We start from the raw sequence: 57,527 nt of genomic DNA on the forward strand, positions 1-57,527 counted from the left end.
CAAGACGCCATCGCCGTGTTCCCGCCGACCGCGGTGGCAGTGCACCTCGAACCGCCGCACGGCAGCCCACGCAATACAGCCGAGGTGACCGTGGCAGACCTACAGACTCGTGGGCCGGCCGTGTTGGTGCGCAGTGAGGACCAGCCCGACGGCTTGCCCGGCCTGGCCGCGAGCATCACCGTCGACGCTGCCGCCGAGTTGAAGCTGACGCCCGGGGCGCGAGTGTGGTTCAGCGTCAAGGCTCATGAGGTGGCGTTACATCAAGCATTGCGCCGCCAGGTAGCCCGCTAGGCGATTGCCACCGGGTCCGCCACGATCAGCGAAGACATGGGCAGGCCATCCTTGCTTCGCGGCCACAACACGGTAGGTTCGTCGCCATGCATGAGGTGGACCCCAACAAGCGACGTCGCCACGGACTCTGGACAACGCTAGCGCTCGCAGCGGTGAGCAGTGCCAGCGTTGTCTCCATTGCCCTTCCGGCGACCGCCAGCGCCGACCCGGCGCCTGCGCCGGCACCGTCGACCACCGCGGCGCCACCGGCGGATCCCAATGCCGCACCGCCACCAGCGGACCCCAACGCTCCGCCGCCTCCACCGGCAGACCCCAACGCGCCACCCCCACCACCGGCAGACCCCAACGCGCCACCCCCACCACCGGCAGACCCCAACGCGCCACCCCCACCACCAGCTGACCCCAACGCCCCACCGCCACCGGTGGTTGACCCGAATGCACCGGAGCCCGGGCGGGTCAACAATGCGGTCGGTGGTTTCAGCTTCGTCGTTCCGGCGGGCTGGGTCGAGTCCGACGCTTCGCACCTGGACTACGGGTCGGCGCTGCTGAGCAAGATGACGGGCGAGCCACCCATGCCAGGACAGGCTCCGCCGATTGCCAACGACACGCGAGTCGTGTTGGGGCGGTTGGACCAGAAGCTCTACGCCAGCGCTGAGGCCACCAATCCCAAGGCCGCCGTCCGGCTGGGATCGGATATGGGTGAGTTCTTCATGCCTTATCCCGGCACCCGGATCAATCAGGAAACCATTCCGCTCAACGCCAACGGGATAACCGGAAGCGCGTCGTACTACGAAGTGAAGTTCAGCGATGAGTCCAAGCCCAACGGACAGATCTGGACGGGCGTAGTCGGCACTCCCGCGGGCAGCACGCCCAACGAAGGACCGCCGCAGCGCTGGTTTGTGGTCTGGCTGGGAACCTCGAATGACCCCGTCGACAAGGGTGCGGCGAAGGTACTGGCGGAGTCGATCCGGCCGTGGATGCCACCACCGGCACCGGCACCTGCGCCGGGTGAGCCCGCGCCCCAACCGGGCGCGCCGGAACCCGTCCCCGCACCGGCTCCCGCGCCGGCCGCTGGGGTGGCTCCGACCGTCGCCCCAGCACCGCGAACACAACCGACCTGAGGCCGTACTGCCCCTGACAAGAAAGTCCCCGCCAACTAGGCGGGGATATTCTTGGCTTCGCAGAATCGCATCCCCATCGTTACCCGAACGGGGTATACCGAGGTCACGGTCCGACACCGCAGTTGGACATTGCCAGTGATTGCAAGGAGATCCCGATGGACGTTATGGCAGCTACCGAATTCCTGGCTCGCTCCACCACCTTGACCAGTGTCGGCTGGCTCGGCTACATCATCATCGGAGCGCTCGCCGGTTGGATTGCCGGCAAGATCGTCAAAGGCGGCGGATCCGGCATTGTGATGAATATCGTGATCGGCGTCGTCGGCGCGCTGATCGGTGGCTTCTTGCTGAGCTTCTTTGTCGACACCGCCGCCGGCGGCTGGTGGTTCACCTTGTTCACCGCGATCCTGGGCTCGGTGATCCTGCTCTGGATCGTGGGCAAGGCCCGCCACTAGCGCGTTGGATCCCTGGTGACGGTGGCGGGTCGAGCCTTCCCTGGCGGCAGCGTCATCATGGACTGATGGCCGCACCCGCGAGTACCCCGACGATGAGTGCATGGCAGGTGCGCCGGCCCGGTCCCATCGACACCGGCCCGCTGGAGCGGGTGAACGTCGAAGTACCAAGACCGGCGGCCTCCGAACTGCTCGTGGCGGTGCGAGCATGCGGCGTGTGCCGCACCGACCTCCACGTCACCGAGGGCGATCTGGCGGTGCACCGGGAGCGGGTGACGCCGGGACATGAGGTGGTCGGAGAGGTCGTAGAAGTAGGGGCCGAGGCCGGCGACGAGTTCGCCGTCGGCGACCGGGTGGGCATCGCCTGGCTGCGCCACACCTGCGGGGTGTGCAAGTACTGCCGCCGTGGCGATGAGAACCTGTGCCCGAAGTCCCTCTACACCGGATGGGACGCTGACGGGGGATACGCAGAATTCACCACCGTTCCCGCGGCGTTTGCCCACCATCTGCCCAGCGGCTACAGCGATAGCGAGCTGGCCCCACTGCTGTGCGCCGGCATCATCGGTTACCGCTCCCTGCTGCGGGCCGAACTACCACCCGGCGGCAGGTTGGGCCTGTATGGGTTCGGCGGCAGCGCGCACATCACCGCACAGGTCGCGCTGGCCCAGGGAGCCGAGGTGCATGTGATGACCCGTGGAGCTGAGGCGCGTGAGTTGGCACTCGAGCTTGGCGCCGCATCGGCTCAGGGGGCCGCCGACCCACCACCGGTACCGTTGGATGCCGCGATCCTGTTCGCCCCGGTAGGGGAGCTGGTGTTGCCGGCTCTGGCGGGCCTCGACCGTGGTGGCACCCTGGCGGTCGCCGGGATTCATCTCAGCGACATCCCGCCGCTGAACTATCAGCGTCACTTGTTCCAGGAACGTCAGATCAGGTCGGTGACGTCCAACACCCGCGGTGATGCCCGGGCTTTCCTCAACTTTGCGGGCCAGCATCATATCGAGGTCACCACGCCCGAATACCCGCTCGGGCAGGCTGACCGCGCGCTCAGCGACCTCAGCGCGGGCCGCATCGCCGGCGCCGCGGTGTTGATCGTGTAACGAGGTTCAGCTCGACAGGTGCCAGACCACAGCGGCCGCCAGGGCACCCACGCCGTTCAGCGACCAATGCAGGGCGATCGGCGCGATCAAGCTTCCGCTGCGGCGGCGCAACCAGCTGAAGACGAAGCCGGCGGCCCCGGTGGCCAGGACCGCCAAGACGACGCCGGCGACCATCCCGACTATCCCGCCACCGAACAACCGGGTGAAACCGACGTTGCTACTGGTCAGTCCCAGCGACGTCGCGACGTGCCAAAGTCCGAACAACAATGATCCCGCCAGCGCCACCCCGCGAAATCCCCAAGCCCGATTCAGCGCCCCATGCAGCACCCCGCGGAAGGCGAGCTCCTCGGGGATGACCGTTTGCAGCGGGATGATGACCATAGAGGCAATCACGGCGCCAGAAACCGTCGCGTAGTGGTTGTTCATGAACATCGGCCGAGTCATCGGCAACAGCACACCTACCGAGATCACCAGGACCACCAGGCCAACCGCGGCCAGCGCGTAGAACATCCCAGATCTCCAGTGCTCCCGCCCCAACCCCAACTCGGCCCAGCCCAGACCTCTGCTACGCACCAGGATGACCAGCCCGACCGCGGCCGCCGGGACGGTCGCGATGCTCGCCCACGGCGTGGTGAAGTGCGCAATAAGATTTGTCAGCACCAACACCACCACAACAACCGCGACATCAAGGTGGATACGCAACCTGTGCAGCGCGGAAAGCTGCGTCATTAGCGCATCCGGGTGAGGGGCCGTCGTCGCATGGTCACGCATGCCGACCGATTCTACCTGCGGGGCGGTCGTCCACCTCCGTTTTTCGTCGGTGCCAGCGGTACCGGCCAACTGCAGGCAAGGGCAACCGGGGCGGCCGCGAGATGCGGCCGCCCGCTCGTCTCCTCGGCCCACATCACCGAAAGGGCAGACAACCCTTACAAACTCGGCGGGGCCAACAGCAGCTCGAAAGGATCGGGCCGCCCCGTGGCGCCGTGCTCACCGGTGATTCCTTGCTGTCGTATGCGCACCGACGCACGTCGAGTGTCTACTTGCTCACAGTCGCCGAGGCCGACGCGCTCAGCCAGTGTTGGATGCCAGCCGACGGCGCACATCCGCCTTGATTTCGGCCGGCAGCGCATCTGCCGCCAGCAGCTTGGGAAGCAGGTCGGGTTCAGCCATCCGAGCACGAAATACCAGCCCAATGGTCACGTCGTGATCAGGCCGGTGGTCGACGGTGATCGTGTCGCCGGCGCGCACCGTTCCGGGCGAGATCACCCGTAGGTAGGCGCCGGGCTTGCCGGCCTGGGTGAAGGTCTTGATCCATTGCTTCAGATTCAAGAACGCCGCGAACGTGCGGCACGGGACCCGCGGCGCGGAGACTTCCAGCACCAAGCCGTCGGCGCCGATACGCCAGTGTTCCCCGATCCGCGCGCCAGTGACGTCGAGACCCGAGGTCGTCAGATTTTCGCCGAAGATTCCGTTGGTGAGGGTGCGCTGCAGTTGCGCCTCCCACGCGTCAAGGTCTTCTCGCGAGTAGGCGTACACCGCCTGATCGTCACCCCCATGGAAGTTGTGATTGCCGATGGTGTCCCCGACCAGACCGCTCCCCAGGCCCCCCTGCATGGGCCCGGGGGCACGGACCATTACCGCCTCATCCGCCGCCACTTTGTCGATACCCGTCATTTCCGACGTCGAACGCACGTCGGGATTCGCCCGGGTACGAGCCAAGTTGACTGTCAACACATGCGCCACCCACACAGGCTAGCGCCGAAGCATGGGTCGCCTCGCTCCCATCACTCGCCAAGCTCATTCTGCTCGCTCGGCTCCCAGGCCCAACAGGTCGCCTCGCTCCCATCACTCGCCAAGCGCATTCTGCTCGCTCGGCTCCCAGGCCCAACAGGTCGCCTCGCTCCCATCACTCGCCAAGCTCATTCTGCTCGCTCGGCTCCCAGGCCCAATCCGCAATTCGCGGGTCGTCCTCACCATGCTCACGCGTGTACTGGCGCGCTGCCAGGCGCGCATCGGCCATCCGCTGCCGCAGCACCGCAGCCCGGCTGGACAGGCCCTCCACCCGGTCGATGACGTCGATCACCAGGTGGAAGCGATCCAGGTCATTGAGCATCACCATGTCGAACGGCGTAGTCGTGGTGCCTCGCTCCTTGAACCCGCGCACATGGATGCGGGCATGGTTGGCACGACGGTAAGCAAGGCGGTGGATCAGCCATGGATAGCCGTGGTAGGCGAAAATGACCGCCTTGTCGCGGGTGAACAGCGCATCGAACTCGCGGTCCGGCAAGCCGTGGGGGTGCTCGGACTCCGGCTGCAAACGCATGATGTCGACGACGTTGACCACCCGGACACCCAGGTCGGGCAGTTCGCGACGCAGGATATCGGCGGCCGCCAGTGTCTCTAACGTCGGAATGTCTCCCGCGCAGGCCAGCACCACGTCGGGCTCGCCGCTGGCCGTACTCGCCCACTGCCAGATGCCCAGTCCCCGGGTGCAGTGCGCGATGGCCTCGTCCATATCCAGATAAGCCAGCGCGGGCTGCTTGCCGGCGACGATGACGTTGACGTAGTTGCGGCTACGCAGGCAGTGGTCGGCAACCGAAAGCAAGGTGTTCCCGTCCGGCGGCAAGTAGACCCGGACCACCTCCGGACGCTTGTTGGCGACCAGGTCGATGAACCCGGGATCCTGATGGGAAGCGCCGTTGTGGTCCTGCCGCCACACGTGGGAACTCAGCAGGTAGTTCAGCGATGCGATCGGCCGCCGCCACGGCAGCTCCCGGCTGGTGGAAAGCCATTTCGTGTGCTGATTGAACATCGAGTCGACGATATGCACGAAGGCCTCGTAGCAATCGAACATGCCGTGGCGGCCGGTCAGTAGATAACCTTCCAGCCAGCCCTGGCACAGATGTTCTGACAGCACCTCCATCACGCGGCCTTCGGCCGAGAGGTGGTCGTCATCGGCCGTGGTCTCCGACAGCCAGGTTCGGCCGGTTGCCTCGAATACGGCGCTGAGGCGATTCGACGCCGTCTCATCCGGACCCATCAGACGGAATCGATCCGGATTTCGCCTGATCACATCGCGCAGAAATGTCCCGAGTACCCGAGTGGCTTCGTGGATTTCGGTGCCCGGGCTATTGACCTGCACCGCGTAGTCGCGGAAGTCGGGCAGATCGAGGTCACGCAACAAGAGCCCGCCGTTGGCGTGCGGGTTGGCGCTCATCCGTCGATTGCCGCTGGGAGCCATCGCCCGCAGCTGCGCTCGCAACTTGCCGTGATCGTCGAACAGCTCGTGGGGCCGGTAACTGCGCAGCCATTCTTCAAGTTGGTCACGGTGCTGCGCGTTGTCGTGGGTGTCAGCTAGCGGAACCTGATGGGATCGCCAGGTGCCCTCGACCTTCTTGCCGTCGACGACTTTTGGCCCCGTCCAGCCCTTGGGGGTGCGTAGCACGATCATTGGCCATACCGGGCGCTTGATATCGCCGCCGGTGCGGGCGGCGAGCTGAATCGCGGCGATCTCGTCGAACGCCTCGTCGAGCGCGCCGGCCAGCTGCTGGTGCACGCGGGGCGGATCATCGCCGGCCACCGTGATGGGCCGGTAGCCGTAGCCGCGCAACAGCGATTCGAGCTCGTCATGCGGAATGCGGGCCAGCACGGTCGGATTGGCTATCTTGTAGCCGTTGAGATGCAAGATCGGCAGCACCGCCCCGTCGATGGCGGGGTTGAGGAACTTGTTCGAATGCCAGCTTGTCGCCAGTGGACCGGTCTCGGCTTCACCGTCACCGACCACGCAGGCGACCACCAGGTCGGGGTTGTCGAAGGCCGCGCCGTAGGCATGCACCAGCGCGTAGCCGAGCTCGCCGCCCTCATGAATGGACCCGGGCGTCTGCGCCGCGACATGGCTGGGAATCCCGCCCGGAAAGGAAAACTGGCGAAACAGCCGCCGCATTCCGTCGGTGTTCTCCGCGATGGCGCTGTACACCTCGCTGTAGGTGCCTTCCAAGTACGCATTGGCCACCAGTCCGGGCCCCCCGTGGCCGGGCCCGGTGACGTAGATGACGTTGGCGTCGCGCTCGCGAATTATCCGGTTCAGGTGCGCGTAAATCAGATTGAGGCCGGGGGTGGTGCCCCAGTGACCCAGCAGCCGGGGTTTGACGTGCGCGGGCACCAGCGGTTCGGCCAACAGTGGATTGTCCAGCAGATAGATCTGGCCGACCGACAGGTAGTTGGCGGCGCGCCAATAGGCGTCAATGAGGGCCAGGTCGTCGTCGGACAGGGGAGCGGGTTCGCTGGTGGCACGATTTTCTGGGCTCATCTCATCGATTGTGCGTGCCGTCGATGAACAACCCGTTGACGGCGCTCAGCTTTCTCCGGTTTCGCCGCGGGCCCGGGCCTCGTAGGCCTCGCGCTTGGCGGCGTCGACGTCGTCGGTGAAGACATGCTCACCCCCGAGGAGTCGGTTGAGGCCTTCGGACAGCCAGCGGGGAAGGTACTTCTGCGAGGCGATCATGGCGCCGGCCGCTTTGGTGACCCGCACGCGAGGCTTGGGATTGGCCACCAGCGCGACGATTGCGTCGGCGATGTCAGAGGGCTCAGCGTTTTTGAACCCTTTCATCCCCGGCGTCCCCGACGCGAGTTCGGTGTTGACGAAGGTCGGCAACACCATGGAGAACTTCACCCCGGTGGTGCGGTATTCGATCCTGGCGGCATCGGTGAATGCGATCACCGCGTGCTTGCTTGCGCAATAGGTGGCCAGGCCCACCACGTAGATCTCGCCGGCCAGCGATGCGACGTTGATGACGTGGCCCCGCCCGCGGGGAACCATTCGCTGAGCCGCAAGCTTGCTGCCCACCATGACGCCGTAGACATTGATGTCCAGAATGCGCCGGGTCACCGAATCCGGCTCGTCGACAATCCGCCCGACCGGCATGATGCCGGCATTGTTCACCAGCACGTCGAGTGGGCCGAGTTGGCGCTCGACTTGATCGAGGAAGTCCGAGAAGGAATTTGGGTCGGTGACATCGAGTTTGCCGTACACCTCGAGGCCGAGGTCGGCGCCGGCCTCCTTCACAGCGGGTTCGTCAACGTCGCCGATCGCGACTTTGGCACCCAGCTTGTGCAGCGCGGTCGCGGTTGCCAGCCCGATTCCCCGTGCACCGCCGGTGATCACGATGACTTTGTCCCGGACCCTGACGCCGATGGTTGTCGAATCTGCCATTTCGCCCTCCCCGACTTTGACGGGTGTCAACTAGTCGACCCGCCAAGCACAGCACTGACGGCTCCGCTGCGCAAATGGCCCTGGTGATGGGCGCGCACGCCGATTGAATGGCCATTGCGGCAGACAGTCTCGATACTGCAACCATGATCGAGGTCCGCGCAGCCACCCCGGAGGATGCCTATGACGTGGCCCGGGTGCATGTGCGTTCGTGGCAGTGGGCATTCCGGGGACTGATTTCCCAGGATTACCTCGACAATCTCAGCCCGCAAGACTGGGTCGACCGCTACACCGTTGGCCGGATGGGGTTGCGGCTACCCTCCACCCAGGTGGCGGTCGACGGTTCGGCGATCCGCGGCCTGGCCACCACCGGTCTATCCCGCGACACGGAGCTGTCGAACTTCGGTGAGCTCCGGGCGATCTATGTCGATCCCGAGCATGTCTGCACCGGCGTCGGACGGTTGCTCATGACTGCCGCCCGAGAACGGCTGCGGCGGGTTGGCGTCACCGCAGCCGTGTTATGGGTCCTGGATGGCAATGCCCGCGCTCGGCGCTTCTATGAACGCGATGGATGGAATTTCGACGGCACGCGTCGCACCGAGATCATCGGCGACACCCCGGTCGATCAAATGCGCTACCGCTGCTCACTGACCTAGCCGCCCGGCGCGGCATCATCGACTGGCCGAGGCCGCACCGATGCGCTTGGCCGGTCGGCGGTCCGTTTGGTGCGGAGCCCGCTGCCACCGGGCGGCTACGGTATGCAAATGGCCGACCAGCTGCTCGCCGCGGTGCGCGTCCTGGACTTGTCCGGCGGTACCGCCGACACGGTCACGCGCCTGCTCGCCGACCTCGGCGCCGACGTCCTCAAGGTGGAGCCGCCCGGCGGGAGCCCCGGACGTAACCAGGCGCCCACGCTGGCGGGCGCCAGCATTCCGTTCGCCGTGCACAACGCCAACAAGCGCAGCGTGGTGCTGGACCCCAACGACGCAGCCGACCGGGCACGGCTGCTCGAGCTGGCCGCCGGCGCCGACATCCTCGTCGACAGCGGTCTGCCGGGGCAGGCCAGCAGCTACGGCACATCGTGTGTGGAGCTAGCCGATCGCTGCCCCCATCTGGTGGCGCTGTCGTTCACCGACTTCGGTGCATCGGGTCCGCGATCGTCGTGGCGGGCAACCGACGCGGTGCTCTACGCGATGTCGGGATCGCTATCACGGTCAGGGCCCACCACCGGCACCCCGGTATTGCCGCCAGATGGCATCGCTTCGGCGACAGCCGCGGTCCAGGCGACCTGGTCGGTGCTCGCCGCCTACTACAACAAATTGCGTTGCGGTACCGGCGATTACATCGACTTCTCGCGCTTCGATGCGGTGGTGATGGCTCTTGACCCGGCATTCGGGGCACACGGGCAGGTCGCGGCCGGCATCCGAAGCAGTGCGCGGTGGCGGGGACGCCCGAAAAACCAGGACGCCTACCCGATCTACCCGTGCCAGGACGGGTACGTGCGATTGTGCGTGATGGCGCCGCGCCAGTGGCGCGGCCTACGCCGCTGGCTGGGGGAACCACCAGAGTTTCAGGATCCCAAGTACGACGTGATCGGTGCTCGTTTCGCGGCCTGGCCGCAGATCAGTGAGTTGGTTGCGGCGCTGTTTGCCCCCCAGACGATGAAGGAGCTGGTGGCTGCCGGCCAAGCCCACGGGGTCCCGATTGCGGCCGTCCTCACACCGTCGCGGATTCTGGCCTCCGAACACTTCCAGGCGGTGGGAGCCATCACCGAGGCCGAACTGGTCCCCGGGGTGCATACCAAGGTCCCCACCGGATACTTCGTGGTCAACGAGCAGCGGGCGGGGTTTCACACTCCCGCACCCGCCGTGGGCCAAGACCAGCCGCGCTGGCTGGCCGACCCGGCTCCTGAGCTTGCGAGCACGGCCAGCGTGGGGGGCTACCCGCTCGAAGGGCTGCGGATTCTCGATCTGGGCATCATCGTCGCGGGGGGCGAGCTGAGCCGGCTGTTCGGAGACCTGGGCGCCGAGGTCATCAAGGTCGAAAGCGCCGACTACCCCGACGGGCTACGACAGGCCCGTGCCGGTGACGCGATGAGTGAGTCGTTTGCCTGGACGCACCGTAATCATCGTGCGCTCGGCCTCGACCTGCGCAGCCCCGAGGGCAAGCAAATTTTCGGTCGCCTGGTCGCCGCGGCCGACGCCGTGTTCGCCAACTTCAAGCCGGGCACCCTGACCTCGCTGGGCTTCAATTACGCCAACCTCCATGCCCTCAACCCGCACATCGTGCTCGCCGGCAGCAGCGCGTTCGGTAATCGCGGCCCCTGGAGTACCCGGCTGGGATACGGCCCGTTGGTGCGAGCCACCACCGGCGTGACCCGGGTGTGGACATCCGAAGACGCCGCTACCGACGGTTCCCGGCATGCCTTCTACGACGCCACGACAATTTTCCCCGACCACGTTGTCGGGCGAATCGTCGCCGTCCTGGCGCTAGCCGCGCTGATCCACCGTCACCGCACCGGTGCCGGAGCCCACGTACACATCTCGCAAGCCGAAGTTGTGGTCAATCAGCTCGACACCCTGTTCGTCACCGAGGCCGCACTGGCCGCCGGCATCGCCGAAGTCCGCAATGACCTCAGTGTGCACGCGGTATGCCCCTGCGGCGGTGACGACGAGTGGTGCGTCGTCACCATCTGCTCGGACAACGAATGGCGCTGTGCGGCGAAGCTGATCGACCAACCCGAACTGGCCGATGACCCGCGCTTCGCCTCGGCCGAGTCGCGCATGGCCAATCGCGCCGAATTGGTCGCAGTCGTGTCGGCCTGGACCGCCGACCACACCCCATTCGAGGCGGCCCAGGCGCTGCAGGCGGCAGGGATTGCAGCGGGCCCGATGAACCGCCCGCCGGACCTTCTGGAAGACCCGCAACTAATCGCGCGAAACCTGTTCCGCGACATGACCCATCCGCTCATCGCGCGCCCGCTGCCCGCGGAGACCGGCCCGGCGCCGTTTCGCCATATCCCGCAGTCACCACAACGCCCCGCGCCGCAGCCGGGTCAGGACACCCGAGAGATCTGCGCTGAGCTGCTGGACATGAGCCCGGAAGAAATCGAGTTCCTGATCACCGAAGGCGTGCTGTTCGCCCCGTCGGCTAACTCCGAGCAGCTGGCCACCGAACAGCAGGGCTCCGGGGAAAGCCGGTGACGCCTTCGCCCGCTCGATTGCGCCGCCGGCCCGAGGTCGAGCGCGACGTGCGGTGGCCGGCGAGGGTCGGCGCTAGGTTCGATTCATGGCCGTAGACCCCCGCACGCCGGTGCTGATCGGCTACGGCCAGGTCAACTACCGCGATGAAATCGACCCCACCATGCCGTCGGTCGAGCCTGTCGATCTGATGCTCGCCGCGGCGCAGCAGGCGGCCGATTCCCGGGTGCTCGCGGCCGTTGACTCCATTCGCGTGGTCCGCGTGCTCTCGGCGCACTACCGCAATCCCGGCCAGTTGCTCGGCGAGCGGCTGCAGGCCAGTGGTTTCACCACCAGCTACAGCAGCGTCGGCGGCAACACACCGCAGTCTCTGGTCAGCCAGGCGTGCCTGGACGTACAGCGGGGTCGAGCCGGGGTGGTGTTGATCGCCGGCGCCGAGACGTGGCGGACCAGGACCGGTCTGAAGTCCAAGGGCGCCCGACTGACCTGGACGCTTCAGGACGAATCCGTTCCGCTGCCACGGGTCGCCGGCCAGGATGTGCCGATGGCCGGCGAGAGCGAAATCAGAATCAAGCTGGATCGGCCTGCCTACGTCTATCCGATGTTCGAGCAGGCGCTACGCATCGCCAACGGCGAGTCAATCGAGGACCACCGCAGCAGAGTCGGCCGACTGTGGGCGGGGTTCAACGCGGTCGCGGTGGATAACCCGCACGCCTGGATCCGCACCCCGATGACCGCCGAACAGATTTGTCGGCCCGGCCCGCAGAACCGGATGATCAGCTGGCCCTACACCAAGCTGATGAACTCCAACAACATGGTTGACCAGGGCGCCGCCCTGATCCTCACGTCGGTCGAACAGGCGACACGACTGCGGGTGCCCACCGAACGCTGGGTCTACCCGCAGACCGGGACCGAGGCGCACGACACCTTCTCGATTGCCGAGCGCGCCGAGCTGCACCAGTCGCCGGCCATCCGAATTGCCGGGGCACGCGCGTTGGAACTCGCCGGTCTGGGCATCGACGATGCCGACTACGTCGACCTGTACTCGTGTTTCCCGTCCGCGGTGCAGGTTGCCGCACACGAACTCGGGCTGCCCGTCGACGATACCGACCGGCCGTTGACCGTCACCGGCGGACTGACCTTTGCCGGGGGCCCGTGGAACAATTACGTCACACATTCGATTGCCACCATGGCCGAGTTATTGGCGGCCAACCCCGGCCGGCGCGGGCTGATCACCGCCAACGGCGGCTACCTGACCAAGCACAGCATCGGCGTGTACGGCACCGAGCCACCCGCGGAGTTCCGCTGGGAAGACGTGCAACCGCTGGTGGACCGCGAGCCCACCCGGGCCGCCCTGGTCGGATGGGACGGCGTCGGCGCCGTCGAGGCCTGGACAACGCCCTTCACCAGAGACGGGCAGCCCGAGAAGGCCTTCGTCGCCGTGCGCACGCCCACCGGGGCGCGTACCTTAGGCGTGATCACCGATCCCACATCGGCCAATGCCACCGTGCATGGGGACATCGCCGGGGCAAAGGTTGCCATCGCTGCCGATGGCAACGCGACATTGCGGTAACCGGCCGCACCGGTAATAGCGGGTGCATCCAGCACCGAAGTGTCACGGTCGAGACTCAAGTGTCGCGCAAATGGGGCCAACATGCCTATTGTCATGGAAAGCGTTGGGGGAGGTGAGTAGGGTGCACGTCCTGGTTACCGACGCCGCGGGAGCGATCGGGCGGCTAGTCACACGTCAGCTGATCGCTGCGGGACACACCGTAAGCGGTATATCTTCCCACCCACACGACTACCTGGATCCCAACGTCGATTTTGTTTGCGCATCGCTACGCAACCCAGTGTTATTGGAGTTAGCCAGCGAAGCGGACGCGGTGATTCACCTCGCCCCTGTCGAGAAGGGCGCGCCGGGTGCCGCGGGCATCACTGGCTTGGCACACGTGAGCAACGCTGCGGCCCGCGCCGGCGCGCGGTTGCTGTTCGTGTCCCAGGCCGCGGGCTCGCCGGAGCTTTATCAACAAGCCGAGACACTGGTGTCGACCGGTTGGGCACCGAGTTTGGTCATCCGCATTGCACCGCCGGTCGGCCGCCAGCTCGACTGGATGGTGTGTCGCACGGTCGCGACCCTGATGCGCTCCAAGGTCTCCGCCCGGCCGATGCGGGTACTGCACCTCGACGATCTGGTCCGGTTCCTGGTTCTGGCGCTGGACACCGACCGCAATGGTGTCGTCGACCTGGCCACGCCCGACACCACAAACGTGGTCACCGCCTGGCGGCTGCTCGGATCAGTCGACCCGCGGTTGCGGCCGCACCGGGTTCAAGGCTGGTCACAGTTGATCCCTGAGATGGATATCGCTGCAGCACAGGAAGATTGGAACTTTCAGTACGGGTGGCAGGCCACCGATGCGATCGTCGATACCGGCCGTGGCCTGGTCGGGCGCAGACTAGATCCCGCCGGTGCGACCATCGGTTCGGCCCAGTTGGCGCTACCGGTGGAGCCGACACCGCGACTGACGCCCGCCGACGGGACCGCCCTGGATTCCGCGGCACCAGACGGGCTGGAGGGCGAGTTCGACGACCGGATCGACCCGCGGTTCCCAGTCTTCAGCGCGGCCAGTCTCGCCGAGGCGCTGCCCGGGCCGCTGACCCCGATGACCCTGGACGTCCAGATGAGCGGGTTGCGCGCGGCGGGGCGAGCGATGGGCCAAGTGCTCGCCCTTGGCGACGTCGTCGCCGAGGAGTGGGGGAGCCGGGCTATCGCGGTGTTCGGACATCGCCCCTATGTTGGGGTGTCGGCCAATCTCGTCGCCGCGACCCAATTGCCCGGCTGGAATGAGCGAGCAGTCACCCAGCAAGCATTGGGGGGCAACACCCAGGTCACCGAGCTGCTGCCGTTCGGCCGGCCCCAGCTGACCGATGGACCCCTGCGGTCGGCGGCCAAGGTGCTGGTGACGGCGCGGTCGCTTTCCCTGTTACGTCATATCCGTGCTGATACGCAGGCTTACGTGACCGCGGCGGCTGACGAACACGTTGGCGCCGAGCAGCTCTCTACGCTGCCCGACGCCAGCCTGGAAGTTCGGATTAGGTTGTTACGGGACCGGATTCACCAAGGCTGGATCCTCACGGCGCTATGGGTCATCGATACAGGTGTTACCGCCGCAACGCTCGAGCACACCCGGGCCGGAACCAGCGTCTCCGGTGTCGGTGTGATCATGGAAAGCGGCCGTATCGCCGCGGAGACCGCGGCGCTGACCGAAATCCTGCGCGCCGATGCTCCGTTGTGTGCGCTGGCCCGCGACGGCAACGTAGACAGCATCCGAGCCCTATCGGCATCAGCGGCCGCCGCACTTGACGCTACGGTTGCCCGGCTCGCGCATCGGGGTTGCGGCGAAGCGGAGCTGGCCAACCCGTCTTTCGGTGACGATCCGGCGCTGCTGCTGACAGCGGCGGCCAAAGCCGCAGCAGCACCCGCGACACCGGCGGCGGCGCCGACCTTGTCCCAGCGCTTGGCCGCCAGTGCCCGCGGTTCGCGCGAACTCGCCCATGACACCACCATCCGGTTCACCCACGACCTCCGGATGACTTTGCGCGAACTGGCATCTCGTCGGGTAACAGCCGATCTGATGGACACCATCGATGATGTCTACTACTTGACCGCCGACGAGTTGGTAACCATGCCGGCCGATGCGCGGCTACGAATCAAGCGCCGACGCACCGAGCGGGAACGGTTACAGGCTCAGCACCCACCCGAAGTGATTGACGGCAACTGGAATCCCGCGCTTTGACATCGTCGCGGACATTCCAGACACCGCCCGGGTGATCCATCAATCCGGCGATCGCAACGGTGGGCCCTTGGCGCGCCCACGGCCACCAGGACGGTCGCCCGCTAGAACTTGGCAACCAATACCACCCCGCAAACCAGGAACGCACCGCCGAGGGCCCGCCACAGGGTGAGCGGATGAGCGTCCACCCGGAGCCAGCCGAAATGATCGATCAGTAACGACATGATGAGTGCTGCTGTGACCGTGACCCCAATGAACGTGCCCGCGCCCACCTTGTTGACCAATGTCAGGCCCGCATACACCTGCACCGCTCCGACGAGGCCGCCGACCACGGCCCACCACGGCATCGAGGCGATGTCCTTGGTGGTGGGTAGCGGGTTGGGCATGATGAGGAATGCGCCCACGAAAAATATCGTGATCAGCGCAAACGAAATCGCTGATGCCAGCCATGGGTTGATCATGTGTTTGTACAGTTGCCCATTCATCGCAGCTCCACATGTCTGTAGAGCTCCGCCCAGGATGATGAACGGGATAATCCAGCCTGCACTCATAACTCTCCTAACCACTGCACTACTCGGCTGCCCTCGGTCGTATGATTCCTCACGGCAACACTAGGGGCTCACCGCCGGCGGCGCTTCGCGGCAACGGAGGCCAGGGCGTGGGTTCCGCGCTCGTTACTTGGGCGGCATCGTGCGCACGTAGCCCACGGCGCGGTCCACCCAACTCTGAAGCTGACGTTTGGTTTTGACGCCTTGGCTGGCCACTTGCAGCCAGCGGCGGGTTTCGCGTCCGGCCATGACCATGGGGCTGACGTGATCACGCTCGAGCAGCTTGTCGGCGTCTTCCGGCGGCACTCTGACCAATAGTCCGCCCTGCCCGCTGACGGCAACGGCCATGTGCCCGCTGATGAGAAATGCAAGCCCGCCGAACATGCGCATTTCATCCACGCCGGGCTGTCGAGCCAGCAACTCACGGATCCGGTCGGCCAGGCCGGTGTCATAGGCCATGGTCAGTCCAAATCCACCCGGATGCTCAGCAACTCGCTACCGATCGCCCGAACGACCGCGCTGTTGAGCCGGGGCAGGTTGCCCAGCCGCCGTAGCGGGTCGTCGTCGGGCAATAGGTGAGCGGTTCCGCTTCGCCACTCGCCGTCAAGGCGCACCCGAACCGCTGGGTTGGCCTTGATATTGCGAACGTAATCCGAATGCTCGCCGTGTTCGGAGACCATCCAGAACTGGTTGTCCACCAACTTGCCGCCCACCGCGGTGTGGCGGGGTTGTCCGCTCTTGCGACCGATGGTTTCCAGCATGGTCACCGGCAATTGTCTGCCGATCGGATTGACCACAAGTTTTTGCATGCGATGGACTACTCGGCGTTTGAGATCCCGAAGCTCGGCCATGTCCCTGATTGTGCAGGAGACCGCACGGCACCGCTAGCACCGAGCGCCGCGCTGGGGTGACGCTCAGTGTCGACGGTCACCCCAGCGTGGCATTGGCGACGGTGTCAGGCGGCGACCCCAGCGGTCTCAGCCGCCGGTTCCAGCGCTTGCGCAACGATCTCGGCGACATCGGTCATCGGTTTGACCACTAGTGCGCCCAGCACCTCGGCAGGAACGTCGTCGAGGTCGGGTTCATTGCGAGCCGGAATGAAAACCGTTGATAGCCCGGCACGTTGCGCTGCGAGCAGCTTCTGTTTGACGCCGCCGATCGGCAGCACTCGGCCGTTGAGCGTGACTTCCCCGGTCATGCCGACATCGGCGCGGACCTGACGCCCGGTGGCCATCGAGACCAGCGCGGTCACCATGGTGACACCGGCGGACGGGCCGTCTTTGGGTACCGCGCCTGCGGGCACATGCACGTGGATGCTGCGATCCAGCGTCGTGGGGTCCACACCGAACTGCCCAGCGTGAGAGCGCACGTAGGACAGAGCGATCTGCGCCGACTCCTTCATCACATCACCCAACTGCCCGGTCAGTTGCAGCGAACCTTCGCCCGGCCGTGGCGGTCCAGCGGCACCGGCCTCGATGTAGAGCACGTCACCGCCCAGGCCCGTCACGGCCAGTCCGGTGGCCACACCCGGCACCGCGGTGCGTTCAGCGGCCTCGGGGGTAAACCGCGGGCGGCCCAGGTAGCCAACCAGATCGGGCTCGTCGATCGTCGCGGGTCCGGGATCTGCGGCCAACTTTGTGGTCACCTTGCGCAGCACTTTGGCCAGCAGCCTTTCGAACTGCCGCACACCCGGTTCACGGGTGTAGTCGGCAGCGATCTTGCGCAACGCGGCCTCGGTGATCATGACCTCGTCGTCGCTCAGCGCTGCCCGGTCTCGCTGCCGGGGCAGCAGGTAGTCGCGGGCGATGGCAACCTTGTCGTCCTCGGTGTAGCCGTCGATCTCGACCAGCTCCATCCGGTCCAACAGGGCCGAGGGAATGTTCTCGATCACGTTGGCCGTAGCCAGAAACACCACATCGGACAGGTCCAAGTCCAGATCCAGGTAGTGATCGCGGAAGGTGTGGTTCTGGGCAGGGTCAAGCACCTCCAGCAGGGCAGCGCTTGGGTCGCCCCGATAGTCGGAACCGACCTTGTCGATTTCATCCAGCAGCACAACGGGATTCATCGATCCCGCCTCGCTGATCGCACGGACGATCCGGCCTGGCAGCGCGCCCACATAGGTACGCCGGTGGCCGCGGATCTCGGCCTCGTCGCGGACACCACCCAGGGCGACGCGCACGAAGCGGCGCCCCAGGGCTCGGGCCACGCTTTCGCCCAAGGACGTCTTGCCGACCCCGGGAGGACCGGCGAGCACCATCACCGCGCCCGAACCACGCCCGCCGACGACCTGCAGTCCACGCTGCGCGCGTCGGGCACGCACCGCCAGATACTCGATGATGCGGTCTTTGACATCGTCGAGGCCGTGGTGATCGGCATCGAGGGTCTCGCGGGCCGCGCTCAAGTCGGCCGAGTCCTCGGTCGTGATATTCCACGGCAGCTCGAGCACGGTGTCCAGCCAGGTGCGAATCCAGCCGCTGTCCGGGCTTTGGTCGCTGGCCCGTTCCAGCTTGCCAACCTCACGCAGCGCCGCTTCGCGCACCTTGTCGGGCAGTTCAGCGGCCTCGATACGGGCCCGGTAGTCGTCTGGGTCTCCGGCGCCGTCGGGATCACCCTCACCCAGTTCCTTACGAATCGCAGCCAGCTGTTGGCGCAGCAGGAACTCCTTCTGCGTCTTTTCCATGCCGGCCCGCACATCGTCGGCGATCTTGTCGTTGACCTCGACTTCGGCGAGATGGTCGCCGGTCCAATCGATCAGCAACCGCAGACGCTGGGAAACGTCGGCCGTCTCGAGCAACTGGCGCTTCTGCATATCCGCCAGATACGACGCGTACCCGGCGGTGTCCGCGAGCGCAGACGGATCGGTGAGGCTATTGACGTGGTCGATGATCTGCCAGGCCTCGCGTCGTTGCAGCATGGCCACTAACAGCTTCTTGTACTCGGCGGCAAGCGTCTTGGCTTCCTCGGTCGCCTCCGGCTCCGGGACTTCTGTCACCTCGACCCACAGCGCCGCGCCTGGCCCGCTGGCTCCAGCACCGATCTGGGCCCTGCGCTCACCTCGCACGACAGCGGCGGCGCCACCGCCAGCGATCCGCCCAACCTGCAGAATCTTTGCCAAGACGCCGTAGGTGGGGTATCGGTCATCGAGCCGAGGAGCGATCAGCAACTGCCCAGACTCGCTGGCCCGCGCGGCGTCGATCGCCGCTTGTGCGGCATCGTCGAGCGTGATCGGCACGACCATTCCGGGTAGCACGATGGTGTCACTGACGAACAGCACCGGCACTGATATGGCTTGGGGCATCAATCCTCCAATGGCTAGGTCTATTGCGCTTAACCCAGCTGTCGGGCGTTTTGTTCCCCGGTGCCCGCCGATGGCTGATTCCGCCGAACTTGAGCGCACAGCCTCACGTCGGCAGAGGTATGGGCCCCAGTCGCTGCAACTGCGTCACATGCTTGGCCGAGAGTTCTTCCAGGCAGGTCACCCCCAGCAGCCGCATGGTCCGGGAGACGCCGGCGGACAGGATCTCGATCGCGCGTTTGACCCCCGCTTCGCCACCAGCCATCAGCCCATACAGGTACGCCCGCCCAATCAGCGTGCACCGCGCACCGAGCGCGATCGCGGCGACGATATCGGCACCGGACATGATGCCGGTGTCCACCACGATCTCGGTGTCCTTGCCCAGCTCGCGGGCAACCAGGGGCAACAGGTGGAACGGCACCGGCGCACGATCGAGTTGGCGACCGCCATGATTGGACAACACGATGCCGTCGGCCCCGCGTTCCACCACCGCGCGGGCATCGTCGAGGGTCTGGATCCCCTTGACGACCAGCTTGCCTGGCCATTGGGCCTTCATCCACTCCAGGTCGTCGAAGGTGACGCTGGGATCGAACATGGTGTTCAGATACTCGCCGACGGTGCCCGACCAGCGATCCAGCGATGCGAAGGCCAGCGGCTCGGTGGTCAGCAGGTCGAACCACCAATGTGGGTGCGGCAGTGCGTCAAGCACCGTTCGTAGCGTCAAGGCCGGCGGTATCGACATGCCGTTGCGGACATCGCGTAGCCGCGCACCCGCAACCGGAACGTCCACGGTGACCAGCATGGTGTCGAATCCCGCGTCCGCTGCGCGTTTGACCAACGCCATCGAACGGTCCCGGTCCCGCCACATGTACAGCTGAAACCATTTGCGACCCTGGGGAACAGCCGCCTGCAGATCCTCTATTGCGCAGGTGGCCAGAGTCGACATGGAAAACGGGATCCCGGCCTCGGCGGCCGCCCTCGCACCGGCGATCTCGCCCTCGGTGTGCATCAATCGAGTGAACCCGGTCGGCGCGATACCGAAGGGCAACGCGACCGGCTTGCCAAAGACGTCCCAGCCGGTACGCACACTCGTGACATCGCGCAGGATCGTCGGGTGAAATTCGATATCGCGGAAAGCCTGCCGGGCACGCTCGATCGACAGTTCGTCCTCGGCTGCACCGTCGGTGTAGTCGAACGCCGCTCTGGGGGTACGCCGTTTCGCGACACGGCGCAGGTCCTCGATGGTTAGGGCGGCTTCCAGACGGCGCTTGGTGCGGTTGAACTGGGGCCTCTTGAACTGCATCAGGGGTGCCAGGTCACCCACCCTCGGAAGCCTGCGATCAACAGCCATCAGCGCCTGCGCTCATCCGTGCTCATTCGCGTCATCTAACCAGTGTATCAACGTGGTCGGATGGACTCGACAAGACATCCCTTTGACCTGAAGCGATTCGTCGAGGCTCTCGCTGCTACGCCCGCCGGCTCGACCCGCTGACGCTGGCGCAGCTGAATCGCTAGGCGGGTTGCAGGATCCGCCAGCCGTGCCCCTCGACGAGCACCTCGTCGGTGACCTCCTGGGGCGGCGCGGCAGATCCGGCAAGCACCTCAGCGCGAGGGATGCCAAGTTCCGGCAGACTCATCCGAAGCGGCTCATCGTCTGCGTTGAGTATGACCACTAGTGCGTTGTCGGCGCTGCGGGTCTGGTAGACGTACTGGCGGTTGCGCAATCGTAGTGCGCTGGTGGAGGCCGTGTGTAGCCATGGATAGCGGCGGCGTAGCCCGACCAGGTACTGGTGCAACGCCCAGACCGACGCCTGGTCGTGAGTCAATTGTATTGGGGGAGAGCCGAATTCCGGGCGTATCGCGTCGTCACCGCCGTAGCGCTCTTCCTTGACGGCACGCCAGCCGAATTCGTCACCGGCGTAGATGCTCGGAATTCCACCGACAGTCATCAGAATCACCAGCGCATGGGCTAGGTGCTCGGGACGTTCGAGGCGGCTGGCGATCCGGGTGACGTCGTGATTGCCGATGAAGGTCAGCGGGGCAAAGCTGGCGACAAACTCGTTGTGCCGCTGTAGCGCCCAGTCCAGCTCGAAGAAGTTGCCGTCGTTGAGACCGCTCCAGATCGCCTTCCAAAGTTCGTACTGAGTCACCGAGTCGAAACCGGCGCCCTGCACCGCGGCGGCATAGTCTCCGTGAATTATCTCGCCGACAAACCAGGCCTGCGGATATCGGTCCCGCACTCGGGGCAGGACCTTCGCCCAGAACTGTTGCGGCACCGCGTAGGCCGCATCCAGGCGCCAGCCATCGGCACCGCGTTGCAGCCAGTGCGCCATGACATCGACGACGTAGTCGGCCACCTCCGGGTTGGCATGGTTGAGTGTGATGAGCTCCGAATGTCCCTCGAAGGTACGGAAATTGCCTGCTCGGCCACGAAACCAGCCTGCGGAGGGCGGGTCGTCAGCGGCGTGGCGATAGCGTTGGAAATCCACACCGACGTGGTTGAAAACGCCGTCGAGCAGCACCCGCAGTCCACGCCGATGCGCCTCGGCGACGAGGTGGTCGAAATCACCCTCGTCGCCGAGGCGAGGATCGATGCGGAAATGGTCGGTGGTGTCGTAACCATGGGTACGCGAGTCGAAAATCGGCCCCAGGGCAACCCCGGATGCGCCCAACTCGACGGCGTGATCAAACCAGCCAACGAGGCGCCGTAGTCGGTGCTCTCCCGGAACAGGTGGCTGATGGGCGGGAAAAGCACCGACGAAGCCCAGGGGATAGACCTGCCACCAGATCGCGTGCTGCACCCAGGTGGGCTTACTCACGGCGCAACGATCAGCCGACGGCCGCCAGCGTCTGTGCAGCGGTGAGCGCTTGTGCCACACCGCAGACGATAGCCGCCGCCTTCAGCGCCTCCAACACCGCCTCGCGGCCCACACCCGCCTCACGCAGCGTGTGCTCGTGGGCCACGACGCAATGGGAGCACCCATTGACCGACGACACGGCAAAGGACCAGAGCTCGAAATTCGCCTTGTCCACGCCCGGGTTGGCGATGATGTTCATCCGCAATCCGGCACGCAGATCGTCGTACTGGCCCTCGAGGAAGCCGCGCCCCCGATAGAACACGTTGTTCATGCCCATGATCGACACGGCTCCCAGCGCCGCCTGGTACGCCTGCGCAGACAGATTGTCAGCCGCCTCCGCACCGATCTCGGCCAGCACCTGCGCATTGCGAGTCGCTGCGGCGCTCGCCAAAAGCGTGCCCCAGAGCTGTTCTTCGTCCAGCACCGTAGTGCGGCTGATCGAGCCCAGGTTCAGCTTGAGATCTTTGGCGTACTCAGGCAACGCTGCCTTGAGGTTTTCGATACTCATGTCTTCTCCGTCCGGTCCTCAGTCTCTGACCAAGCCCCGACTACGCCGAAGCCTTCAGCAGCTCGCCGGCGTCCAGCGTCGGGTCACCCTTGCGCCAGTTGCAGGCACACAGCTCGTCGGACTGCAGGGCGTCGAGCACACGGAGCACCTCGTCGACGTTGCGGCCGACAGATCCAGCGGTGGCCGAGACGAACTGAATCTCGTTGTTGGGGTCGACGATGAAGGTCACCCGGTCCGCGACACCATCGGCGTTGAGCACACCGGTCGCCGCCACCAGCTCCCGCTTGATGTCGGCAAGCATCGGGAAGGGCAGGTTCTTGAGGTCGTCGTGCTGCGCACGCCACTGGAAGTGCACGAACTCGCTGTCGATCGAGACACCCAGGACCTGCGCGTCGCGGTCCTCGAACTCGTCGTTGAGCTTGCCGAAGGCGGCAATCTCGGTCGGGCACACGAAGGTGAAGTCCTTGGGCCAGAAGAACACGACCCGCCACTTGCCCGCGTGGTCGTCACTGGTCACGGTCTTGAAGTAGTCACCGGGCTGCTTGGCGTCGACCTTGGACAGATCGCCACCGATCAACGCAGTCAGGCTGTAGGCGGGAAACTGTTGGCCGATGGTCAGCAGGGACATAACTCTCCTCATTTTCGATTTTTCGCTTTTCGGTATTCCGCACATGGCTTTTGGAGCCCACACCATGTTGCCTGCAGAAGACTGTTAGGTAAAGGTGATGCTTGCCACTATATTGATCGGTATGACCGATAAGAGCTATCAGCCCACCTTGGCCGGGTTGCGCGCGTTCGTCGCGGTAGCGGAAAAACAGCATTTCGGTAGCGCGGCAAATGCTCTCGGCGTCAGTCAGTCGACGTTGTCGCAGGCGTTGGCGGCACTGGAGGCCGGACTCAACCTTCACCTCGTCGAACGATCGACCAGGCGGGTTTTCTTGACGACCGAGGGCAGATCGCTGCTACCTCACGCCCAGGCCGCGGTGGAAGCCGTGGAAGCCTTCACCACAGCCGCTGCGGGAGAGGCGGATCCGCTCAACGGCAGCATCCGGTTCGGCATCATCCCCACCGTTGCTCCGTATGTGCTGCCCACGGTGCTAGCCGGGCTGACCCGGCGTCTGCCCACCCTGACTGTACGAGTGATTGAAGACCAGACCGAGCGTCTGCTGACCGCCCTGCGCGAAGGTTCACTCGATACGGCCCTGATCGCGCTGCCCGCCGACTATCGCGGTCTCACGGAAATGCCGATCTATGAAGAGGATTTCGTGCTCGCGCTACCGCCTGGGCATCCGATGGCGGACCGGCACGGAGTCCCTGTCGCGGCACTGTCCGAGTTGCCGCTGCTGTTGCTCGATGAGGGGCACTGCCTGCGCGACCAGGCTCTGGATGTCTGCCAGAACGCCGGCGTCCGGGCTGAGCTTGCCGATACCCGGGCAGCTTCGCTGGCGACCGCCGTCCAATGCGTAAACGGCGGCCTGGGCGTAACACTGATCCCACAGAGCGCGGTGTCCGTCGAGGCTGCGCGTAGCCGCGTCGGCCTCGCGCACTTTGCCGCGCCCACTCCGGGGCGACGCATCGGTCTGGTCTACCGCGCGTCCAGCGGTCGCGACGAGGCCTATCGGCAGCTTGCGGCAATCATGGGCGAATCGATCGGCAACGAACAGCAGGTGCGCCTGGTCAACTGAGCCTGCGGGGGTAGGTTCGGCCTATGGAGGACCTATGGAGAAGATAATCGCCGTCCTCATGCACACGGACCCCAGCGAGCAGTGGTGCGCTCGCCAACGCGGTCCCGTTGCCGAGTCGTTGTTGGCGCTGGGCCTGCCCGGACTGTCGGTCAATGTCCGCGACGGCGCGGTATGCGAGTCGCTGATGACTCTGACCACACTGGACCCACCGGTCGCCGCGGTAGTGAGCGTGTGGACCCAGCAGTGCTACGGCGACCAGGTAGCCGAAGCGCTGCGATTGCTCGGTGCCGAATGCCAATCGCTGGGTGCCTACCTGGTGACCGAGTCGGTGCCACTGGTCGCGCCGAGAGTCCAACCCGGCAGTCGCACACCTGGATTAGCCAACATCGCGTTGCTGCGTCGGCCCGCCGCGCTAGATGAACCAACCTGGCTGGCCCGCTGGCAGCATGACCACACGCCGGTGGCGATTGAGACCCAGTCGACCTTTGGCTACACGCAGAACTGGGTGGTACGGACCCTCACCCCAGGGGCACCAGAGGTCGCGGCCATCGTCGAGGAACTGTTCCCGATGGCGGCAATCACCGATCTGAAGGCATTCTTCGGCGCCAGCGATGACGGCGACCTGCAGCACCGGCTCGGCAGGATGGTGGCCAGCACAGCCGCATTCGGCGCCAACGAGAATATCGACACCGTTCCCACCAGCCGCTATGTGTTCAAGACACCGTTTGCATGTGAGGAGCGTCAATGACAACACTCAACGACGCAGTCGGCCTGGCGACCGCGGATCGCGGCCTCGCCGTTGTCTCCACCGTTCGCGCTGACGGCACCGTTCAGGCTTCGTTGGTCAATGTCGGCCTGCTGATGCACCCCGACCACGGCAGACCGGCCCTGGGCTTTGCCACCTACGGCAAGGTCAAACTCGCCAACCTGCGGGCTCGACCTCAATTGGCCGTCACATTTCGCAACGGATGGCGGTGGGCGACGGTGGAGGGCGGCGCGGAGCTGGCCGGTCCGGACGACTCCCAGCCATGGCTGGCCGACCGCGAACAGCTGCGACTGCTGCTTCGCGATGTCTTCATTTCGGCCGGTGGCACCCACGACAACTGGGACGAATACGACCGGGTGATGGCCGAGGAACGACGAACCGTGGTGCTCATCGAGCCGACCCGCATTTACGGCAACGGCTAGGCTGCAGCCGTGACGCTGCAGATCGATGATGACAACCGCGTACGCACGCTCACGCTGAACCGTCCCGAGGCGCTCAACGCATTTAACGAAGCCCTCTACGACGCGACCGCCCAGGCCCTCTTGGACGCGGCCGACGATCCGCAGGTTGCCGTGGTCTTGCTGACCGGCTCGGGTCGCGGCTTCAGCGCTGGCACCGATCTTGCCGAAATGCAGGCTCGCATCACCGATCCAAATTTCTCCGAGGGGAAATTTGGCTTCCGCGGTCTCATCGAAGCACTCGCCGGGTTCCCAAAGCCCCTGATTTGCGCCGTCAACGGGCTTGGCGTCGGGATCGGCGCCACCATTCTGGGCTATGCCGATCTGGCTTTCATGTCCTCGACAGCGCGCCTGAAGTGCCCCTTCACCAGCCTCGGCGTGGCTCCCGAAGCGGCCTCGTCTTATCTTCTGCCGCAACTGGTGGGCCGCCAGAACGCGGCTTGGTTGCTGATGTCCTCGGAATGGATTGACGCCGAAGAGGCACTGCGGATGGGCCTGGTCTGGCGAATCTGCAGTCCTGAGGAACTGCTACCAGAGGCGCGTCGTCATGCCGAAATACTTGCTGCCAAGCCGATTTCCAGCTTGATGGCGGTCAAGCACACGATGGTCGAACCCACCCGTGCCCAGATCGCGGCGGCCAGCGCACGAGAGAACGCGCACTTCGCGGAGCTGATGGGCGCTCAAGCCAACGCCGCTGCCCTTGCCGATTTCACCGATCGCCGGCGACCGTAAACCGACGAAAAACCCACTATCGGGGCACGCTCAGACTGCCGCGGGTTGGGCTGCGGCCGCGATAATGGCCCGCAGCGTGCGGCGGCAACGCCCGCAGTCACTGCCGGCACCGCATGCGGCGGCGATCTCCTTGGAGGTTGCCGCACCGCGGGCGACGGCATCACAGACGGTCTGATTGGTGGCGCCGACGCAAAGGCACACGTACATCAGCAAACCCCCATCAGATGCTCGCTCACGCCACCGAATGACGTGTCTGCACAAGCTGCCGGACGAACGCACCGCATATTAGTGGAGTCTAACCTAACTAGGTTAGTGGAGTCTAACCTAAGAGTTCTGAAGCTCAAGGCGGACGACGCGCCGACCGCGTCCAAAAAATCCGCTGCTAGCCTCGCCTGCTGAACTAGATTTGAGTTTGGCACCCGAAAGGCACAGCCAGAACACAGCATGGTGACGCTCCAGCCCAGCTCACCTGCCGCGGTAAGACATGACAGCCTGCTACCCCCTAGGAGTGATCATGCAAGGTGATCCCGATGTTTTGCGCCTGCTCAATGAGCAATTGACCAGCGAGCTCACCGCTATCAACCAGTACTTCTTGCACTCGAAGATGCAGGAGAACTGGGGGTTTACCGAGTTGGCGGCCCATACCCGCGACGAGTCCTTCGACGAGATGCGCCACGCCGAGGCGATCACCGATCGAATCTTGTTGCTGGACGGATTGCCCAACTACCAGCGCATCGGCTCCTTGCGAGTCGGCCAAACGCTGCGCGAGCAGTTCGAGGCCGATCTCGCGATTGAATACGAAGTGGTGAACCGGCTCAAGCCCGGAATCATCATGTGCCGCGAAAAGCAGGACAGCACCAGCGCGGTGCTTTTCGAGAGCATTGTGGCCGACGAGGAAAAGCACATCGACTACCTGGAGACCCAGCTGGAGCTGATGAACAAGCTCGGCGAGGAGCTGTACTCCGCACAGTGCGTCTCGCGCCCGCCGAGTTGATCCCGGCCGTGGGTCCGTCCCCAGGCGCAGCGCGGGGCTAGTCGAACATCCATCCGATGACATGCCCGTGCGGCTGGCTGACCTCTCGGCCAGCTTGACCGCCTCGTCTGCCGGAACCGGGTCGCGGCGATGCGCCTGTTCATCGCCCCGTACCGGTGCGCCCGGCCACCGCCCGACGTGAATGCGAAAGCCCTTTGGCCGAGGCGATTTCGTCGCAGCCGCAGTCGGGCGCTGCCGCGCCGGGATACTGCGCGCACCGCCGATGGCATCCCGGTGGGTAATACGTCTGAACGGGGAGGCCACCGGCGTACGTGGGGCTTGTCGAGTTCTGGATCAGCGCGTTTAGGCAACGGCTGCGCCATCGACGGCCATCTCTAAAGACGGGACCCTGAGCCCGGAACGCACTGACCAAACCGGCCAGCGCGGGCGTAGCATCGCGCCATGAGCCGCATCGGAACATTCGCCGACGATGACGTCGCCGGCTGGATTCAGAAATCACCCGAGCTCGGTGGTGCGCTTGCTGCCTTCAGCCGCGCCGTGTACACCAGCAACCGATTGCCACTGCGAACTCGGGAACTCGCGCGTGCTGTGATTGCCGACAACAACGAATGCGTCGTATGCGCCAATACCCGCGATGCCGACGGCCCGGCGGCCGGAGTCGACGAGGAACTCTATGATCATGTCGCCGAATGGCGTACCTGGCCCGGCTACAGCGAACAGGAGCGGCTGGCAGCCGAATTCGCTTACCGGTTTGCCACCGAGCACACGGTATTGCGCGATGACGAAGACTTCTGGAGCCGCGCCACCGAACATTTCTCCGAAGAACTGCTTGCCGACCTGGCCTTGTCGTGTGCGCTGTGGGTGGGCATGGGGCGGGTCCTACGCACCTTGGACATCGGCCAGGCGTGCATGCTCACCCTCCCCAGCCGCGCCTAGCCGCGCGTCCACGCGGTCCGGGCGGCAAGGCGCTGCACAATGACTGCCATGACAGCAACACCGCTTGCCGCCGCGGCGATCGCTCAGCTGGAGGCCGAGGGCGTCGACACGGTCATCGGCACCGTGATCAACCCCGCCGGCCTCGCGCTGGCCAAGACCGTGCCGGTGCGCCGGACCAACACATTCGCCTATCCCGGCCTCGGTGCCAGTCCGACGTGGCACGGCTTCGCCGTGGACCAAAGCGGTATCGCGTTCAGTGATGAAGTGGGCGTCATCGGCGACCAGCGCCTGCGTATCGACCTGTCCGCCCTACGGGCAATAGGAGACGGATTAGCGTGGGCGCCTGCCGCTTTCTTCGAGCAAGATGGCGCCCCCGTTGCCGCGTGCACCCGCGGCACGCTCGCGCGGATCGAGGCCGCGCTCGAGGAAGCGGGCATCGAGGCGATGGTGGGCCACGAAATCGAATTCCTCGTGGTCAACCCGGACGGTACTCAGCGGCCGTCGACAATGTGGGCGCAGTATGGTCTTGCCGGGGTGCTCGAGTATGAGCATTTCGTGCGGGACGTCAACGCTTCGGCAACTGCCGCCGGTGTCGGGATCGAGCAGTTTCACCCGGAGTACTACGCCAACCAATTCGAAATCTCCCTAACACCGCATTCCCCGGTTACCGCCGCCGACCAGCTGGTGTTGGCACGGATCATCATCGGCCGCGCCGCCCGTCGGCACGGACTACGCGTCAGCCTGTCCCCAACACCCTTTGCCGACAATGTTGGTTGCGGCGCGCATCAGCACTTTTCGCTAAGCACCGCCGAGGGCCCGATGTTCTCAGAGGGCGCCGGCGCGGCCGGGATGACGACGGCGGGCGAAGGCGCGGTCGCCGGTGTACTGCGCGGCCTGCGGGAGGCCCAGGGGATTCTGTGCGGATCGATCGTCTCCGGCTTGCGCATGCGCCCCGGTAACTGGGCTGGCGCCTATGCCTGTTGGGGCACCGAAAACCGGGAGGCGGCAGTTCGATTCGTCAAACACGTCCCCGGCGCCGCCTATGGCGGCAACGTTGAAGTGAAAATCGTTGATCCCTCTGCCAACCCGTACCTCGCATCGGCCGCGATTCTTGGACTGGCCCTCGACGGCATCCAGCGGAAAGTGAGCCTGCCGCAAGAGACGGTGGTTGATCCAGCAAAACTCTCCGATGCCGATCGCGACCGCGCCGGCATCTTGCGGCTGCCCGACGATCCGCGCGAGGTTATTACCGCGCTGGACAATTCGGAGACGATGCGGCGCGTGCTCGGGGATGCCTCAATCGACGCTGTCGTTGCGGTCCGCAAACTGATGCAGGAACGCTACACCGACCTGAACCCCGAACAGCTGGCCAACAAGTTCCGCATGGCCTGGAGCCTGTGACAAGTGACGGAGTCCGCTACTTCGGAGCTGGCCCGACATATCCGCGATGTGGCGTTGATCGATCAACATGTGCACGGCTGCTGGTTGACCGCGGGGGAGAGATCGCGGTTCGAAAACGCCCTCAACGAGGCGAACACACAACCACTTGCCGACTTTGACTCGGCGTTCGACTCGCAGCTGGGGTTTGCGCTGCGCAAGCACTGCGGCCCCATCCTGGGCCTGCCTGAACACGTTGACCCGCAAACATATTGGGAACATCGCAGCCAGTTCAGCGAAGCCGAACTGGCTGAGCGGTTCTTGGCGGCCGCCGGGGTAACCGACTGGCTGGTAGATACCGGCATCAACGGCGATGTAGCCGGTCCGGCGGAGTTGAGTGCGCTGTCACGGGGCCGTGCTCACGAGGTGGTCCGACTCGAGCAGGTGGCCGAACAGGCCGCGCAGGCGCCGGGCGACTATGCCTTGGCATTCCAAGAACTCTTACACCAACGTATGGCAACGGCCGTTGGCACCAAGTCAATCCTGGCGTACCGGGCCGGATTCGTCGGCGACTTGACCGAGCCCTCACCGGCCCAGGTTGCCCAAGCCGCCAGGCGGTGGCGGGACTGCGGTGGAACCCGGTTGAGTGACCGTGTTCTGTTGCGATTCGGGCTCCATCAGGCGCTGCGACTGGGTAAACCGCTGCAGCTGCACGTCGGCTTCGGCGACCGGGACTGCGATCTGCACAACACCAATCCGCTGTATCTGCTTGATTTCCTGCGCCAGTCCGGCGAAACCCCGATTGTGCTGCTGCATTGCTACCCTTACGAGCGCGAAGCCGGATATCTTGCACAGGCTTTCAACAACGTCTTCGTTGATGGCGGCCTGACCGTCAACTACCTTGGGGCGCGAGCGCCGGAGTTCATCGGCCGGCTAATGGAATTGGCGCCGTTGCGAAAAATCGTGTACTCCTCGGACGGTTTCGGCCCCGCCGAACTCCACTACCTGGGAGCGGCTTTGTGGCGCAGAGGCATTCACCGCGTTCTACACGGCTTTGTGCAAAGCGGCGACTGGGCCGAAGCCGACGCGATCCGCGTCGTCGACCTCATAGGGCGCGGCAATGCGGCCCGCATATACCGACTTGACCAGAAGGCCAATCAAACGATGAGCGAGAATTCATGACCGAGTTGTGCCACCTGAGCGCCCACGAGTTGGTCGGCCTGATGAGCACCGGCTCGGTATCGTGCCGAGAAGTCATCCAGCAGCATCTGGCACGGATTCGGGCCGTCAATCCGGCACTCAACGCGCTGGTTGAAGCCGACGATCCGGAGCGCAGCTTGCGGCAAGCCGACCACGCCGACGAGTGCGTCGCGCGAGGCGCCCCGCTGGGCGCGGCCCACGGTCTGCCGGTGGTGATCAAGGACGTCATGCAAGTGGCCGGGCTGGCGTGCTCCGGTGGCAGTCCAGGCTTGCGCGCCGTGGCGGACACCGACGCTACCGTGGTGTCGCGGCTGCGGGCCCAAGGGGCGATCGTGTTGGGGATGACCAACGTCCCGGAGATGAGCCGTGGCGGGGAATCGAACAACAACCTGTATGGGCGGACCAACAATCCCTACGACCTCACCAGGACTCCCGGCGGCAGCAGTGGAGGTTCGGCCGCGCTCGTCGCCGCCGGCGGGGCCGCGTTGAGCGTGGGGTCCGATGGCGGTGGCAGCATCCGGCAGCCATGCCACAACACCGGCATAGCCGGGCTGAAGCCCACGCACGGCCGGATCCCACGCACCGGGAGCGTATTCGGCGATGCTCTAGGAGTTTTCAGCCCGTTCGTGTGCTACGGGCCGCTGGCCCGATCGGTTAGAGATCTGTTTCTGGGCCTGTCGATCATGAATGGCCCAGATCTCGCGGACCCGTATACGGCGCCGGCACCGCTGGGCAGCCCGGACGATGTCGAACTGGGCACTCTGCGAGTGGCCGCCTATCTCGATGACGGCATTTCGCCACCCTCCGAAGAGGTTGCGGCGGTCGTCACGGCGGCGGTCGAAGCGTTACGGGAGGTGGTCGCCGTCATCGATCACGCCGTGCCGCCCTGCCTGAATCGCACCACAGACCTGTTGTGGACGTCGATATTCCTAGGGGGCGACCGGGGCCGGGGATTTGAAGAGGACCTGGGGGCCATCGGCACCACAGCGCCGTCCGAAGAGCTGGCCGAGTTCACGGCGCAGGCCCGCCAAGTCGACTTCTCGCTCACCGAAGCCCGACGCCGCCTGGTCGATATCGACCACTACCGCATCCAGATGCTGGCATTTATGGCCGACTACGACGTAATCATCGGCCCGGCCATGCCCACCCCGGCCAAGCCGCACCACCACGGCCTGGTCGAGATCAGCGATTTTTCGCATTTGATGGTGCATAACCTCACCGGATGGCCCGCTGCGGTGGTCCGGTGCGGAACATCGCCAGGCGGCTTGCCCATCGGCGTTCAAATCGCGGCCCGGCCATGGCACGACGGCACGGCGCTGGCGGTAGCGAGCCACCTCGAGGCGATATTCGGCGGATGGCAAGCCCCGGGGCTGCTGGTGACCTGACGGTCGCCTAGTTCACCACACGAAGTGATTGGCGACGCTACCGAGAGTCTTAGTCGGTGATGCCCTCGACGTGGAAAGCAGGAGCGCTGTGAGCAACCTCAACCTCGCAGAACAGAATTTCGTGCGCCATTCGACTGGCCTCCTCTGGTGGATACAGACGAATCGCCGGATGCGCTCGCCAACTTTGATGCAAAGCTTTCCGGTTTTTGGGTAGCACAACATCCCCCGAACGGGTGTCAATTGCACCGGAATGCTCGCCCCCTGTACGGGGGAAGTCGTGTCCCCAGATCGGGGGACACGGCCAGCGGCGCGACTACGGCCGCGCTGTTCCGGTGCCGAAACGACATCGCCCCCCTGCAAATCCCGCGCGCCAGCGAATACTGATGAAGTGGTTGCGCGTGTAAACTTCTACCACGGCGTATTGACGACTTCAGTGCACAGCCATTGTTGTATCCGAAATGTGCAGCAAACTCGGACATTGGTTGCGATGACCTAGGTGAAAAATGGCACCACGCTCCGTCACCACCGTGGCGACTTGCCGAAAGACTAGGTGGCCCGTTTCGGTCTATGTCGGTGAGCTGGGAAATCGCCACCGCGCGCTTCGGCTCCATACCGGCACCTGATGTCTGCTCCCACCGACCCGCACGGCGCAGTGCCGGCAAATGGGAAGTCCCTCGCACTCACGCGCGGGCAGCTCGACATATGGCTCTCCCAAGAGCGCAACGGCTCGGGAATACCCTGGCAAACAAGCTTTTTTGCAGTGATCAGCGGCCCGGTCGATCCGGTCCTCATCGAGCGTGCCGTCCGGCGGGCGGTGGCCGAATTCGAGCCGCTGCGCGTCGGGATATTCGAGGTCGACGCACAGGTCTGCCAGAAACCGCGGGACTATCCGGCCGTTACTGTCCCGCTCGTTGACGTGAGCGGCTCGCGACATCCGGTTCGGGAAGCGCACCAACTGGCCGCGTCGATGCAGCGCCAGCCCATGGCATGGGCCGGGCCGTTGTTCCGATTTGCGTTATTCCGGACGAGCCCAAACCAATTCTTCTTGTTTTTCTGTCTACATCACATCGTGGTCGACGGATTTAGTTCCGTGCTGTTCGTCAGTCGAATCGCCGTTATCTACTCGGCGCTCGCCTCTGCCACGCCAGTCCCGGCAGCATCCTTTGGTTCGCTGCACGATCTGGTCGGCGCCGAACTGGAGTACGAGGCGTCCCGCAAATATCGAGAAGACCTGCAGTTTTGGCGGGAGAATCTGCCCCCGGACCGCCCAGCGCTCCAATACCAGTCCGCGGAGACCGGGAATGAGAACGATCGCTACGGCGCGTCGGCGCCGGTGGTGCTGGATGCCGCCGCCGCGCAGAGCATTGATGTTCTGGCCACAGTGCTAGGCGTCAGGCGATCCTCGATCATCACCGCAGCGTGTGGGCTACTGGTACACGGTTGGGATGGTGGCGGTCCGCAGGTGGTACTGGATTTTGCGGTGAGCCGGCGCGGCACCGACAAGTTGAAGACGATTCCGGGGATGGTTGCCGGGGTGGTTCCGCTGGCGTTGCCGACATCGCCCACTTCCTCAGTTGCTGAGCTGTGTACGCAGGCGGATTCGCGGGTCCGCGATGTCCTACGACATCAACGGTTTCCGGTACACACGTTGTGCGGGCCCCTCAGCGGAATCGCGCTGAACCTGCTCCCGCCGACGGCGATCCCACATTTCGGTGATGCGCCGGCCTCGCTGGTGCATACAAACTTTGGCCGCGGCAATCGATTTGGAATGTTCGTCATGATTGAGGGGCAGCGGCTGCTTTTGAGCACGGGAGGTGCTGGCGCGCCATCATCAGATTTCGAGGGCCCAGCCTTGGCGCAACGACTGACTGGGCTCTTGATGGTGATGGCCGCGGATCCGGCGCGGCGGTTGTCGTCAATCGACCTGCTCGATCAGCTCGAGCGCCGCCGGATCCATACGTGGGGTAACCACGCCGCGCTGACCTGCCCCGCTGCTCCTACCCAGTCGATTCCGGAGCTGTTCGCCGCCCACGTCGCCCAGAGACCGGACGCTGTCGCGGTTACAGCCGCAGACGTCGTGCTGAGCTACCGCCAACTCGACGCCGCCAGCAACCGGCTTGCGTCCTTGTTGGCCTCTCACGAGATAGGCCGTGGCGACGTCGTAGCGTTGCTGCTTCCACGCAGCGGACGAGCCATCATCGCGATCCTGGCAGTGCTGAAGGTGGGAGCGGCCTACCTGCCCATCGACCCGGATCACCCCCGCGCCCGCGTTGCCTTCCTGCTCGACGACACCAAGCCGGTGGCTGTCCTGACCGTCCGCGACTTGACCGGCGGTCTGGACGGCCACGCCCTGGCGGTCATCGACGTCGACGATCCCGCCGTTGCCGCCCGACCCAGCACGGGGCTGCCCGCGCCAGCCGCCGACGACGTCGCATACGTGCTGTATACATCCGGCACCACCGGCGTGCCCAAAGGCGTGGCGATCACCCATCACAACATTGCCCAACTCGTGGCCGCACCCACCCCACTGAACGCCCAGAACAGTCTGGCCGTAACCCAGTGCCACTCCTACGCATTCGACTTCTCGGTGTGGGAGATCTGGAGCGCGTTACTGCACGGCGGGCGACTTGTCGTGGTAGGCGAAGACGTAACTCGTTCCCCCACCGATTTCCACGACTTGCTGCTGGAACAGCGAGTCAACGCGCTGACCCAAACCCCCTCGGCGGTTGCCGCATTGTCAACCGATGCTCTGGAAGCCACGACACTCGTGGTCGGCGGTGAACCCTGCACCGCCGAGGTGGTGGATCGTTGGGCGCCCGGGCGAGTGATGGTGAATGCCTACGGCCCAACCGAATCCACTGTCTGCGTCAGCATCAGCGCACCGCTGGTTGCCGGTTCCGGGACCGCTCCCATCGGCCTACCACTGCCGGGTACTGCTCTGTTCGTATTGGACCCGTGGTTGCGCCAGCTGCCCCCCGGGGTGGTGGGGGAGCTGTATGTGGCGGGAAGCCAAGTTGGGCTTGGATATTGGCACCGCTCCGGGTTGACGGCATCGCGTTTTGTGGCCTGCCCGTTCGGGGGAACCGCGGGCAGCCGTATGTACCGGACCGGTGATCTGGCCTGCTGGGGTGCTGACGGTCAACTGCACTACAAGGGTCGGGTGGACGACCAAGTCAAGATTCGCGGCTATCGCATCGAACCCGCTGAGATCACCACAGCGCTAATGCGGTCGCCCAGCGTGAACAATGCGGTCGTCATCGTCCGCGAAGACCGCCCTGGCGACAAGCGTCTGGTGGGCTACATCACCGGCCAAGCCGACCCCGAAGCTGTTCGTGCCGGTCTCAAAGACCAACTGCCCCACTACATGGTTCCGGCGGCCATCATGTCGCTCGAGCGGTTGCCGTTGACGGTCAACGGGAAACTTGACGTTGCCGCGCTGCCCATTCCGGACTACACCACCGGTTACCGAGCCCCGACCACGCCGGTGGAGGAAATCGTGGCCGGAATTTTTGCGCGGGTCCTCGGGCTGGAACGGGTCGGCGCCGACCAGTCGTTCTTCGATTTGGGCGGCGACTCGTTGCTGGCGATGCGCGTGGTCGCGGCGGTCAACACCGCTTTGGCCGCAGACCTGTCCGTGCTGGTGTTGTTCGATGCACCCAGCGTCGCCGAGCTGGTGCCGCACATCAACAAGGGATCGGCCGCCTCGATACCCCTGGCACCGGTCCAGCGGCCCGAGCGGGTGCCACTATCGCCGGCCCAGCACCGGATGTGGAGTGTCGTTCAGCTGCAGGGCCCCTCCGCTGTGTTCAACATCCCCTGGGTGCTGCAGTTGCGTGGCATCCTGCACACCGAGGCACTGCGCCAGGCCCTAGTCGATGTTGTTTGTCGTCACGAACCGTTGCGCACCGTTTATCCCGCCGTGGACGGTGAACCGCACCAAGTCGTCTTGGCGCCCGAAGCGGTGGACCTGTGCTGGGAGGTCATCGACGCCACCACCTGGACGCCGGGTCAGCTGCGTGACGTCGTTTCGACCCAAGCCCGCCACAGCTTCGACCTGGCCAGCCGGCTGCCGCTACTGGTCCGGCTCTATCGCCGGGCCGACGATCAATACCTGCTGGTTCTCGTGCTGCACCATATTGCCGCTGACGGCTGGTCACTGGCCCCGCTGGCGGCCGATCTCGACGTGGCCTACCGCAGCCGATGCGACGGGCAGGCCCCCGGCTGGGAGCCGTTGCCCATCCAATACATCGACTACGCCTTGTGGCAACGCGCGTACCTGGGGGACCCGGCGGATCCCGACAGCATGATCGCCGCGGAACTTCGGTACTGGCAGAAGACGCTTGCGGACATGCCCACGCATCTCGAGCTATCGCCCGGGCAACCCGATGCCACCTCGTACGACACTCGCGGCGACACGCTGGCCGTGCGCTGGCCGGCGGCATTGCACCGCCAGATAACCGAGTTGGCGCGCGCACAGCACGCCACCAGCTTCATGGTCGTCCAGGCGGGCTTTACCGCGCTGCTCTCACAACTGGCCGTCAGCAACGACATCGTGGTGGCAATAGCGGTCGCCGGTCGCCGTCACCCCTCGCTCGATGAGTTGGTCGGCGTGTTCGTCAACACGGTGCTATTGCGCATTGCGGTGGCCCCCGACCTGGATTTCGCACACCTGCTCGACCAGGTGCGTACCCGCAGTCTGCAAGCACTCGACCATCAAGACATGCCCTATGGCGTTCTGGTAGACCAGATCAACGCCGCCCGCTCGTCACCCGCTGGCCCCTTGGCCCAAGTCATGCTGGCCTGGCAAAACAACAAACCGGCCGAGCTGGCACTGGGCGAGCTGGACATCACCGAAGCCCCGGTGCACACCGGGGCGGCACGGATGAACTTCTTGTTGTCCCTGACCGAGCAGTTCACCGAGAGCGGTGAGCCCGCCGGGATCAGCGGAGTCGTCGAATACCGCACCGCCATGTTCACTCCTACGGTGATCGAAGCCATTACCGACCGGTTGGAGAGGCTCCTAACGGTGGTGACCGCCAACCCGCGGCGGCAGTTGTCGTCGCTGTCTGACCTCGACCGGCTGCCCTAGTCCTCTGGCGGCTGTGCTGGTGGTCGGCGCGTTAGACCCCACCGGTAGTCACCGGCGACATCAACCGGTTGCTAGACCAGGCTGCTCGCGTCGAATATCCAGCCCTGATCTGCCGAGCCAAGGTTCTCAAAATGCTGCGGCGGCGCAAAGGCCACCAGGCTGTTGAAGTCCCAATAGTCTTTCCACACGGTGATTTTCCCGTCGACGACTTGATGGACGGTAACGAACCTCAGCAGCCCCTGCTCACCGGTCGCGAACGTCCAGGTCTCGGAATGCTCATACATGACATCGGAACCGCTGGACAGCAGCAGTCCGTCGTGGTTCTGGTAGCCGGCCAGGGGTTCAAGCCCGAGCTTCAGCCGCGTGACGATGTCGTCCGGACCGCGCGCCGACAGCGCGGGAACCGGCATGTCCACATACAGGCAGTCCGGCGACAAAAACGTCTTGACGCCATCCCAGTCCCTCCGAGACAGCGCGTGCCACATCCCACGCACCGTATCGCCAACCGAAATCAAAGAAAGTTCTGCCATAACGGCCAATAACACTTGGTCCCTCTTGGGCTGTCAACCACCACGCTGCGCCGATGCCAATTGGCGCCCTCAACGCGACCGGCGGACACGCCCTCGCGGTCCGCTAGGAGGCGGCCAGCGCGCGGGCCGGTCCGAGCGTGACCGGCAACGTCGACCAGCCCCGCAACACGCGGGTGTCGCGGCGACTTCCCGCGCCGGCGGCCCGAACGTCGGGGAAGCGCTCGAAGAACGTCCGCAACCCAACCTCTCCCTCGGCCCGGGCCAGAGCCGCACCAAGACAGAAATGACGACCCGTGGAGAAGGCGAGATGCCTTCCGGCATTAGCGCGTTCGACGTCGAAACGGTGCGGGTTCGGGAATACCGCCGGGTCGCGGTTGGCTCCGGCCAGATAGGCCACCACCATTTCGCCGCGATTGATTGGCCAGCTCGCTATCTCGACATCGGTGCGGGCCACCCGGGCGGTGAGCTGGACTGGTGAATCCAGCCGCAGGATCTCTTCGACCGCGTTCGGCCATAGTTCCGGACGCTGACGCAGTGTCTCCAGTTGCTCGGGGGCATCCAGCAGCATCCGAATTCCGTTGCCCAACAGGTTGACTGTGGTCTCGAAGCCCGCAACCAACACCAGCCCAGCAATCGCGCGCAGTTCGGATTCATCGAGATATGTCCCAGCATCACCACTTTCAGCGACCCGGATCAATTGACTCATCAGGTCGTCGCCGGGGTTTCGACGCAACTGCTCGAGGTGTGCCGTCAGCCACGAGTTGAATCCCGTTATGCCCTGCTGTATGCGCCGGTACTGCCGGTAGGGGACCCCGATATCCAGGCTAGGCGCTGCCAATTCGCCGTATTCCAGCACTCGGCCGCGGTCTTGTTCTGGAACACCGAGGATTTCGCTGATCACCATGATCGGGAGCTGGGAACAGTACTGGCCCACCACGTCGACAACACCGGGCCGCTGCGCGAGTTGATCCAACAGACTGTTCGCGGTCTGCTCGACCCGATCGCGTAGCGCGGCAACCGCTCGGGAGGTGAAAACCGCCGACACCGTCTTGCGGTATCGGGTGTGATCGGGCGGCTCGACGGCCAACAGCGACGGCGGCCGCAGCGGATGCAGCTGCTCGTCGCGGGTGCGGCGCTCCAGCCAGCGCAGCGGTCCCGGCAGGTTCTCGCCGAACGAGATGGTGTGGAAGTCGTCGGAGCGCAGCACATCGTGCGCGAGCTGATAGTCGACGGTGAGGTAGTTGACGCGGGTCCGCACCATACGCCCGTGGCGGCGCAACTCGTCATGGAACGGTCCCGGGTTGGCCGCAACTGCCGGGTCGGCGATCAGCCGAGCCTCCAATTCACCTCGTCGAAGACCGATATTGGCCATGCCCCGGATTACCCCGTGCATCGCGAACCAGTGCAGTTTGTCCTTCACCGCGCCTCCATCGATCGACCTCGCCATTGCGCTTGTGACCAGACTAAGCTCGTCGAGGCCGCCGACGCAGGGCTAATCGAGGCTCGCGCCCCGAGGCAGAGCCCGACGGGTCAGCACTCGGCGACGATCTTGAAGTCGGTTGTCACCACCTTGTTCGGGTTGTCGCTGCCGATGCCGTAGGCGCTGCCAGTGATCGTGTATGTCCCGTGGGAAAGGCCCACCTGAGCCTCTCCCACCCCGCCTTGCCAATAGCTGCCGTTGAACCCGTCAATATTGCGGATCTTCACCCACTGCGGAATCACTCGCTCGCCGCTGATCAGCACCACCGCCTGGACATGGCCGTCTCGGTCGCCGATGTCGATGGTCCGGTAGGACTGCTCCTGACTGCATGCGGCGGGGCGTGCCGTGTGGGTGGAGCCGTCGATGGTCACGTGCGCGGCTTGGCGGGGCACCGTCATCGCACTCCCACACCCGGAGACTGCAGCGACCACGCTCAATGCAAGCCCTGTGACAGTGACCAACCGAATCTGCACGAGCCACCTCCATTGTGGACACCAGCGCTGTGCCCGAGACTCTACTGCTGTCCTGCGCCAAACGTCGGTAGGGATTTGAGAATGCGGCTTCGAACGAATTCCGGACTGACGCCCTTGAGCCGATCGATCCAGCGAATGCTTGGCGGCACGTACCAATGCAGCCGCGTCGGGTGCTGGTAGGCCTGCCAGGCCGCCTCGGCGACGCTGGATGCCGGCAGTAGACGAAACATCCCCTTCTTGGGCGCGGCGGCGCGGATCTGCTCGCTGGACAGGGTCGGGGCGGAGGCGTCGGAGTGCTGCCGAGTTGAGGTGAGAATCGCGGTGTCGATCAACCCGGGCAGCACGTCGGCAACTCGCACACCATGGCGCCGCCATTCGGCGCTCAACGCTTCGGTGAGTCCCTTGACGGCGTGCTTGGTTGCCGAATAGACCGCCAGCCGTGGCATGCCGTAGGTGGCCGACGACGACGATGTGGAAAACATCAGACTTCCCGGTGCCTTTCTCAGATAGGGGAGGGCACCGTAAGCCCCGGTCAGCACCGCCTTGAAGTTCACATCGACGACGCGCATCGCGGCGTCGTAGGGTACGTCCTCGAACCATCCGCCTTCGCCGATGCCGGCGTTGTTCCACATCATGTCGAGTCCGCCGTGGCTGGTACCGGCGCAGAAATCGGCCAGGGCGCGATCCAACGCATCCCGGTCGGTCACGTCAACAACGCGGGTCCACAGCCGCTCGGTGCCAAGTTCGGCGCCCAGCGCGTCAAGGCCGGCGCCGTCGCGGTCCACCGCGGCGACCCGCCAGCCTTTGGCGTGAAACAGCTTCGCCCCCTCGCGGCCCATTCCGCTGCCGGCGCCGGTGATGAATACCGATTTCATGGAGCGCCGCCGGCCTAGGCCGCCTCGACCACGTCTTTAATGCGGTTCAGCGTCTTGGTCATGTCCCGAATGTTGCGGCGCTTACGCAGCCAGCCACCGAACATCCAGTAGTACACGGTGCTCAGCGGAGACTCCGCGAGCCGAAATGACTCGGTCACATCGGTCCCGCCTCCCGAGGGGGCCAGGCGATAGTGCCAGTTGTTGACCGGTCTGTCGCCCATCATCACAGCAAACCCGAACTCGCGACTTGGCTCGCAGGCGGTCACCTCGCAAACCGTCCAGTAAACCGGTCCGATCTCGTTACGCCGAACGTGCCCCCGGAACCTGGCACCCAGCGCAGGGCCGGTCGCGCCGTCGAGCCATTCGGCCTCGAAGGTTTCCGGCGAAAATCGTCCGGTATTGCGGATGTCGGCGATCAAATCCCAGATCTTGTCCGCCGGGGCTGCCATGTGAACTGTCGCTGAACCCTCCATGAGACGATCCAAACACGCTCGCTGTAACACATGGAACCGAACCAGCGATATTCCCCTAACGGGGCGTGAATATCGAGATGATCTGAGTCACCGTCTGCTCGAGCTGACGCACCGGTTTGGGCAACAGCACGGGCACCGGCGGCAATCCACCGGCGGACGAACATTTGGGCCAGGCGGCCGGTCCCTGTCCTGCCAGAACTCGGTTGGCGATGGCGATTTGTTGCTGCTTAGAGGCACTTGCGGGGTTTCCCACGCCACCGTATTCCTCCCAGGTGGCTTGCTTGAACTGCAGACCGCCGTAGGCGCCGTTGCCGGTGTTGGCCGACCAGTTTCCGCCAGACTCGCACTGCGCGACCGCTTCCCAGTTCATCAGATCGGCCTGTGCGACACCGGTGGACAGTGACATCGACGCAACGACGAATCCACCGGCGAGCGCGGACTTGGTGAGGGGTTTCGCGATGTGTGTCATGTCCGACTTTTCGGCGGACGTAGTCAAAGCGTTACCGATTAGAGAATCTTGTGAGATTGGAAATCAATCCCACCGAAATTCACCGAGTAGGGAGGCAAACCGCCCGCGGGCCGCTACCTCAGGCGTGGTCCCCGGCCGGGCAGTACGACCTCGTTGCGGTCAACAGAGCACGTTGATAGAGGCTGTCCAGCTGACGAGCCCGTATCGCGTCCGCCCTCGCGAGGTCGAGTTGGGTCGCGCAGGACGCCGACTCCAGCAAACTGCGATTAAGTGTTATCTGAGATAAAATCTTATCGTTTAGCGCATCGATCTCGGCGCGCGATGCGGACAGGTCGGGGGGTGCCGCGGGGACGTCGGCCGAGCCGAACTTCCAGTCCGCGAAGCGGCTGTACTCGATCGCCTCGGTCGCGCTGATCTGGTCGCCAAACACCCGGGTGACGTAGTTGGGGTCGACCTTTGCGGCGCGGGCCGCATCGCCCAGCTTGGCGAGTTGTTGCTGGACGCGGTCCGGGTCCTCAATGGCCACGCCAGCATGCCACTTGAAGGCCGCCACCGGGTCGGCCACGGCCAACCGCTGCGCCGCCGCGTCAACCAAGGTGCTCAGCGGGCTGGCACTGTCGGCCCGCACCTGCCCGGGCGCGCCCAGCGCCACCGCAAGCAGGGTGGCCGCCCCGCCGAGCCCGACACCCAACAGATGCCGAGTCGATCGGCGCGCTGGAAAAACCACGCCTCATCACAGCATGTCAGCCGTGGTGTGCGCCAACAGTGCTGATCGCGTTGATCACCGCCGCCGGCTCATTGAGAGCGACAAAGGTTTTCGAACCCGGTACCTCGATGATCGACGCGTCCGGGAAGAGCTGGGCCATGCGGTGAGCCAGCGTCGGCTTGAAGCACCGGTCTCCCATGCCCCAGACCAGCGTCACCGGTTTGGGGAACTGGGCAAACCGCGTCGACACCTCGGTCAGATCGGTGGCGGCGACATGCCGAAGCAGCGTGGCCAGGTCATCGCAGATGCGAGCGTCTGTGCGGCACGGCTGCAACCACGACGCCGTCAGCGCGGCGTCTGGCTTGTTCAACAGCAAGCCATACCCGAGCGGGGAGTGCCGCAACGGCCGCAACCCCATCGCCGCAAACAGCGTCTTGATCGACCTTGGCCCCCGAAGTAGCGCGAATACGGCCGGAAACGGAAACGGTGGAAAAGTCTCGAAGGCATCGCAGTTGGTGAGCACCAAGCGGCCGACCAGATCCGGGTGGGCATCGATCACCAGCTGACACAGGCCGCCGCCGGTGTCGTTGCCCACCAAGGTCACGTCGGCGAGGTCAAGGGCGACCATGAACTCGTGAATCATCTCCGCGATCCCGGCGGGGGAGAGGTCAGCGCCTTCGTTAGCCGGGATCGCGTGGGAACCCAGCGGCCAGGTGGGCAGGATGCACCGAAACCCCATCGCGGCAAGCCCTTCGGCTACGGCGGACCACAGGCGCTCATCGACGAGAATGCCGTGGACGAATAGCACCGGGGGATGTGGGGAGTTTTCGGGTCCGAGCACTCGGTAGGCAATTGTCGCCTGACTCAGCGTGACCTGTGCCATCGGTGCCACCCCTTCACGGATACTTACGTGCTGCCAGTACGTAAGTTACGTGCAGTCTGCATGAAAGTCAACGGCGGCGCTAGTTCAGGTCACCAAGCACGGTGATGACCGGGGCGAAGGCCGCCACATGGGGCTGGGGGATGGTGTAGTGAGTGAAGCCGTATCGTTCCCGATTCGCGCGCAGCTGCCGCGCTATCTGCTCAACTGTACCGATGAGAAGCGTTGGGGATTGCAGGATTTCGTTGGCGGTTAGCAGGTTGCCATACTTGGCGGCGAGCATGCCGGCGGCTTTCCTACGGTCATCGGTCAACACGACCTCTTGAATCAACGTGTGTAACTCCGGGTGTCTGGCAGCTCCGGCACACCGACGCACGTAGCCGACCCGTTGCTCGATCTCGGCTACGGTGGCCAGTCGCATCGTCCCCGGGGGCCGTCCTTTGACCTGGTACAGGCACGCGATGCTGACCGTATCGGCGTATTGCGCGGCAAGTCGCAGCACCTGATCACCGGTGCCGCCGACTAGCAGGGGTGGACCGTAGCCGCCGAATCCCCGCCGCTGGGTCGGGCGCAGTACCGCAATGTTGTGGGCTTCGCGTAGTTCAGCTTGTTGGGCGAACCCGTCCTCGGCGAACCGGCTGGCGAGTTCTTCGATGGTCTGGCGCAACCGAGCGGTTCGTGTCGTGAATGACGGGAATGGGATGTCCGCCTGGTCGTACTCCCATTTCATATGCCCGGCACCCAGACCGACCTCGAGCCGGCCCCCGGTCAGGACGTCGGTGGTCGCGATATCGCGAGCCAGCAACGCCGGGTTCCACCATGGCGCGTTGAGCACCAAGGTGCCGACCCGCATCCGATCGGTGGCGGCTGCTGCGGCGACCAGGGTCATGAAGGGTGCTGCGATTCCGAGGTGGTCGGCAGCGAAGACGGCGTCATACCCCCATTGTTCGGCGCGTCGGCACGTTTCGATGAAAGTGTGTACCGGATCGATGCGAAACACGTTGAACGAGAACCGGAATTCGGGCACGGGGGTGACACTGCCAGCCGGGAGCAGGGCCAACCAGCGTGTTCGCGGCAAGCGCAACGTCACAAGGTGGGGTCTTGGGTGCACCGAGACCCGTTTGACGGGTGCAACCGCAACCGCGACCAACGATAATCAGCCGCAGCGACAGACACCCAACCATGGCGCCACGGGAAACAGATGCCCCACCGATGATCCAGCGCAACGACACAAGCAGACAGTGGCTCGGCAGGAGCCAGCTTCGATTCGCCGTAGCCAGCACCCTGGCTACCTGCTTGCTCCTCGGCGCAGCCGTGCTGCTGGTGGACAGCCGTAAGTCGTCGTCTGCCGGCGCCATCGACCATCCCGGCAACCCACTTTCCGACGCTGCGACCGAAGCCCACGTCGTTGAATCGGCCAGAGGACTCGTCGCCGTCGCCGGGCTACGGCCGATCGCCGCGGGTTACCTCTTGATGTCCTGCAAGAACCGCGAGGATCCGCCCTATCAGGGCGCGATCTATCTGACCTTCACCTTGCCCGTCGACGCCCACGCAGATACCTACTTTCGCGCGGTGGCGGGCACGCTGGTCCAGCACGGATGGACCGAGGGACGACCACCCGCTGAACACGTGTTCGGCAGGACCTTGACCAGGGACGACACGACAGCCGTTCTGTATCGGCACCGCGATGACCCCACCATGGGAGTCCTACGGCTCTACGGTCCGTGCCGCAACACCACAGATCACCGCCGCGACACGATGGGATGGACCGATATCAGCGACCAGTTCGGCCCGCTCCGGTAGGACAACGCCAGAAACGACCGCTGGGCTTGACGGGCCCGGAAAACCGGGCCCGTCAAGCCCAGCAGTTGCGATCTGATTGGCGATCAGGCGGCGCCGAGGCTGGCCTGCAAGTCGCCCTTCATAGCGTTGAGCTGTGCGCCCCAGTACTCCCAGCTGTGCGTTCCGTTGTCGTTGAAGTTGAACACCGCGTTGTGGCCACCGGCCGCGTTGTAGGCGTCCTGGAACTTCAGGTTGCTGCTGCGCACGAAGTTCTCCAGGAACTCGGCGGGCAGGTTCGCGCCGCCCAGTTCGGAGGGGGTGCCGTTGCCGCAGTAAACCCACAGGCGGGTGTTGTTGGAGACCAAGGCAGGGATCTGGATCGTCGGGTCGTTGCGCTGCCAGGCGGGATCGCTGGACGGCCCCCACATGTCGCCAGCCTTGTAGCCGCCGGCGTCACCCATTGCCAAGCCGATCAAGGACGGTCCCATCCCTTGGGACGGATCCAGCAGCGCCGACAGCGAACCGGCGTACACGAACTGCTGGGGGTGGTACACCGCCAAGATCATCGCCGAAGAGCCGGACATCGAGATGCCGATCGCGGCGCTACCGGTGGGCTTGACGCTGCGATTGGCCGACAGCCATTCGGGGAGTTCGCTGGTTAGGAACGTCTCCCACTTGTAGGTCGAGCAGCCGGATTTGCCGCAGGCGGGCTGGTACCAGTTCGCATAGAAGCTGGACTGGCCGCCTACCGGCATGATGACGGACAGGCCTGACTGGTAGTACCACTCGAACGCCGGGGTGTTGATGTCCCAGCCGTTGTAGTCGTCTTGGGCGCGCAGGCCATCGAGCAGGTAGACCGCAGGCGAGTTGTCCCCGCCGCTTTGGAACTGGACCTTGATGCTGCGCCCCATCGCCGCGGATGGCACCTGCAGGTACTCGACGGGCAGGCCCGGACGCGAAAAAGCTTTCGCAGCCGGCGCGCCGCCGGCGAGTCCGACCAGGCCAGGAAGGGTTATCGCGGCAGCCGCGCCGATTAGCAGCCGCCGTCCCCAGGTTCGGATTTTCCCGCTCACGTCTGTCATACCTGTGCCCCTTGTCGTATGTAGTCGTGTGCTCCCGGCAGAACTTACCGCGTGAGTACGGCAAATGTCGATCGGGACGCGAACTCATTTCATTTGGATATCGGCCACCGCCACGGACACAGCACCTGTGCTACGCGAGCCGCCACGATCCCGACTTCTCGGTAATAACCTCCCGCCGGCCCTGATAAACCAGCCCCAGCAGCCGTGATGCAGCTGTGACCAGGACAGTTGGCGGCTAGTCGGCACCCGCACCTAGTCAGCTGATCGCCCGCGCGCGGTGGCGGTCCGCGAGCGGGGCGATATGCAACCAATCAGGCGGCGCCCGCGTGCCGCATGGGGGTCGCATCGGTCGGTATGGGGAGAAAGCGCTTGCGGATTCAATTGACGAATCAGACGAATCAAATGACGAATCGGCGGAAAAGTCGGCCGGAATATCGGGGAGGCGGCCAGCGGGAGCAATCCACGCATTCCGCGCTCCGTTGGCGCCGTAGCCGACGCCAGCGGCAATGCCCACTTCTTGTGAGTCACCTGCGGGTTTGCCTACCGAGGCGGCCGAATTTGCATCGACCGCGTACTCTCTGTCAAGACAAGCCGATGGAGACCACACTATTCCGGTCATTTCCGGCGCTGCCCACACCAGCACACCAGGGCCCCTTGGTGCGCGCTGGCGGTGGCTGAGGGCGTCGGGCTCCGGAAACGATTGAGGTGCGAAGTTTTGGATACGGTACTTGGGCTATCAGTAACGCCGACCACCGTCGGGTGGGTCCTCGCTGAAGGACACGGTGCCGATGGCGCCATCCTCGATCACCACGAGTCGCAGTTGCACGGTTCTCGCGGCATGCGCATCGTGCACACCGCCGAGCAGGTCGCCGATGAGGTTTGGCACGCGAAAGAGGTCGCCAGCGGTGCGGGCCATCGCCTGCGCATGATCGGCGTGACCTGGAGCGACGAGGCATCCGCGCAGGCCGCGCTGCTGCTCGAGGCACTCACCGACGCGGGTTTCGACAACGTTGTGCCGGTTCGGCTGCTTGACGCGGTGGAGACGCTGGCCGAAGCGATCGCACCGGTTATCGGCTATGACCAGACCGCGGTCTGCATCCTCGAGCACGACTGGGCAACCGTTGTGATGGTTGATACCCAAGACGGGAAGACTCAAACCGCCGTCAAGCACGTTCGAGGCGGATTCGACGGCCTGAATTCCTGGCTGACCGGAATGTTCGACCGCGGTGCGTGGCGCCCCGCCGCCGTCGTGGTCGTCGGTTCGGACACCGACGTTGAAGAATTCTCTTGGCAGCTCGAAAAGGCTCTGCCGGTGCCGGTTTTCGCACAGACGATGGCCCAGGTGACAATTGCGCGCGGCGCAGCGCTGGCGGCCGCCCAGAGCACCGATTTCACCGACGCCCGGCTGATCGCCGACGTCAGCGAACCCGCCCCGGCACCCAAGCGGTCGCTGCACTACGCCGGAGCGGCAACCACCCTGGCGGCCGCCGCGGTGACCTTCGTTGGGTCGCTGTCACTGGCGATCGGTCTGCAGCTCACCCCGGAAAGGCATCACACAGCCACCGGTCACGCGGGGCACAAGCCAACGCCTGAGATCGTAGAAGCGGTCGCCCCCGTTGTGCCGATGCCCGCGCAACCAGAGCCGTCCGCTCCTCATCAGGCACCGGCACCCGGTGCGGGGCAGGAGCCTATTCGTCTTACCGCCGGTGAGCAGATCACCGACGCCGCGCCGGTCGAACAACCTGGCGGGGAGGCACCGCAGTCCGAGCCCGCGGATGGATCACCGATGTTGACCCGAGTGCTTACGCACATCCCCGGCAGCTACGGCGAAGAAGAGGGCTCTCGCCCACCTGAGTAGTCCGCCACCTTGGTCAGGCTCACTCGAAGGGGCTCGCGTGGACCCATGTCGAGCCGAAACGGGGGGTACTCGTCGCGCATCAACCCGGCATAGGCGTGCACTCGCAGGCTCCAACGGTTGACCCCGATCAAGAGGTTGTACAAGCCATCGGGGTAGTGCCCGGTGAACAACAGTGCTATCGCGGCGCTAACCACCACAATCACCACCAGCGACGGCAGCATTACACCGCCTAATTCATGCCGGCCAAGCATGACCACGCGCCAGCCGCCGGAAAAGAAGGCGGCCAATATCAGGTAGTGGGGAATGGCCAGCAGCCACCACTTGATCAACACCAGACCGCGATGTAGGCGCTGCGGATACTCGACATCCAGATCGGCAGGGTACTGCGGGTTCTCCCGCAGACTGAATGGCGGATAGCGGTCGGTGCCCAACACCGTCAGCGCGTAAAACGCGACCCGCCACCGCCACCGCATGACACCGACGTTGAAATCAAACAGCGGCCGTGGATATCTGCCGGTGAGCAGGATCGCGAAAAAAGCAATCACGGTGGCCACGAAGGCGCCCAGATACAGGAAAACCAGGACGATGTAGTGCGGAATCGCCAAGATCCACTTGATCAGCCATTGCCAACGTGACAATGCGGGATCGATATCCCCCCTCACCCGGACCGGATAGGCAGTTGGTTGCGTCATCGACGGCTCCTTCGACTACACGTACTGGTCATCACGCTCTTGCACACCACGAAGGCTACTGCCGGGCAAGCCACCAAGCACCAGAAGCCTTTCAGCGCGGGCGGCCGTACGGCGGCCACCGGAGCGGTAACACGTTGTCTTCCAGCGGTTTATCGGCGGCCGGCAAACCGTTCATCAACCATTCTTGGCCCGCACGGCGCTGAATGAGATCGTCACCTCATCGGCAACCTGCAGCGATCCCATCAGCAGTGAGTAAGGTTTGACACCGTAGTCGGACTGGCGAACCGCCGTTTCGGTGGACATGCGCCATGAATCGCCCAGATCATCTGTGTGCAAGTCGATTACGTGCTGATGCGACGTTCCATGAATATGCAATGGCCCACTGAGCCGGTAACCATCCGCGGTCTTCTCGATGGCATCGGCGGAGAATTCGATGCGCGGAAACCGATCGGCGCGCAACGATTTCAGTGCATTGGACCGCACCAGGACCTTCTCCGGCCCGGAAAGCCCCTTGACTCCGCCCTCGCCGCGTAGCACCTCTAGCGAATCCACCTCGACAATGAGCTCTGCGGCGCTGGGCTCGTCAGCTACCCAATTCACCGTCGCTTGCCAGCGGGTCATCGCAATGGTCAGTCGATGGCCCATTTTCGCTGCCCGTCCCGCGACACCGGTGCCGATGAGTAGCTCGCCGTCGGAAGCGTCCAGGGTCCACACAGCCTCGCTCACAACACGACTGTATTCGCTTGGCCTGGCCCTTACATGGCCAGGACCGTCCGATAGCGCGTCCGGCCTTGCTCCATCGCCTCATAGCCATCGGCGGCCTGCGCGAGCGGTCGCTCTTCGATCCAGGCCCGCACACCGGACAAGACCGCGAAATGCATGGTTTCCTCCACGTCTTTAGCGGTACCGGATGGGTGACCCGTGACGCTGAGGCCGGGGTTGATCAGCTGGACCGGGCTGATCGGTAGCGGATCAGCCGTCACGCCGATGACGACCAGCTCGCCGCGGGGAAGAAGTCCGCCCACCGTTTCAGCCATAGCTGCCGAATTGCCAGCGGTCGCCAACACGACCGCGGCACCGCCGATCCGTCGCAATCCTTCCGCTACGTCACCTGTGGTGGAATCGATGTAATGGTGGGCTCCCAGCTGGCGTGCATCCTCGGCCTTGGCACTACCGCGAGCGATCGCCACAGTCTCAAAACCCATGGCACGACAGAACTGTAGCCCCAGATGGCCCAGACCCCCGACACCGAGCACCGCCACCCGATCGCCCGGCCGTGCCCGGGTATGACGCAACGCGTTGTACGTCGTGACGCCGGCGCAACCCATTGGAGCCGCCTCGGCGTCGGAGAGCTCCGCCGGAATGCGAGCCAGCGCGGTGGCCGGCACCGTCACCGATTCCGCATAGCCACCGGGATACTGCCAGCCCGGAACCTTCATCTTGGCGCAGTGGATGAACATTCCCTTGCGGCAGGGATCGCAGTGGTTACAGTTTCCGCCGAACCAACCGACAGCGACGCGGTCGCCAACCGCGAAATCCTCAACCCCATTTCCGATTTCGGCTATTCTGCCGGCGATCTCGTGTCCAGGCGTCAGCGGCCAGCCCAGGCCTGGAAAGGCCCCGAGCACAAATGCCCGGTCGGTGCCGCAAATACCACACGCAGAAACTGATATACGCACCTCACCATCACCCGGCGGAGCAGTATCGACGTCAACCAGCTGCAGGGGCCCGCCCGCCGCACCAATTTGGACAGCTTTGTGGGTTGCCATCAACTCGCCTCTACTATTCGTTTGTCAGTGCGCGACAGGACATTTCCCGGATGAATCGCTGTGGTAGTCGACCTGCCAGTGTTTGATTCCATTCAGCCAGCCCGACCGTAGCCGCTCGGGCTGGCTGATCGATTCCAGATCCGGCATCACATCGGCGATCGCATTGAACATCAGGTCGATCGTCATCCGGGCCAGATTGGCCCCGATGCAATAGTGCGCGCCGGTACCGCCAAAACCCACATGTGGGTTTGGGTCGCGCAGGATGTTGAACGTATACGGGTCATCGAATACGTCTTCATCGAAATTGGCGGAGCGGTAGAACATCACCACCCGCTGGCCCTTTTTGATCCGCACCCCCGACAGTTCATAGTCTTCCAGGGCGGTGCGCTGGAACGAGGTCACCGGAGTCGCCCAGCGCACGATCTCGTCGGCGGTGGTGACTGGACGCTCCCGCTTGTACAGCTCCCACTGATCGGGGAAGTCGGTGAAGGCCATCATGCCCTGGGTGATGGAGTTGCGGGTGGTTTCGTTGCCGGCCACCGCCAGCAGGATGACGAAGAAGCCGAACTCGTCGTCGGAGAGCTTGTGGCCGTCAATGTCGGCCTCGACCAGCTTGGTGACCAGATCCTGGCCCGGGTTCTTCGCCCGGTCGGCCGCCATCTGCATGCCGTACATGATGAGTTCGACGGAAGCGGTCAGAGCATCATTGGTAGCGAACTCTGGATCTTGGTCGCCGACCATCTCGTTGGACCAGTGAAAAAGCTTCTTGCGGTCTTCCTGCGGTACGCCCATCAAGCCAGCGATGGCTTGCAGCGGCAGTTCGCAAGACACCTGCTCCACAAAGTCCCCCCGCCCCTCGGCCGCGGCCGCCTCGACGATCCGCCGAGCGCGCTCTCTGAGGTCGTCGCGCAGCCGCTCGACCGCCCTTGGGGTGAATGCGCGCGAGACGATCTTGCGCAGCCGGGTGTGTTGCGGTGCGTCCATATTGAGCAGCACGAACTTGCCGCGTTCGATCTGCTCATCAACCGTGCCGTCTTTGTAGCGGGGGAGCGCGGTCTTTTGCAGGCTGGAAAAGACATCGCTGCGCAGTGAGATCTCCTTGACGTCCTTGTGCTTTGTCACCACCCAAAAACCGCCGTCGTCGAACCCACCGCAGCCCGTCGGCTGTTCGTTCCACCAGATGGGCGCGGATCGACGCATCTCGGCGAGTTCGGCTACCGGTAACCGCTCCGCGTAGATGTCGGGGTCGGTGAAATCGAATCCGGGAGGCAGATTGGGGACCGACGTGGCGGTTGGCTCGGCAGCTGGCATAAGGCCACTCCTCGATGCGAATTCTGTTAGTCGTCGTCTATTGCCCATAATCCATTGCTCCACCGCGGTTGGGAAGAACTCCGACCAGATCCGCGAAGAGAAATTGCAACGCGTTCAGCCGCCAGGATTTCCTGACATGTCCGAGACCGAAACGAGTTCACGAGTCCCGACCGGCCTCGAAGAGACACCGCGCGAACCTCCCGCGGCGACGAGCGCGCTTGCCCACCGCGGCCAGCGCCGACCGGCCCGACACGACGGGTAGCGGCGCCGCAGTACACCGAAGGCACTGGTCAAATCCGTCTGGCAGGCCACCCGAGCCCCCGGCCTCGCCGCCGGTGACGGCGGTTGATCGCCGCCTTTGTCCCGCACCGTCGGCTTTGCTATCCAATCTTGTGGGCCAGGCCACAATCGTTATGCTTTGGGAAAGCTTGCCGGTGCCACGAAGGGGTGGAAGATGATTCGGGAACTGCTCGCCGCCGCGGCAATCACGGGTGCCGCAATCGGTGTAGCACCTGTCGCCGTGGCCGACCAGCCGCATTACGAGGGTGACGTGCCAGGGATGAACTACGACGCCTCATTGGGTGCGCCCTGCGACAACTACGAACGCTTTATCTTCGGACGCGGCACCAGCGGCCAAGCCGAGGCGTGCCATTTCCCGCCGCCCAACCAGTTCCCGGCCGCCACCACCGGCTATTGGGTAATCTCCTACCCGCTGTACGGGGTCCAGCAGGCCGGCGCGTCGTGCCCGGGTCCGAATTCCGCCGCCCAGACCGAAGACGGCTTGCCGATGCTCTGTCGGGGTGCCCAGGGATGGCAGGCCGGATGGTTTACCGGAGCGGGCTTCTTTCCCCCCGAGTGATCCAGTGACCTGATCCGATGACGCCCGAGGCGCAGCAAGCCGAATCGCCGATCCCGCGGTGGTTACGGTTTGTCCTCGCGTCGGATCGGGCGGGCTCGGCGTGGTACATCGGGGCCGGATTCTTTTTCGCGCCAGTGTTGGTTTTGTTGTCCCCGTGGCCGGCGGTTACCGCGGTCCTGTGGTGGATCATCGGGCTCGCCGGGCTGTGGCTGGGTCTGCTTGGAATAGCGATGGCGGTTGGGCTGGCCCGGGTGTTGCGGTCCGGTGACGAGATCCCGGAACAATACTGGCGCACCCTGGTCGACTACTGACTCTGGCATGTTCGAGGCGAATTCGCCGGGACTACAGTCGTATCAAGCATCCACCAACGAAAAGGAGCCTCCGATGGCCATCAATCCCAAAGATGCAGTCAACGCGGCCAGGGACATCGCGACCAATGCCGTCGAGAAGGCCTCCGACATTGTCGAGAACGCCAGTGACATCATCCGCGGCGACGTCTCCGGGGGAGCCAGCGGCATTGTGCAGAACTCGATCGACATCGCGACCCACGCGGTCGACAAGGTCAAAGAGGTGCTCATCGGCAAGGACGACGACCTGGACTAGTCCCGGCTGGCAATCACCGACACCAGGCTCGGCGGGCCGCGCGACTGCCGTCAGACGGCGGCGGCGTTGAGTTCGTCGAGCCTGTTGGTTGCCTCGAGATATTCCTGCACCCATCTCTGGATGACGGTGGCAGCCTTCTCGACCTTGGTGAACTGTCCGACCACCTGACCAACCGGATTGAACGCGACGTCCACGGTTTCGTTCGGGTACTTGTTGGTGGCCCGCACAGCCATGCCGGAGACCATGTACTGCAGTGGCATGCCTAGCGGCTTCGGGTTGTCCGCTTGCTCCCACGCCTCGGTCCAATCGTTGCGCAGCATCCGGGCCGGTTTTCCGGTGAACGAGCGGCTACGGACCGTGTCGCGGCTGGATGCCTTGGCGTATGCCGCTTGTTGCACCGGGGTGTTGGAGGCCTCCTCGACCATCAGCCACTGCGAACCCGTCCATGCCCCTTGACATCCCAGCGCCAGGGCCGCGGCGATCTGCTGGCCACTGCCGATACCGCCGGCAGCCAGGACGGGGACCGGTGCCACTTCCTTGACGACTTGCGGCCACAAGACAATCGAGCCCACCTCACCGCAGTGCCCGCCGGCCTCGCCGCCCTGGGCGATGATGATGTCGACGCCCGCGTTCGCGTGCTTGCGGGCCTGCGAGGGCGAGCCGCACAAGGCGGCAACCTTGCGGCCTTGCTCATGAATATGCGCGATCATCTCCGCCGGAGGGGTGCCGAGCGCATTGGCGATCATCGTCACCTTCGAGTGCTCGAGTGCCACTTCCACCTGGGGAGTGGCCGTCGCCTCGGTCCAGCCGAGCAACTGCAGACTGTCCTCGTCGGCGCCCTCAATTGGGACACCGTGATCAGCGAGGATCTTGCGGGCAAAGTCCAGATGCTGTTGCGGAACCATTGACCGCAACGTGTTGGCCAGTTCCTCCGCCGACAGGTGCGAGTCCATGCCCTCGTACTTGTTGGGGATGACGATGTCAACGCCGTAGGGGTGATCGCCGATGTGCTCGTCGATCCAGGTGAGCTCGATCTCTAGCTGTTCGGGGGTAAATCCAACCGCCCCCAGGACGCCGAAGCCCCCGGCCTTGCTGACCGCGACAACAACATCGCGGCAGTGCGTGAACGCGAAGATTGGAAACTCAATGCCAAGCTCGTCGCATATGGCGGTGTGCATGCCTGCTCCCCGGAAACTAACGGACGATGACGGAATTGGAACGTGTTCTAGTTTAGTACGCCCACCGGCAGCCTGACCAGCCGCCCAGGTTCAGGCCGGATTCGGGCCGGCAAACCGGCGCTGAGCATCGATGACCGGACCCGATTCGGCTACGACGTGTCGTTGACCACCCACAGAATGAGGAACGCCAGCATGCAGCCAAAGCAAAACAGGTGATCCCGCAGGATCGACCGTGCAACACGTGCCTGCGCGGACGGCGGGCCCGATCGCCTTCCAAGCCGAACCGCGTTGGGCAAGGTATGGGTGAGCGCCAAGACGATCGGGCCCCCGGCAAGCGCCGCCGATAGCACCAGCAGCCAGCCGGGGTCGCGCCCCAGAGCCGCACGAAATCCCAAGGTGCCCAACAGGATCAACATCACCAGAGCAATCAGATGACCCATCGGCCGCGATGTGGTGGTCGCGCGCCGGTAATAGCTCGAGATCGATTCCAGCACCGACTCGGGAAGTCGATCGGGGGAATTTCGCCGGAACACAACCTGACTGTCGAACATCAGGTCCATCCACAAGATCGCGAGCAGAAAGCCGCTACAAGCGGTGAGTACCGTCGCCACGATAGTTACCCGCTAGGCACACAATGCCGCCCATCATCGATCTGTCGAGCATCCCAATGTGCAGGCTACGCGGGCCGTCCGGTGCGCGCTAGAACTCGTCGCGATCACCGCCGACCTGCCCCGCAGCCATCCAATTGTTCGTGTCGACAGGACAACTGAACATACAATACTATATTGTATAGTCAGTTTCGGCAGGGCGCACCGCGCTCCACCGCTTCCGGTCTGGTCGAAGGCAATCGGTGCGAGGAGAACGTGATGTCGTTTGTGGTGGCCTCCCCTGAGTACGTGGCAGCGGCGGCGTCGGACTTGGCCGACATCGGTTCTGCGCTCAGCACAGCCAATGCGGCGGCGGCCCCGACGATCGAGGTCCTGGCCGCCGGCGCTGATGAGGTATCGGCTGCAATCGCGGCATTCTTTGGCGCGCACGCGCAGTCCTATCAGGCGTTGAGTGAGCAAGCCAGCGCGTTTCACCTGCAGTTTGTGCAGGCAATGACCGCCGGCGCGGGGGCTTATGCCGGCGCCGAGGCCGTAAATGCTTCGCCCCTGCAGGCGGCGCTCGACGTGCTGAATGCGCCTGCCCAGGCACTGTTCGGACGCCCGCTGATCGGCGACGGCGCCAACGGGGCGCCCGGGCAATCCGGCGGCGACGGCGGACTCCTGTACGGAAACGGCGGCAACGGGGGCAACGGGGGCAACGGCCGGAGTGGGCCAGGCCGGCGGCGCTGGCGGGGCCGCGGGGTTGATCGGTAGCGGCGGTAGCGGTGGTATCGGCGGTCCTGGGACCACCGGTTTGGCTGGCGGGGCCGGCGGGGCCGGCGGGTGGCTGTTAGGAAACGGCGGCACCGGCGGGCGGGGCGGCATCGGCACCACAGGTATCGGCGGCATCGGCGGGACCGGAGGCGACGCCGTCGGCCTGTTCGGGCACGGCGGAACCGGCGGAACAGGCGGTAACGGCCCCGATATCTTCATCGCTGGTGGGGCCGGCGGGTCCGGCGGTACCGGCGGGCTGTTGTTCGGCAAACGGCGGGGCCGGGGGCGGTGCCCCGTGGGGCGGCGCGGACGGCGGGGCCGGGGGTGATGCTCGGCTGATCGGCAACGGCGGAAGCGGCGGCTACGAGGGCAGCCTGGGTGTCCTGAGCGGGGGGACTGCTGGCGCCGGCGGTAGCGGCGGTTGGTTCCTCGGCAACGGCGGTGACGGCGGCGCCGCCGGAATGTTCGGCAGCGGCGGTAACGGCGGGTGGGCCGGCTTTGATGGCAGGGGAGGCGACGGCGGCTCCGGGGGGACCGTGATCGGAAACGGCGGCGATGGTGGCGCGAGCGGGGCAACGATTGGCTTCACCCCCGGCGCTGGCCCGGGAGGTGACGGCGGCAACGCTGTCGGGTTGATCGGCAACGGCGGCGCCGGCGGTGCCGGCGCGGCGGGCCTCTCCGGCGTAGCGGGCGGGATCGGCGGCAACGGCGGCAATGGCGCTCAACTGTTCGGCAATGGCGGGGCGGGAGGGGCCGGCGGACAAAGCCAGCTTGCGTCGGGGGGAACCGGCGGCAATGGCGGCATGGCCGCGCTGTTCGGCAACGGTGGTGCCGGCGGTGCCGCCGGGGTGAGCCTCAGCGGCGCCCCTGGTACCGGCGGCAACGGCGGCAGCGCCCAATTCGTGGGCGACGGCGGCAGCGGCGGCCTGGGCGACTCGGGCGGGTCCGCCGGCGCGGCTGGTGCGGGCGGGTTGATCGGCAATCCGCTTGACGTGGTCAATGCTCCTACCGAGGCGCTGCTGGGTCGCCCATTGATCGGGGACGGCGCCGACGGAGCGCCGGGTGAATCCGGTCAGGACGGCGGGTTGTTGTATGGCAACGGTGGCAACGGCGGCAACGGTCTATCCGGTCAGGCCGGGGGCGCCGGTGGCGCCGCGGGGCTGATTGGCAACGGCGGCAATGGCGGGATCGGCGGGCCCGGTACCACCGGAATGTCCGGCGGCGCGGGCGGTGCTGGCGGGTGGCTGATCGGCAATGGCGGCCATGGTGGGATCGGCGGGCTCGGCATCGGCATCGGCGATTCGGGGGGCGCGGGCGGCGCCGCGATTGGATTGCTCGGCAACGGCGGTACCGGTGGAACCGGGGGTTACAACCAGGCCTTCGGCGCGGTCAGCGGGGTTGGCGGCGCCGGGGGCGCTGGCGGCCAGTGGTACGGCAACGGCGGCGATGGTGGCACCTCCTGGGGCGGAGCCGCTGCCGGAGCCGGCGGTGACGCTGGCCTGATCGGCAACGGCGGCGACGGCGGCTCCGCGGGTGTTCTTCGGCAGAACGGCATAGGCGGCCATGGCGGCGCCGGGGGATCGCTGTTCGGCGATGGCGGCGACGGCGGGTCCGCGGGCTTTCAAAGCACCGCCGGCGACGGCGGTAACGCCGGGCTGGTCGGCAACGGCGGCAATGGTGGCTGGGCGATCTACAACAGCTTCGCCGGCGATGGTGGTTCGGGGGGGGGGGGGGGGGGGGGGGGGGGGGGGCAGCCATCGGCAACGGTGGCGACGGCGGCGCCAACATTGTCAGCAGCGGGTTCATCCTCGGTGCGGGCGGCGGCGGCAACGGTGGCAATGCGGTGGGGCTGATCGGCAACGGCGGAGCCGGCGGCACCGGGGCGGACGGCTTCAGCACTGCCCTAGGAAGTGACGGTGGCAATGGCGGGACCGGGGCCTGGCTATTCGGCAACGGCGGAGCAGGTGGGTCCGGTGGTTCCACCGCGGGTGTTCACCCGGCCGGAGACGGCGGCAATGGCGGAATGTCAGCGCTGATCGGCCATGGCGGCACCGGCGGCAGCGCCGGGGTCAGCCCCACCGGTGTCTTCCCCAGCAACGGCGGCAGCGGCGGCAACGCCCAGTTGATCGGCGACGGCGGCGACGGCGGCCGGGGGGA

General features: G+C 65.1%; 52 protein-coding genes and 1 pseudogene (2 of these 53 running past the window's edge). 24 read left to right on the forward strand and 29 right to left on the reverse strand.

All coding sequences use genetic code 11. From position 1 onward, the window contains the following. From CCUG20998_RS13225 to CCUG20998_RS13240, 4 genes are all read left to right on the forward strand, one after another. On the forward strand, nucleotides 1-291 hold the 3' portion of the coding sequence (locus tag CCUG20998_RS13225) for a sulfate/molybdate ABC transporter ATP-binding protein (protein ID WP_036455911.1). 831 nt of this gene lie to the left of the window's left edge; the window shows 291 of its 1,122 coding nt (coding positions 832-1,122); the start codon falls outside the window, past its left edge; it ends in the stop codon at nucleotides 289-291. Nucleotides 292-377: 86 nt separating this feature from the next. Continuing rightward, nucleotides 378-1,412 carry an alanine and proline-rich secreted protein Apa gene (locus CCUG20998_RS13230; RefSeq protein ID WP_020728986.1) on the forward strand — a complete coding sequence of 345 codons (1,035 nt, stop codon included), beginning with the start codon at nucleotides 378-380 and terminating at the stop codon, nucleotides 1,410-1,412. A 155-nt stretch (nucleotides 1,413-1,567) separates the two neighbouring features. Continuing rightward, nucleotides 1,568-1,864, forward strand: a complete 297-nt coding sequence (locus CCUG20998_RS13235; RefSeq protein ID WP_020728987.1) for a GlsB/YeaQ/YmgE family stress response membrane protein — start codon at nucleotides 1,568-1,570, stop codon at nucleotides 1,862-1,864. Between the two features lie 65 nt (nucleotides 1,865-1,929). Next, nucleotides 1,930-2,958 (forward strand): zinc-binding alcohol dehydrogenase family protein, encoded by a 1,029-nt coding sequence (locus CCUG20998_RS13240; protein WP_020728988.1) that lies wholly within the window; start codon nucleotides 1,930-1,932, stop codon nucleotides 2,956-2,958. 6 nt (nucleotides 2,959-2,964) lie between these two features. Here the strand turns inward: CCUG20998_RS13240 and CCUG20998_RS13245 are convergent, their stop codons facing one another. The 4 genes from CCUG20998_RS13245 to CCUG20998_RS13260 form a co-directional block, all read right to left on the reverse strand. Beyond that, nucleotides 2,965-3,687, reverse strand: coding sequence for a CPBP family intramembrane glutamic endopeptidase (locus CCUG20998_RS13245; RefSeq protein ID WP_020725278.1), 723 nt, complete (start codon nucleotides 3,685-3,687; stop codon nucleotides 2,965-2,967). A 339-nt stretch (nucleotides 3,688-4,026) separates the two neighbouring features. After that, nucleotides 4,027-4,692 carry an MOSC domain-containing protein gene (locus tag CCUG20998_RS13250; protein WP_036455913.1) on the reverse strand — a complete coding sequence of 222 codons (666 nt, stop codon included), beginning with the start codon at nucleotides 4,690-4,692 and terminating at the stop codon, nucleotides 4,027-4,029. Nucleotides 4,693-4,864: 172 nt separating this feature from the next. Next, nucleotides 4,865-7,267 (reverse strand): phosphoketolase family protein, encoded by a 2,403-nt coding sequence (locus tag CCUG20998_RS13255; protein WP_020728992.1) that lies wholly within the window; start codon nucleotides 7,265-7,267, stop codon nucleotides 4,865-4,867. Nucleotides 7,268-7,312: 45 nt separating this feature from the next. Next, nucleotides 7,313-8,170: an SDR family oxidoreductase gene (locus CCUG20998_RS13260; RefSeq protein WP_020728993.1), complete on the reverse strand. Its 858-nt coding sequence runs from the start codon at nucleotides 8,168-8,170 to the stop codon at nucleotides 7,313-7,315. Between the two features lie 143 nt (nucleotides 8,171-8,313). On the opposite strand from CCUG20998_RS13260, the gene CCUG20998_RS13265 reads away from it, so the two are divergent. From CCUG20998_RS13265 to CCUG20998_RS13285, 4 genes are all read left to right on the forward strand, one after another. Next, nucleotides 8,314-8,823, forward strand: a complete 510-nt coding sequence (locus tag CCUG20998_RS13265) for a GNAT family N-acetyltransferase (protein WP_020728994.1) — start codon at nucleotides 8,314-8,316, stop codon at nucleotides 8,821-8,823. A gap of 102 nt (nucleotides 8,824-8,925) precedes the next feature. After that, on the forward strand, nucleotides 8,926-11,370 hold the full coding sequence (locus CCUG20998_RS13270; protein ID WP_020728995.1) for a CaiB/BaiF CoA transferase family protein: 2,445 nt from the start codon (nucleotides 8,926-8,928) through the stop codon (nucleotides 11,368-11,370). 85 nt (nucleotides 11,371-11,455) lie between these two features. Next, nucleotides 11,456-12,940, forward strand: coding sequence for an acetyl-CoA acetyltransferase (locus CCUG20998_RS13280; protein WP_020728996.1), 1,485 nt, complete (start codon nucleotides 11,456-11,458; stop codon nucleotides 12,938-12,940). Between the two features lie 121 nt (nucleotides 12,941-13,061). Next, nucleotides 13,062-15,161, forward strand: coding sequence for an NAD(P)H-binding protein (locus tag CCUG20998_RS13285; RefSeq protein WP_020728997.1), 2,100 nt, complete (start codon nucleotides 13,062-13,064; stop codon nucleotides 15,159-15,161). 101 nt (nucleotides 15,162-15,262) lie between these two features. On the opposite strand, the gene CCUG20998_RS13290 is transcribed toward CCUG20998_RS13285, so the two are convergent. The 8 genes from CCUG20998_RS13290 to CCUG20998_RS13325 all read right to left on the reverse strand — a co-directional run bounded on the left by CCUG20998_RS13290 (nucleotide 15,263) and on the right by CCUG20998_RS13325 (nucleotide 22,995). Next, nucleotides 15,263-15,709, reverse strand: coding sequence for a DMT family transporter (locus CCUG20998_RS13290; RefSeq protein WP_011740871.1), 447 nt, complete (start codon nucleotides 15,707-15,709; stop codon nucleotides 15,263-15,265). Between the two features lie 123 nt (nucleotides 15,710-15,832). Then, nucleotides 15,833-16,165 (reverse strand): TfoX/Sxy family protein, encoded by a 333-nt coding sequence (locus tag CCUG20998_RS13295; protein ID WP_020728999.1) that lies wholly within the window; start codon nucleotides 16,163-16,165, stop codon nucleotides 15,833-15,835. Nucleotides 16,166-16,167: 2 nt separating this feature from the next. Next, entirely contained in the window at nucleotides 16,168-16,557 is a 390-nt protein-coding gene (locus CCUG20998_RS13300) for a nitroreductase/quinone reductase family protein (protein WP_036455665.1), read from the reverse strand. A 104-nt stretch (nucleotides 16,558-16,661) separates the two neighbouring features. Further along, nucleotides 16,662-19,004: an endopeptidase La gene (lon, locus tag CCUG20998_RS13305; protein ID WP_020729001.1), complete on the reverse strand. Its 2,343-nt coding sequence runs from the start codon at nucleotides 19,002-19,004 to the stop codon at nucleotides 16,662-16,664. A 103-nt stretch (nucleotides 19,005-19,107) separates the two neighbouring features. Next, nucleotides 19,108-20,352 carry an alpha-hydroxy acid oxidase gene (locus CCUG20998_RS13310; RefSeq protein WP_012394460.1) on the reverse strand — a complete coding sequence of 415 codons (1,245 nt, stop codon included), beginning with the start codon at nucleotides 20,350-20,352 and terminating at the stop codon, nucleotides 19,108-19,110. A 160-nt stretch (nucleotides 20,353-20,512) separates the two neighbouring features. Continuing rightward, nucleotides 20,513-21,820, reverse strand: coding sequence for an alpha-amylase family protein (locus tag CCUG20998_RS13315; RefSeq protein ID WP_020729002.1), 1,308 nt, complete (start codon nucleotides 21,818-21,820; stop codon nucleotides 20,513-20,515). Nucleotides 21,821-21,830: 10 nt separating this feature from the next. Beyond that, nucleotides 21,831-22,367: an alkyl hydroperoxide reductase gene (locus CCUG20998_RS13320; RefSeq protein WP_012394462.1), complete on the reverse strand. Its 537-nt coding sequence runs from the start codon at nucleotides 22,365-22,367 to the stop codon at nucleotides 21,831-21,833. Between the two features lie 40 nt (nucleotides 22,368-22,407). After that, entirely contained in the window at nucleotides 22,408-22,995 is a 588-nt protein-coding gene (locus tag CCUG20998_RS13325) for a peroxiredoxin (RefSeq protein WP_012394463.1), read from the reverse strand. A 121-nt stretch (nucleotides 22,996-23,116) separates the two neighbouring features. On the opposite strand from CCUG20998_RS13325, the gene CCUG20998_RS13330 reads away from it, so the two are divergent. From CCUG20998_RS13330 to CCUG20998_RS13345, 4 genes are read left to right on the forward strand one after another with little or no spacing between them, the layout of a single operon-like run. Further along, nucleotides 23,117-24,052: a hydrogen peroxide-inducible genes activator gene (locus CCUG20998_RS13330; protein ID WP_036455666.1), complete on the forward strand. Its 936-nt coding sequence runs from the start codon at nucleotides 23,117-23,119 to the stop codon at nucleotides 24,050-24,052. 34 nt (nucleotides 24,053-24,086) lie between these two features. Next, nucleotides 24,087-24,800 carry an EthD domain-containing protein gene (locus tag CCUG20998_RS13335; RefSeq protein ID WP_020729004.1) on the forward strand — a complete coding sequence of 238 codons (714 nt, stop codon included), beginning with the start codon at nucleotides 24,087-24,089 and terminating at the stop codon, nucleotides 24,798-24,800. Then, a complete protein-coding gene (locus CCUG20998_RS13340; RefSeq protein WP_011740861.1) occupies nucleotides 24,797-25,240 on the forward strand; it encodes a TIGR03618 family F420-dependent PPOX class oxidoreductase in 444 nt (147 codons plus the stop codon). Before CCUG20998_RS13335 ends, CCUG20998_RS13340 begins: the two co-directional genes overlap by 4 nt. Before the next feature lie 9 nt (nucleotides 25,241-25,249). Beyond that, complete coding sequence (locus CCUG20998_RS13345) at nucleotides 25,250-26,008, forward strand: enoyl-CoA hydratase/isomerase family protein (protein ID WP_020729005.1); 759 nt, start codon at nucleotides 25,250-25,252, stop codon at nucleotides 26,006-26,008. A 30-nt stretch (nucleotides 26,009-26,038) separates the two neighbouring features. Here CCUG20998_RS13345 and CCUG20998_RS13350 read toward each other — a convergent pair whose 3' ends face one another. After that, entirely contained in the window at nucleotides 26,039-26,215 is a 177-nt protein-coding gene (locus CCUG20998_RS13350) for a (2Fe-2S)-binding protein (RefSeq protein ID WP_012394467.1), read from the reverse strand. Nucleotides 26,216-26,522: 307 nt separating this feature from the next. Here CCUG20998_RS13350 and bfr point away from each other — a divergent pair, with 307 nt between their 5' ends. The 6 genes from bfr (at nucleotide 26,523) to CCUG20998_RS13385 (ending at nucleotide 36,989) form a co-directional block, all read left to right on the forward strand. After that, the gene (bfr, locus tag CCUG20998_RS13360) at nucleotides 26,523-27,002 is read left to right on the forward strand and encodes a bacterioferritin (protein WP_012394468.1); all 480 of its coding nucleotides are present in this window, start codon (nucleotides 26,523-26,525) and stop codon (nucleotides 27,000-27,002) included. 441 nt (nucleotides 27,003-27,443) lie between these two features. Continuing rightward, nucleotides 27,444-27,938 (forward strand): carboxymuconolactone decarboxylase family protein, encoded by a 495-nt coding sequence (locus tag CCUG20998_RS13365; protein WP_012394469.1) that lies wholly within the window; start codon nucleotides 27,444-27,446, stop codon nucleotides 27,936-27,938. A 48-nt stretch (nucleotides 27,939-27,986) separates the two neighbouring features. Beyond that, nucleotides 27,987-29,339 carry a type I glutamate--ammonia ligase gene (locus tag CCUG20998_RS13370; protein ID WP_036455667.1) on the forward strand — a complete coding sequence of 451 codons (1,353 nt, stop codon included), beginning with the start codon at nucleotides 27,987-27,989 and terminating at the stop codon, nucleotides 29,337-29,339. 3 nt (nucleotides 29,340-29,342) lie between these two features. After that, nucleotides 29,343-30,497, forward strand: a complete 1,155-nt coding sequence (locus tag CCUG20998_RS13375) for an amidohydrolase family protein (RefSeq protein ID WP_020729008.1) — start codon at nucleotides 29,343-29,345, stop codon at nucleotides 30,495-30,497. After that, nucleotides 30,494-31,900, forward strand: coding sequence for an amidase (locus CCUG20998_RS13380; protein WP_020729009.1), 1,407 nt, complete (start codon nucleotides 30,494-30,496; stop codon nucleotides 31,898-31,900). Before CCUG20998_RS13375 ends, CCUG20998_RS13380 begins: the two co-directional genes overlap by 4 nt. Nucleotides 31,901-32,522: 622 nt before the next feature. Then, complete coding sequence (locus CCUG20998_RS13385; RefSeq protein ID WP_020729011.1) at nucleotides 32,523-36,989, forward strand: non-ribosomal peptide synthetase; 4,467 nt, start codon at nucleotides 32,523-32,525, stop codon at nucleotides 36,987-36,989. 71 nt (nucleotides 36,990-37,060) lie between these two features. Here the strand turns inward: CCUG20998_RS13385 and CCUG20998_RS13390 are convergent, their stop codons facing one another. The 9 genes from CCUG20998_RS13390 to CCUG20998_RS13430 form a co-directional block, all read right to left on the reverse strand. Then, a complete protein-coding gene (locus CCUG20998_RS13390) occupies nucleotides 37,061-37,504 on the reverse strand; it encodes a nuclear transport factor 2 family protein (protein WP_020729012.1) in 444 nt (147 codons plus the stop codon). A gap of 118 nt (nucleotides 37,505-37,622) precedes the next feature. Continuing rightward, entirely contained in the window at nucleotides 37,623-38,939 is a 1,317-nt protein-coding gene (locus CCUG20998_RS13395) for a cytochrome P450 (protein WP_020729013.1), read from the reverse strand. A 110-nt stretch (nucleotides 38,940-39,049) separates the two neighbouring features. Beyond that, the gene (locus CCUG20998_RS13400; RefSeq protein WP_036455668.1) at nucleotides 39,050-39,472 is read right to left on the reverse strand and encodes a lipoprotein LpqH; all 423 of its coding nucleotides are present in this window, start codon (nucleotides 39,470-39,472) and stop codon (nucleotides 39,050-39,052) included. A gap of 41 nt (nucleotides 39,473-39,513) precedes the next feature. Further along, complete coding sequence (locus tag CCUG20998_RS13405) at nucleotides 39,514-40,347, reverse strand: SDR family oxidoreductase (protein ID WP_020729015.1); 834 nt, start codon at nucleotides 40,345-40,347, stop codon at nucleotides 39,514-39,516. A gap of 14 nt (nucleotides 40,348-40,361) precedes the next feature. Further along, nucleotides 40,362-40,820 (reverse strand): SRPBCC family protein, encoded by a 459-nt coding sequence (locus CCUG20998_RS13410; protein ID WP_015355538.1) that lies wholly within the window; start codon nucleotides 40,818-40,820, stop codon nucleotides 40,362-40,364. 55 nt (nucleotides 40,821-40,875) lie between these two features. Continuing rightward, entirely contained in the window at nucleotides 40,876-41,289 is a 414-nt protein-coding gene (locus CCUG20998_RS13415; protein ID WP_020729016.1) for a transglycosylase family protein, read from the reverse strand. 118 nt (nucleotides 41,290-41,407) lie between these two features. After that, nucleotides 41,408-42,016, reverse strand: a complete 609-nt coding sequence (locus CCUG20998_RS13420) for a chorismate mutase (RefSeq protein WP_020729017.1) — start codon at nucleotides 42,014-42,016, stop codon at nucleotides 41,408-41,410. A gap of 16 nt (nucleotides 42,017-42,032) precedes the next feature. Continuing rightward, a complete protein-coding gene (locus tag CCUG20998_RS13425) occupies nucleotides 42,033-42,878 on the reverse strand; it encodes an alpha/beta fold hydrolase (protein ID WP_020729018.1) in 846 nt (281 codons plus the stop codon). Between the two features lie 79 nt (nucleotides 42,879-42,957). After that, the gene (locus CCUG20998_RS13430) at nucleotides 42,958-43,902 is read right to left on the reverse strand and encodes a TIGR03621 family F420-dependent LLM class oxidoreductase (protein WP_020729019.1); all 945 of its coding nucleotides are present in this window, start codon (nucleotides 43,900-43,902) and stop codon (nucleotides 42,958-42,960) included. Between the two features lie 269 nt (nucleotides 43,903-44,171). On the opposite strand from CCUG20998_RS13430, the gene CCUG20998_RS13435 reads away from it, so the two are divergent. Beyond that, entirely contained in the window at nucleotides 44,172-44,678 is a 507-nt protein-coding gene (locus CCUG20998_RS13435; RefSeq protein ID WP_240642849.1) for a hypothetical protein, read from the forward strand. Between the two features lie 83 nt (nucleotides 44,679-44,761). On the opposite strand, the gene ag85B is transcribed toward CCUG20998_RS13435, so the two are convergent. Next, nucleotides 44,762-45,739 carry a diacylglycerol acyltransferase/mycolyltransferase Ag85B gene (ag85B, locus tag CCUG20998_RS13440; protein ID WP_015355544.1) on the reverse strand — a complete coding sequence of 326 codons (978 nt, stop codon included), beginning with the start codon at nucleotides 45,737-45,739 and terminating at the stop codon, nucleotides 44,762-44,764. Nucleotides 45,740-46,454: 715 nt separating this feature from the next. Between ag85B and CCUG20998_RS13445 the strand changes: the two genes are divergently transcribed. Further along, nucleotides 46,455-47,597 (forward strand): DUF7159 family protein, encoded by a 1,143-nt coding sequence (locus CCUG20998_RS13445; RefSeq protein WP_020725308.1) that lies wholly within the window; start codon nucleotides 46,455-46,457, stop codon nucleotides 47,595-47,597. On the opposite strand, the gene CCUG20998_RS13450 is transcribed toward CCUG20998_RS13445, so the two are convergent. From CCUG20998_RS13450 to CCUG20998_RS13465, 4 genes are all read right to left on the reverse strand, one after another. After that, nucleotides 47,561-48,289: a DUF4389 domain-containing protein gene (locus CCUG20998_RS13450; RefSeq protein WP_036455669.1), complete on the reverse strand. Its 729-nt coding sequence runs from the start codon at nucleotides 48,287-48,289 to the stop codon at nucleotides 47,561-47,563. The two genes, CCUG20998_RS13445 and CCUG20998_RS13450, sit on opposite strands and share 37 nt — an antisense overlap. 174 nt (nucleotides 48,290-48,463) lie before the next feature. Next, entirely contained in the window at nucleotides 48,464-49,015 is a 552-nt protein-coding gene (locus CCUG20998_RS13455) for a YceI family protein (RefSeq protein WP_050674536.1), read from the reverse strand. A gap of 29 nt (nucleotides 49,016-49,044) precedes the next feature. Then, on the reverse strand, nucleotides 49,045-50,058 hold the full coding sequence (locus tag CCUG20998_RS13460) for an alcohol dehydrogenase catalytic domain-containing protein (RefSeq protein WP_020729023.1): 1,014 nt from the start codon (nucleotides 50,056-50,058) through the stop codon (nucleotides 49,045-49,047). A gap of 24 nt (nucleotides 50,059-50,082) precedes the next feature. After that, on the reverse strand, nucleotides 50,083-51,369 hold the full coding sequence (locus CCUG20998_RS13465; RefSeq protein WP_020725312.1) for a cytochrome P450: 1,287 nt from the start codon (nucleotides 51,367-51,369) through the stop codon (nucleotides 50,083-50,085). A 454-nt stretch (nucleotides 51,370-51,823) separates the two neighbouring features. Here CCUG20998_RS13465 and CCUG20998_RS13470 point away from each other — a divergent pair, with 454 nt between their 5' ends. The 3 genes from CCUG20998_RS13470 to CCUG20998_RS13480 all read left to right on the forward strand — a co-directional run bounded on the left by CCUG20998_RS13470 (nucleotide 51,824) and on the right by CCUG20998_RS13480 (nucleotide 52,831). Beyond that, nucleotides 51,824-52,228 carry a hypothetical protein gene (locus CCUG20998_RS13470; RefSeq protein ID WP_012394491.1) on the forward strand — a complete coding sequence of 135 codons (405 nt, stop codon included), beginning with the start codon at nucleotides 51,824-51,826 and terminating at the stop codon, nucleotides 52,226-52,228. Between the two features lie 17 nt (nucleotides 52,229-52,245). Continuing rightward, nucleotides 52,246-52,539: a hypothetical protein gene (locus CCUG20998_RS13475; protein ID WP_012394492.1), complete on the forward strand. Its 294-nt coding sequence runs from the start codon at nucleotides 52,246-52,248 to the stop codon at nucleotides 52,537-52,539. A 73-nt stretch (nucleotides 52,540-52,612) separates the two neighbouring features. Then, nucleotides 52,613-52,831 (forward strand): Rv1893 family protein, encoded by a 219-nt coding sequence (locus tag CCUG20998_RS13480; protein ID WP_011739344.1) that lies wholly within the window; start codon nucleotides 52,613-52,615, stop codon nucleotides 52,829-52,831. A gap of 50 nt (nucleotides 52,832-52,881) precedes the next feature. Here CCUG20998_RS13480 and CCUG20998_RS13485 read toward each other — a convergent pair whose 3' ends face one another. Both CCUG20998_RS13485 and CCUG20998_RS13490 read right to left on the reverse strand, forming a co-directional pair. Then, nucleotides 52,882-54,009 (reverse strand): nitronate monooxygenase, encoded by a 1,128-nt coding sequence (locus CCUG20998_RS13485; RefSeq protein ID WP_020729025.1) that lies wholly within the window; start codon nucleotides 54,007-54,009, stop codon nucleotides 52,882-52,884. A gap of 149 nt (nucleotides 54,010-54,158) precedes the next feature. Next, a complete protein-coding gene (locus CCUG20998_RS13490) occupies nucleotides 54,159-54,620 on the reverse strand; it encodes a hypothetical protein (protein ID WP_020729026.1) in 462 nt (153 codons plus the stop codon). 255 nt (nucleotides 54,621-54,875) lie between these two features. On the opposite strand from CCUG20998_RS13490, the pseudogene CCUG20998_RS29265 reads away from it, so the two are divergent. Continuing rightward, nucleotides 54,876-57,527: pseudogene (locus CCUG20998_RS29265) on the forward strand (PE family protein) (it continues 73 nt past the right edge of the window).

The organism is Mycobacterium marinum (assembly GCF_003391395.1).
In the GTDB taxonomy this organism is placed as follows: domain Bacteria; phylum Actinomycetota; class Actinomycetes; order Mycobacteriales; family Mycobacteriaceae; genus Mycobacterium; species Mycobacterium marinum.

Bases quoted from the DNA above. Each gene is read 5' to 3' on its own strand.
- CCUG20998_RS13230 (WP_020728986.1), top strand. From the start codon at position 378: ATGCATGAGGTGGACCCCAACAAGCGACGTCGCCACGGACTCTGGACA.
- CCUG20998_RS13235 (WP_020728987.1), top strand. From the start codon at position 1,568: ATGGACGTTATGGCAGCTACCGAATTCCTGGCTCGCTCCACCACCTTG.
- CCUG20998_RS13240 (WP_020728988.1), top strand. From the start codon at position 1,930: ATGGCCGCACCCGCGAGTACCCCGACGATGAGTGCATGGCAGGTGCGC.
- CCUG20998_RS13245 (WP_020725278.1), bottom strand. From the start codon at position 3,687: ATGACGCAGCTTTCCGCGCTGCACAGGTTGCGTATCCACCTTGATGTC.
- CCUG20998_RS13255 (WP_020728992.1), bottom strand. From the start codon at position 7,267: ATGAGCCCAGAAAATCGTGCCACCAGCGAACCCGCTCCCCTGTCCGAC.
- CCUG20998_RS13260 (WP_020728993.1), bottom strand. From the start codon at position 8,170: ATGGCAGATTCGACAACCATCGGCGTCAGGGTCCGGGACAAAGTCATC.
- CCUG20998_RS13265 (WP_020728994.1), top strand. From the start codon at position 8,314: ATGATCGAGGTCCGCGCAGCCACCCCGGAGGATGCCTATGACGTGGCC.
- CCUG20998_RS13270 (WP_020728995.1), top strand. From the start codon at position 8,926: ATGCAAATGGCCGACCAGCTGCTCGCCGCGGTGCGCGTCCTGGACTTG.
- CCUG20998_RS13280 (WP_020728996.1), top strand. From the start codon at position 11,456: ATGGCCGTAGACCCCCGCACGCCGGTGCTGATCGGCTACGGCCAGGTC.
- CCUG20998_RS13290 (WP_011740871.1), bottom strand. From the start codon at position 15,709: ATGAGTGCAGGCTGGATTATCCCGTTCATCATCCTGGGCGGAGCTCTA.
- CCUG20998_RS13295 (WP_020728999.1), bottom strand. From the start codon at position 16,165: ATGGCCTATGACACCGGCCTGGCCGACCGGATCCGTGAGTTGCTGGCT.
- CCUG20998_RS13300 (WP_036455665.1), bottom strand. From the start codon at position 16,557: ATGGCCGAGCTTCGGGATCTCAAACGCCGAGTAGTCCATCGCATGCAA.
- lon (WP_020729001.1), bottom strand. From the start codon at position 19,004: ATGCCCCAAGCCATATCAGTGCCGGTGCTGTTCGTCAGTGACACCATC.
- CCUG20998_RS13310 (WP_012394460.1), bottom strand. From the start codon at position 20,352: ATGGCTGTTGATCGCAGGCTTCCGAGGGTGGGTGACCTGGCACCCCTG.
- CCUG20998_RS13320 (WP_012394462.1), bottom strand. From the start codon at position 22,367: ATGAGTATCGAAAACCTCAAGGCAGCGTTGCCTGAGTACGCCAAAGAT.
- CCUG20998_RS13325 (WP_012394463.1), bottom strand. From the start codon at position 22,995: ATGTCCCTGCTGACCATCGGCCAACAGTTTCCCGCCTACAGCCTGACT.
- CCUG20998_RS13330 (WP_036455666.1), top strand. From the start codon at position 23,117: ATGACCGATAAGAGCTATCAGCCCACCTTGGCCGGGTTGCGCGCGTTC.
- CCUG20998_RS13335 (WP_020729004.1), top strand. From the start codon at position 24,087: ATGGAGAAGATAATCGCCGTCCTCATGCACACGGACCCCAGCGAGCAG.
- CCUG20998_RS13340 (WP_011740861.1), top strand. From the start codon at position 24,797: ATGACAACACTCAACGACGCAGTCGGCCTGGCGACCGCGGATCGCGGC.
- CCUG20998_RS13350 (WP_012394467.1), bottom strand. From the start codon at position 26,215: ATGTACGTGTGCCTTTGCGTCGGCGCCACCAATCAGACCGTCTGTGAT.
- bfr (WP_012394468.1), top strand. From the start codon at position 26,523: ATGCAAGGTGATCCCGATGTTTTGCGCCTGCTCAATGAGCAATTGACC.
- CCUG20998_RS13365 (WP_012394469.1), top strand. From the start codon at position 27,444: ATGAGCCGCATCGGAACATTCGCCGACGATGACGTCGCCGGCTGGATT.
- CCUG20998_RS13370 (WP_036455667.1), top strand. From the start codon at position 27,987: ATGACAGCAACACCGCTTGCCGCCGCGGCGATCGCTCAGCTGGAGGCC.
- CCUG20998_RS13380 (WP_020729009.1), top strand. From the start codon at position 30,494: ATGACCGAGTTGTGCCACCTGAGCGCCCACGAGTTGGTCGGCCTGATG.
- CCUG20998_RS13385 (WP_020729011.1), top strand. From the start codon at position 32,523: ATGTCTGCTCCCACCGACCCGCACGGCGCAGTGCCGGCAAATGGGAAG.
- CCUG20998_RS13405 (WP_020729015.1), bottom strand. From the start codon at position 40,347: ATGAAATCGGTATTCATCACCGGCGCCGGCAGCGGAATGGGCCGCGAG.
- CCUG20998_RS13410 (WP_015355538.1), bottom strand. From the start codon at position 40,820: ATGGAGGGTTCAGCGACAGTTCACATGGCAGCCCCGGCGGACAAGATC.
- CCUG20998_RS13415 (WP_020729016.1), bottom strand. From the start codon at position 41,289: ATGACACACATCGCGAAACCCCTCACCAAGTCCGCGCTCGCCGGTGGA.
- CCUG20998_RS13425 (WP_020729018.1), bottom strand. From the start codon at position 42,878: ATGGCACAGGTCACGCTGAGTCAGGCGACAATTGCCTACCGAGTGCTC.
- ag85B (WP_015355544.1), bottom strand. From the start codon at position 45,739: ATGACAGACGTGAGCGGGAAAATCCGAACCTGGGGACGGCGGCTGCTA.
- CCUG20998_RS13450 (WP_036455669.1), bottom strand. From the start codon at position 48,289: ATGACGCAACCAACTGCCTATCCGGTCCGGGTGAGGGGGGATATCGAT.
- CCUG20998_RS13460 (WP_020729023.1), bottom strand. From the start codon at position 50,058: ATGGCAACCCACAAAGCTGTCCAAATTGGTGCGGCGGGCGGGCCCCTG.
- CCUG20998_RS13465 (WP_020725312.1), bottom strand. From the start codon at position 51,369: ATGCCAGCTGCCGAGCCAACCGCCACGTCGGTCCCCAATCTGCCTCCC.
- CCUG20998_RS13470 (WP_012394491.1), top strand. From the start codon at position 51,824: ATGATTCGGGAACTGCTCGCCGCCGCGGCAATCACGGGTGCCGCAATC.
- CCUG20998_RS13475 (WP_012394492.1), top strand. From the start codon at position 52,246: ATGACGCCCGAGGCGCAGCAAGCCGAATCGCCGATCCCGCGGTGGTTA.
- CCUG20998_RS13480 (WP_011739344.1), top strand. From the start codon at position 52,613: ATGGCCATCAATCCCAAAGATGCAGTCAACGCGGCCAGGGACATCGCG.
- CCUG20998_RS13485 (WP_020729025.1), bottom strand. From the start codon at position 54,009: ATGCACACCGCCATATGCGACGAGCTTGGCATTGAGTTTCCAATCTTC.